Below are 57105 nucleotides of genomic sequence, written 5' to 3'. Positions count from 1 at the left end.
ACGGGATTCCCGTCTATCAGGAACGAGCACCGGAGCAGCACGCGCGACAGCTCACCGGGGTGCCGCTCGCGCACCCCGTCGAGCGCCTCGGCCAGCGTGTCCGCCGCGTACGGCTCCTCTGCGGTCCCCGCGGCGGCCTTGGCCGCGGCCCAGTAGCGGATGGTCCCCGCCGCCATGGCGGCACCCCTTTCGTCGTGCGTCAGCTGTCCATCATGGATCACGCCGACTCCGTCCAGTCCGCGATACGGGTCAGCAGCTTCCCGTCCGCCGCGTTCTCCGCGTGGCCCATGCCGTGCTCCAGCCAGAGATCGGCCCGGCCCCCCGCGGCTGCGGCCAGCATCCGCGGGTGGTCGACCGGGAAGTACGGGTCCCGGTCGCCGTGCACGATCAGCAGCGGCGCGGTGATCAGCGGGACCGCCTCGACCGGGGAGAGCGGCACGGGGTTCCAGTCCTCGCGGTGGATACGGGTGCGGAAGCCGAGGCGGCCGACGATCCGGCCCAGGGGGCGGGTGACCACCCAGTGCAGCCGGCGCATCGGGGCGGTGCCCCGGTAGTACCAGCGCGCCGGAGCGCTCACGGCGACGACGGCGTCCGTATGCGCCCCTGCGCGCCCCTCATGCGCCTCTGTGCGCCGCCCCACCCGATCGGCCCCCGGCGCCTCCGATTCTTCCGCCACCGATCCACCGGCTTCGGGCGCCGTATACAGAGCGGCGTGCCTGAGCACCACGGAACCGCCCATCGAGAAGCCGACCGTAACGATCCGCCGGTGTCCCAGCGACCTCGCCCAGGCGACCGCCGCCGCCAGATCCAGCACTTCGCGGTCGCCCACCGTGGACCGTCCGCCCGACTTTCCGTGGCCCCGAAAGGAGAAGGTGATCACGGCCGCACGCTGCGCGAACACCTCGGCGGCCCGCAGCACGGCCGGCCGGTCGACCGAGCCGGTGAAGCCGTGCGCGAGGACGACGGCCGTCGTTGCGGGCGCACTGCCTCCGGCGGCACCGGAACCCGCCGTACACGGGGTGTACACCGCCTCGATACGGACCCCGTCACCCGTCAGCAATGTGGTGCGCCGGGGGATCGGCGTGATCGAGGGAACAGAAGAACTCAGGAATCGACCCTCGGACACAGAACTCATGTGGGCTATTCTGCTGCGAAGAGGATCCGGGCAAAGCAGCCCCCGGGTCCTTTTGTGCTTTCCGAGCGTTGTTACGGCAACGTTTCCATAAGCTCAGCGGCCCCCTGGCGCGGGGCAGCACAGTAAAAACCGTATGACGGCCGTAGTGGGTGATGGTCGTACGGGAGTACGAAGCAGTGCCGCATACTCCCCCGGGTCCGACCCGGGAGTGCCCCTCTCGCAGGGAACGAGGAGGACCGACGTAATGGGCGAGCTAACCGTGCACTATCCGACGACCCAGGCAGGTGGGCGGCGATGAGTTCACTGCTGCTTCTGACGAATGCCCTTCAACCGTCGACGGAGGTGCTCCCCGCTCTCGGCCTTCTGCTGCACAGCGTGCGGGTCGCCCCCGCCGAAGGACCCGCACTCGTCGACACCCCTGGTGCCGACGTGATCCTCATCGACGGCCGCCGCGACCTCCCGCAGGTGCGGTCGCTGTGTCAGCTGCTCCGGTCCACCGGCCCCGGCTGTCCGCTGATCCTCGTCGTGACGGAGGGCGGCCTCGCGGCCGTCACCGCCGACTGGGGCATCGACGACGTCCTGCTGGACACCGCGGGCCCCGCCGAGGTCGAGGCCCGGCTGCGGCTGGCCACCGGCCGCCAGCAGATCACCGCCGACGACTCCCCCATGGAGATCCGCAACGGTGACCTGTCGGTCGACGAGGCGACGTACAGCGCCAAGCTGAAGGGCCGGGTCCTCGACCTGACCTTCAAGGAATTCGAACTGCTCAAGTACCTCGCGCAGCACCCGGGCCGGGTCTTCACCCGCGCCCAGCTGCTCCAGGAGGTCTGGGGCTACGACTACTTCGGCGGCACCCGCACGGTCGACGTCCACGTACGGCGGCTGCGCGCCAAGCTCGGCCCCGAGCACGAGTCGCTGATCGGCACCGTCCGCAACGTCGGCTACCGCTTCGTCACCCCCGAGAAGGCGGACCGCGCCTCCGAGGAGGCCAAGGCCAAGGCCGCCCCGAAGCCGGTCGACGAGGACGTCACCCGTCCGGAGCAGTCGGCGGAGGCCGAGATCACGGAAGAAGCCCCGGTCCGGCCTGCCAAGCGGTAGGTCGATCCGCGTAGACTGCCGCGCGTGGCCAAGGTGACGCGGGACGATGTGGCGAGACTGGCGGGGACCTCGACAGCGGTCGTCAGCTACGTCATCAACAACGGACCCAGGCCGGTTGCCCCGGCCACGCGCGAGCGGGTGCTCGCCGCGATCAAGGAGCTGGGTTACCGGCCCGACCGGGTCGCCCAGGCGATGGCATCGCGGCGCACCGATCTCATAGGGATGATCGTGCCGGACGCCCGGCAGCCGTTCTTCGCGGAGATGGCGCACGCGGTCGAACAGGCCGCGGCCGAGCGCGGGAAAATGGTGCTCGTCGGCAACTCGGACTACCGCGACGAGCGCGAGGTCCACTATCTGCGGGCCTTCCTCGGCATGCGGGTCTCCGGGCTGATCCTGGTCAGCCAGGGCCCCAGCGAGCGCGCGGCGGCCGAGATAGAGGCGTGGGACGCCCGTGTCGTCCTGCTGCACGAGCGCCCCGAGGCCATCGACGACGTCGCGGTCGTCACCGACGACATCGGCGGCGCCCAGCTCGCCACCCGCCATCTCCTGGAGCACGGCAACGCCTATGTGGCGTGCCTCGGCGGCACGGAGTCGACCCCGGTGGTCGGCGACCCGGTCGCCGACCACATCGAGGGCTGGCGCCGGGCGATGCACGAGGCCGGGCGCTCGACGGACGGCCGGCTCTTCCACGCCCCGTACAACCGCTACGACGCCTACCAGGTCGCCCTGGAGCTGCTCTCCGGCCCCGACAGGCCCCCGGCCATCTTCTGCTCGACGGACGACCAGGCCATCGGGGTGCTGCGGGCCGCGCGCGAGCTGCGCATCGACGTGCCCGGAGAGCTCGCGGTGGCGGGCTTCGACGACGTGAAGGAAGCGGGGCTGACCGATCCGCCGCTGACGACGGTCTTCTCCGACCGGCCCGCGATGGCACGGGCCGCCGTGGACCTGGTGCTCGACGACTCGCTGCGGGTCTCGGGCTCCCGGCGCGAGCGGCTGAAGCAGTTCCCGTCCGCCCTGGTGGTCCGCCGGTCGTGCGGCTGCGGAGAACCGACGGTGACCAAGCGGTAGCGGGGCGCACCCTTATATCGGGCATACGAGGTTCTGCCGGGCTTCTCAGGGGGCACTCAGGCTGCTCTCATGTTCGCTGTCCACTCTCGTAGGCATGACCGACAGCCACCGCCCGAGCGGCGAGTACCCGATGTCCCCCTCGAACGACAACGGTTCGTACGACAACGGTTCGTACGACAGCTCTTCGTACGGCAGCGCGTCGCAGGGCGGCACCCCCGAGGGTGCCGCCCCGTACGGAACCCCCTCGTACGGCGGTGCCCCGCAGGCCGGTACCTCGCAGAGCGGTGGCTCGCAGGCCGGCGCCCCCTACGGCGGTGGCGAGGCGGCCTACCCGCCGCCCCCGGCCTACGGGCCCGGCGGAGGGACCTCGACTGCGTTCCACGCCTGGCCGGCCCCCGCCCCCGAGCCCGCGGCCCCGGACGCCTCGGCGTCCCCGCGCCGGGTCAAGCGCCCTTACGCGCTGCTGGCGGCCGTGGCCATCGCGGCGGCGGCCGTCGGCGGCGGCACCGCCACGCTCATGGGAGAGCTGGCGGGCGGCAGCTCCAGCGGCTCCGGTTCCAGCGGTGTCGTCAGCGGCACCACCGTCTCGCAGAGCAGCGCGGGCACCGTCTCCGGCGTGGCGGCGGCCGTGTCGCCGGCCATCGTCGAGATCACCGCGACGTCCTCGGCGGGCGAGGCCACCGGCTCGGGCGTCGTCATCACCGCGGACGGCGAGATCGTCACCAACAACCACGTCATCTCCGGCGCTTCCCAGATCAAGGTGGCCCTCAGCACCGGCAAGTCCTACACCGCCGATGTCGTCGGCACCGACCCCGACAAGGATCTGGCGCTCATCAAGCTCCAGAACGCGAGCGGGCTGAAGACGGCCACGCTCGGCGACTCCTCCTCGGTGAAGGTCGGCGACCAGGTCGTGGCGATCGGCTCACCCGAGGGCCTCACCGGCACGGTCACCAGCGGCATCGTCTCGGCCCTCGACCGCGACGTCACGGTCGCCAAGGACGAGGAGCAGGGCCAGCAGCAACAGCAGCAGGGCGGTCAGCAGTGGCCGTTCGAGTTCGGCGGCCAGCAGTTCAACGGCGACACCGGCTCGTCCACCACGACGTACAAGGCCATCCAGACCGACGCCTCGCTCAACCCCGGCAACTCCGGCGGCGCCCTCATCAACATGAACGGCGAGATCATCGGCATCAACTCCGCGATGTACTCGCCCAGTTCGTCCAGCACCTCGGGCAGCACCGCCGCGGGCAGCGTGGGTCTCGGCTTCGCCATCCCGGTCGACACCCTCAAGGCCGACCTGGACACCCTGCGGGCCGGCGACGGCTCCTGACGAGGAGGTCCTCATGAATCCCGCGACGGATCACACGGCCGCCGGCCCCTCCGGCCTGGCCCTGCCACTCGCCCTGGCCGCCGAACTGGCCGCCCGGGCACCCGCCTCGGCGGCCACCCGGCCGCCCGAGATCCGCGGCGGCACGAGCCGCGGACGCCGTGCCGCGCGACGCCGTGCGGCGGCCGTGCGAGGCTGAGAACACCGCACCGCCGCACCGGCGACAAGAGGAAGAGGACGAAGAAGCGATGAGCCCCGCCGAAGACGATCCGCAGCGCGTACTGATCGTCGACGACGAGCCCGCCGTCCGCGAGGCACTGCAGCGCAGCCTCGCCTTCGAGGGGTACGGAACAGAGGTGGCCGTGGACGGCTACGACGCCCTGGCCAAGGCCGAGGCGTACGCCCCCGACCTGATCGTCCTGGACATCCAGATGCCCCGCATGGACGGCCTCACCGCCGCCCGGCGCATCAGGGCCACCGGGTCGACGACACCCATCCTGATGCTCACCGCACGCGACACCGTCGGCGACCGGGTCACCGGCCTCGACGCGGGCGCGGACGACTACCTCGTCAAGCCCTTCGAGCTGGACGAGCTCTTCGCCCGCATCCGGGCCCTGCTGCGCCGCAGCTCGTACGCGACCGCGGCCGGGGCCGAGGTGCCCGACGACGACGTGCTGTCCTTCGCCGACCTCCGCATGGACCTGAACACCCGCGAGGTCACCCGGGGCACCCGCCGGGTCGAGCTCACCCGCACCGAGTTCACCCTCCTGGAGATGTTCCTGGCCCACCCCCGGCAGGTGCTGACCCGGGAGCAGATCCTCAAGGCGGTCTGGGGCTTCGACTTCGAACCCAGCTCCAACTCACTGGACGTGTACGTGATGTACCTGCGCCGCAAGACCGAAGCCGGCGGCGAACCGCGCCTGGTCCACACGGTGCGGGGCGTCGGCTACGCCCTGCGCTCCGGCGGCGGTGACGGGTGACCGGCCTGCGCCGCCGGCTCCGTTCCCTCCCGCTCCGCTCCCGGCTCGCCCTGCTGGTCGCCATGGCGGTCGCGGTGGCGGTGGCCGCGGTGGCGGCGGCCTGCTGGTTCGTGACGCGGCAGCAGCTGGAACACCAGCTGGACGAATCGCTGCGCGGCTCGAAGGTGGACCAGCTCGTCCTGCAGAACCTGTACGCCTACTGCAAGGGCAGCACATCCCAAGTGCCCCCGCCGCTGCCCGGCGTCACGGTCCAGCTCATCGACTCCCAGGGCACGGTCTGTGTCGCCCCCGACGCCGCGTCGTCGAAGCTCCCGGTGAGCGGCGACGACGTGGCCGTGGCCAAACGGGAGCGGACGTACACCCTGCACTCGGTGACGGCCGAGGACGGCAAGGACATGCGGGTCTACACCTCCCCGCTCGAGGTCCGGGGCCCGGGGGGCGACTCCGGGAACCTCGCTGTCTCCCTCGCGCGCCCCATGAGCGAGGTCACCGACCCGCTCTCCACCCTGGCCTGGGTCCTGATCCTCGTCGCCGGCATCGGCGTCGTCGGCGCCGGCGCCGCCGGCCTCTGGGTCGCCCGCACCGGACTGCGCCCGGTCGACGACCTCGCGCACGCCGTCGCCCACGTGGCCGAGACCGAGGACCTGACCATCCGCATCCCCGCCGAGGGCGAGGACGAGATCGCCCGGCTCTCCCGCTCCTTCAACTCGATGACCAGCTCCCTGGCCATCTCCCGCGACCGCCAGTCGCAGCTCATCGCCGACGCGGGGCACGAGCTGCGCACCCCGCTGACCTCGCTCCGCACCAACATCGAACTGCTCGCCCGCAGCGACGACACCGGCCGGGCCATCCCGCCCGAGGACCGCAAGGCCCTGATGGCGTCGGTCAAGGCCCAGATGACGGAGCTGGCCGCGCTCATCGGCGACCTCCAGGAGCTCTCCCGCCCGGACGCCGCCCAGCCCGGCCCCTTCCAGGTCGTGGGGCTGCACGACATCACCCGTAACGCCCTCCAGCGCGCCCGGCTGCGCGGCCCCGAGCTCACCATCACCGCCGAACTGGCACCCTGGTACGTCCGCGCCGAACCCGCAGCCCTGGAGCGTGCGATCGTCAACGTCCTGGACAACGCGGTGAAGTTCAGCCCGGCGGGCGGGACGATCGACGTCGTCCTGCACCGCGGCGAGCTGACCGTGCGGGACCACGGCCCCGGCATCCCCGCCGAGGAACTCCCCCACGTCTTCGACCGCTTCTGGCGCTCCCCCTCGGCCCGCCAGCTCCCCGGCTCCGGCCTCGGCCTCTCCATCGTGGCCCGCACGGTCCAGCAGGCGGGCGGAGACATCGCCCTGACCCCGGCCGAGGGCGGCGGCACCCTCGCCTCGATCCGCCTCCCGGGAGCGCCGCAGCCGCCACCGGGGCAGTGAGCGCAGCTCAAAGGCGCCGACGGAACTCCGCGGCGAACTGCGGGACGCCACCCGCATCCAGCCTGTCCAACAGCCCGTGCAGGTCACGCGGTTCCCGACGGTAGCCGGCAACCTGCCCACGGAGGACGGCAGCGACGTCGACCGGAGCGAGGTCCAGCAGGTCCAGAAGAAAGTCGTCCGGGCGCAGAACCTCGATGTCGTACGGGTCGGATGCCGCCGGAGGGAAGTCCTTGACGTTCGAGGTGACCACCGCATGCGCCTGACCACGGACAGCCGCGGCAAGCACATGGCGATCCTTCGGGTCGTTCACCATCACCGGAACGAGCCCCCCGTACCCGGATACGAGGCTGTCCGGAAACGTGCCCGCCATCGCGTCGACCAGCGTCTTGGCCTTCACCTCCCCGATCCGCTCGGAGACATTCCTCAGCAGCTCGTCGAGGATGTCGGACGACCAAAGCGGTTCGTACAACTCCGCCTGGGCAAGGCGAAGCAACGTGTCCCTCAGGTAGTTCGGGAAGAGAACGCAGGTGTCCAGGACGACGCGTTGCACATCGCTCCAGTCGAGTCGGCCGAGTCAGGGATCAGGCGTCGTACAGTCCGGCGTCTTCGGTCAGTTCGACCAGCCGGTCCAGCCCCTGCCGACGCTGCACGCGCCGCTTCTCCTTGTAGGCGAGCACGTCCTCCAGCAGCACTCGGCGGTGCCGGCCGGGCCGGGAGAAGGGGACGCCCCCTTCGTCGAGGATCTTGACGAAGGTCGGCCGGCTGACCCCCAGCAGATCCGCGGCCTCCTGGGTGGTGAGCGTGGTGTTCACGGGAGCGACGGTTACCGCCTTGCCCTCCGACAAGGCCCTGACCACCACCATGAGGGCTTCGTAGACCTCCGAGGGCAGGGTGCGGGTGCTTCCGTCGGGACCTCGCAGCAGCGCGGGCTCGGCAGCCTGGGGAGTCCGGTCGAGGAAGGCGCAGAGCTCGGCGATCTCCGCACGGTGCTCGGGCAGGAGGGTGCGGTCTTCCGTGGTGCCGTTCATGGCTCGGTCTCCTTCGAGGGTCTCCACAGCATCGCACAATTCGAAAGAAACGCAAGTGTGCCACCTCGGCCGCCACCGGGGCAGTGAGCGGGGCTCAGACCGCCGGGTTGTGGCGGATCAGCGACTCCACCAGGCCGGAGCGGGTCGCCGGGAAGTCGAGCGGGACGATCCCCAGCCCGGTCCAGCCCGACGCCTCCGCCCCGTCGAGGAACGCGTGCACCTGCGGGTTGAGCCGGTCGGAGTTCCAGCGGGGCGGCAGCAGCGCCGCCGTGCTCACGTAGTTCATGAACAGCTTGCCGGGCTGCTGGGCGGCCTTGCGGAACTGCGCCTCGATCTTCGGGTACTTGGCGAACGGCTCCGCCATGTAGTCGTCCTGGATGTCGAAGAGCGCGGAGTCGGCGTACCGCACTCCCGGCAGGCCCCCGTTGTCGGCGAGCAGCACGACCTTCCCCCGGGCCGCGCCCAGGTCCGGGAGCGTGGAATCGAGGCGGAGGAGCGGGCGCCAGCCCTTGCTGTCGAGGTAGATGTCGAAGATCCGCCGGAACGCGGCGTCGCTCTCCTCCGAGTACTCCTGCTTGACCCGCATCAGCACGGTCTCGGACGGGTGCCCGGCCAGGAAGTCCCGGCAGGCGCCCAGCACGTCGTCGAAGTTCAGGTTCTGGTACGACGCCCCGTGGTGGATGGCGTACGCGTCGCCGCTGATCCGGCAGCGTACGTCGAGGAAGCGGATGCCGCTGTCGAGCTGCTGGGCCACCGTGGTGTTCTGGCACGCCGTCCAGGGACCGCCGTAGCGCGCACCGGAGTTGTGCGTCCCCGGGATCGTGAGGCGTCGCAGCGGGGTGGCGTCGGGGATGCCGCCCATCCAGTCCTGGGTGCCGCGGGCCGCGCGGGAGGCGGCACCGGCGGGCGTCCCTCCGAGGAGGATTCCGGCGGTGACGGCGAGCGAGCCGGTGAGCAGGCTTCGGCGGGTGGTGGTGTGCGGGCTCATGGGGACATGCCTCCGGAGGCCGTGGGGGAATGGCTCCGGAATTATGACGGGTACTCATCAAACGCGGAACAGGGCCTGCCCCGCGCGGCCGACGGAAACGGGGCGGTGAGCCTCCCGGCCCACCGCCCCGCCCGTCGTCACCCGTTCCGCTACTGCACGACCGTGATCCGGTCCGTGGCCGGCGGGGCCAGCGGGGCCGAGGCCGTGGAGTGGGCCGCCAGGTAGGCGTTGAACAGATCCAGGTCGGACGGGCCGACCAGCTTGTTCGTGCCCTGGCCGAGGGCGGCGAAGCCGTCGCCGCCGCCCGCGAGGAACTCGTTCATCGCGACGCGGTACGTCTTCGCCGGGTCGATCGGCTCACCGTTCAGCAGGACCGAGGAGGCGACCACACGGTCGGCGCCCGCCTTCGTCATGTCCAGCGTGTAGGTGAGGCCCTTCGAGACCTGGAGGATCTTCGGCGAGGCCGCGTTGGAGCCGCTGACCTGCTGCTGGAGCGCGGTCACCAGCTGCGCGCCGGTCAGGTCGACGACGTTCATCATGTTGGTGAACGGCTGGACGGTGAACGCCTCGCCGTACGTCACCACGCCGTCGCCCTCGCTGCCCGACGCCGCGTACACCAGGTCGGAGCGGATACCGCCCGGGTTCATGAACGCGACGACCGCGCCGCCCTTGTCGGCGGGGGCCAGGCCCTCCAGCTGGGCGTCGGCGATCAGGTTGCCGAGCGGCTTCTCGGGGGCCGTGGAGCCGCGGCCGTTGATGTCGGCGGAGATGTAGCCCTGGGGACGGCTCGCGATGGGGGCGGCGAGTGTGTTCCAGCGGGCGATCAGGGCCGTCATGTCGGTGGCCTTGGCCTGGTCACGGCTGACGATGTGGTTCGCCGACTCCACCGACGTACGCACGATGTCCTTGGTGCGGCGGTCGTAGGTGAGGGTCGTGTCCGTGTAGATCTTCCCGAACGACGACGCCGAGGTGACCATGCGCGGCTGACCCGACGGGTCCGGCACCGTGCACACGTACGCCTGGTGGGTGTGGCCGGTGACCAGGGCGTCGACCTTCGGCGTGATGCCCTTGGCGATGTCGACGATCGGGCCGGAGATGCCGTCGCCGGCGCCCGGGCTGTCGCAGTCGTAGTTGTACGAGGAGGAGGCCGGGGCGCCGCCCTCGTGGATCAGCGCGACGATGGACTTGACGCCCTGGCGGTCCAGCTCCTTGGCGTACTTGTTGACCGTCTCGATCTCGTCGTGGAACTTCAGGCCCTTGACGCCGTTGGCCGTGACGATGTTCGGCGTGCCCTCCAGGGTCACCCCGATGAAGCCGATCTTGACGCCGTTCTTCTTCCAGACCGTGTACGGCTTGAGGATCGGCTTGCCGGTCTTCTCGCTCGTCACGTTCGCCGCGAGGTACGGGAAGTCAGCGCCCTTGAACTTCTTGCCCTCCTCGTAGCAGCCCTCGACCGGGTGGCAGCCACCGTTCTGGAGACGGGCGAGCTCCGTGGCCCCCTCGTCGAACTCGTGGTTGCCGACGGCCGTCACGTCGAGGTCGAGCCCGTTGAGCGCCTCGATGGTGGGCTCGTCGTGGAAGAGCCCCGACAGCAGCGGGCTCGCGCCCACCATGTCGCCACCGGCCGCCGTGACGGAGTACGCGTGGCCCTTGCGCGCGGTGCGCAGCGAGGTCGCGAGGTACTCGACGCCACCGGCAGGGACCGACTTCACCGTGCCGTCGGGCTGCGTCTCGCTGACCGAACCGGCGGAACCGGCCGGCGGCTCCAGGTTGCCGTGCAGGTCGTTGAAGGAGAGCAGTTGCACGTCGACGGTGCGGGACGGGTGGCCGTGGCCGTGGCCGCGGTCATGGGCGCCGGCCGGCATCGCGGCGACGAGCGCGCCCACGGTGGCCAGCCCCGCCGCGGCGGCGAGCACCCGCCGGGACGCACGGTTCTTCTGTGGAGTCGCTGACATCGGTCCCCTTGTGAGTTCAGCGGAAGGTGATGGGTGGTGATAACACGCCAGCCGCAGCCTAGAGTCAACGCGCGTAGCGCGACAGATGTCCGGGGTTACGAACTGGTTGCCGCACCCTCAGAAAGGGGTGTTCACCCCTCAGGACGCACATATAGGGGCATCCGCGCCCCGGACCGAAGCGGACGGGCCCCGGCCGGGCGCCCCCGCGCCGTACGCTCGTCACCATGACGACTGACGCACCCCTCCCCTCCCCCGGGCGCGAGATCGAGACCCTCGACGCGCTCACCCCCGAGCAGGCCGACGCCGTCCTCGCCCTTCTCGGCGAGGCCGCCGACGCCGACGGCCGGCAGGCCGTCTCCGAGCAGGGGCGGCTGCAACTGCGGGGCGGGCACCGTGCGGGCGTCAGGCATTTCCTGCTCACCGTCGACGGCGTACTGGCCGGATACGCGCAGCTGGAGGACACCGACCCCGTGGAGGCCCCCGCGGCCGAGCTGGTCGTGCACCCCTCCCACCGCGGCAGGGGCCACGGCCGGGCGCTCGGTGCCGCCCTGCTCGCCGCGACCGGGAAGCGGCTGCGGGTCTGGGCGCACGGCGGCAAGTCGGCCGCCCGGCATCTCGCACAGGTCCTCGGACTCTCGCTCTTCCGCGAACTGCGCCAGCTCCGCCGCCCGTTGACCGACCTCGACATCGCCGAGCCGGTCCTCCCGCCGGGCGTCACCGTGCGCACCTTCGTGCCGGGCCAGGACGACGAGGCCTGGCTCGCCGTGAACAGCGCGGCCTTCGCCCACCACCCCGAGCAGGGCTCCCTCACCCAGCGGGACCTGGACGACCGCAAGGCCGAGCCCTGGTTCGACCCGAAGGGCTTCTTCCTGGCCGAGCGCGACGGCGCCATCATCGGCTTCCACTGGACGAAGACGCACGCCGAGGAGGAGCTCGGCGAGGTGTACGTCGTCGGCATCCTCCCCGACGCCCAGGGTGGCGGCCTCGGCAAGGCGCTCACCGCGATCGGTCTGCGCCACCTGGCCGCCCAGGGCCTGCCCACGGCGATGCTCTACGTGGACGCCGACAACCCGGCGGCCCTGTCGGTGTACGAGCGGATGGGCTTCGCCACGCACGAGGTCGACCTGATGTACCGCACGGAGTCCTGAGGACTCCTCAACACGGCCAGGGGCGGCGTCACTTGACGCCGCCCCTTCCTTACGTCACCCTTTCACTACTCAATTAGTGAAAGGGTGGTGAACATGGCAGAGTCCGCAGCGGTCGAGTTCCGCATCGACCGGCGCAGCGGCGTCGCCACCTACCTCCAGATCGTGCAGCAGACCAAGCAGGCGCTCCGCCTCGGAGTGCTGGAGCCGGGCGACCGGCTGCCCACGGCCCGCGAGGTCGTCGAGGCCACGGCGATCAACCCGAACACCGTGCTCAAGGCCTACCGCGAGCTGGAGCGCGAAGGGCTCGTCGAGGCCCGCCGCGGCCTCGGCACCTTCGTCCGCCGCACCCTCGGCAGCGCCGCGCTCACCACCGACCAGCCGCTGCGCGCCGAGCTCGCCGAGTGGACCCGCAGGGCCCGTGCCGCCGGACTGGACAAGGACGACGCGAGCGCGCTCTTCACCGACGTACTGGACAGCACATACAAGGGGGACCAGCACTGATGACAGGCGCCGCGATCGAGGCGAACGGCCTCGGCATGACGTACGGGCGAAGGCGCGGGTGGGCGCTGCGCGACTGCTCGTTCCGGCTGCCCGCCGGACGCATCTGCGCCATGGTCGGGCCCAACGGCGCGGGGAAGTCCACCCTGCTCGCCCTCGCCGCGGGCCTGCTCCGGCCCACCGAGGGCTCGGTGCGGGTGCTCGGCACCACGCCCGCCGAAGCCCGCCCCCGCATCGCCTACGTGGCACAGGAGAAGCCGCTGTACCCGCAGCTCACCGTGGCCGACACCCTGTGGGCCGGGGCCGAGCTCAACCCCGCCACCTGGGACCGGGCGACCGCCGACCGGATTGCCGGCCCACTCCCCCAGGACGCCAAGGTGCGCTCCCTGTCGGGCGGCCAGCGCACCCGCCTCGCTCTCGCTCTCGCGCTGGGCAAGCGACCCGAACTGATGCTGCTGGACGAGCCGATGGCCGACCTCGACCCGCTCGCCCGCCACCAGCTGATGGGCGTGCTCATGGCCGAGGCACTCGAACACGGGACCACCATCGTGATGTCCTCGCACATCCTCACCGAGCTGGAGGGCTCCTGCGACTACCTCCTTCTCGTCGACGGCGGCCGGATACGGCTGGGCGGTGAGAGCGAGGACATCGTCGCCGCGCACGCTCTGGTCACAGGCCAGGTCCGCGACCTCGCGCCGCACACGGTCGTCGAGTCGCGCACAACGGGGCGTCAGCTCACCGCACTCGTACGGAAGGAGGGCCCCGTGGACCCCGCCGCCTGGGACGTCACGGTGCCTTCGCTGGAGGAACTCCTGCTCGCCCACCTCCGCTCCCCCGAAGCCCCCGCGCTGCTCACCCCGAGCGCGTCCTTCGCACCTCCCGGAACGGCGGTCCCCGCATGAGCACCCTCACCGAGCTGCGCGGCCCCGCACGCGTCGTCGTACGGCAGCACCGAAGCACCCTGCGTATCGCCGGCCTCCTCGCGCTGGCCGCGGCCGTCGCCCTCATCGGCTTCGCACTGTGGACGTCCCATCTCATCGACAGCTTCGACGCCGGCGACTGCGAGGCCTCAGGCGTCTCCGGCCCCGAGTGCGACCAGCGGATCGTGGACTTCAACGCGTCGATGTCCCTGTTCGGCAGCGTGCTCATGTACGCCGCCCTGGCTCTGACCGTCCTGCCCGCGATCATCAGTGCCTTCGTCGCCGGGCCGCTGATCGCCAGGGAGCTGGAGAGCGGCACCTACCGCGTGGCCTGGACCCAGTCCGTGACGCCCGCCCGCTGGCTGGCGGCCAAGCTGGCCGTGCCCGCCGTCCTGCTCGTCGCGGGCGTGACCGTGCTGTCCGCCGTCCTCAGCTGGGCACAGACACGGACGGCCACCGACTTCTCGGTCGACTGGTTCGACGGTCCGGTCTTCGTCGCGACAGTCCCCGCGGTCATCGGCTACACGCTGCTCGGCATCACCGTGGGCACACTCACGGGCCTGCTGGTGCACCGCACGGTGGCCGCGATGTCGGTGGCCACCGTCGTCACCGGCACGGTGATGGTGGTGCTCAACCTCCTCCGGGAGAGCCTCTGGCCCCTGCGGACCGAGAACTCCGAGGGCGTCAAGCCCTCCGGCGTGCCGCTCGACGCCTGGGTGGTCGACGTCGGCCGCCTCACCAGCGACGGCCGCCGGCTGCCCATGGACGTGTGCTGGCCGCGCATCGACGATCTTCAGGAAAACCGGTGCCTGGCCGATCACGACATCATCGGCACGTTCACCGAATACCACCCGAGCTCTCACCTCTGGCCCCTCCAGCTCGTCGAGACCGGCATCGTGCTCGTCCTCGCCGCCGTGGCCCTCGCGGTCGCCTTCCGCGTCCTGCGCCGTCTCCACGGCTGACCCGCCACCCCTGTCCGGGCCCCGGGGGGAGTCCGGGCAGGGGGGCGGGCACCGTGGGACCGGGACGGCCTCGCAGTCACACCGCTTCCTGTACGTCATGTCATCGTTACCGGCCATTCAGACGGGCTTGCGACCCTCACGGGATGCAGCCAGCTGTGCCCACCCCCCGCAACGCGAGAGGCCCCGGTCCGGGGACCGGCCCCGCTCCTTCCGCGATCTTTAACGGCTCCGACGCGCCTGTTGAGCCGAACACGCGGAAGAATAGGTCCATGAGCCAGCAGCCCAGCTCCGAGGTCCCGGTCCAGCCCGCCCAGCCGTCGGTCGGCTCGCTCGCCGCGCACCGGCCGCACGCCGTGGCGGGCTCGGTGCCAGCCGGCCTGTCCACAGCAGCCGATCTCGACCCCGATCTGGACAACGACGCCGACGCCTACGAGCCCGAGGCGGACGGCGACGAGCTGCCGCACGGCCGGTTCCTGGACCGGGAACGCAGTTGGCTCGCATTCAACGAACGGGTGCTGGAACTCGCGGAGGACCCGGCCACACCTCTACTCGAACGGGCTAATTTCCTGGCGATCTTCGCCTCGAACCTGGACGAGTTCTTCATGGTCCGCGTCGCCGGCCTCAAGCGCCGCATCGCGACCGGCGTCGCCACCCGGTCCGCGTCCGGGCTCCAGCCCCGCGAGGTCCTCGACCTGATCTGGACCCGCTCCCGGGAGCTCATGGCCCGGCACGCCGCCTGCTACCAGCAGGACGTCGCGCCCGCCCTGTCCGACGAGGGCATCCAGCTGGTCCGCTGGCCCGACCTGACCGAGAAGGAACAGGCCCGCCTCTTCACCTTCTTCCGTCAGCGGGTCTTCCCCGTCCTGACCCCGCTGGCCGTCGACCCCGCGCACCCGTTCCCGTACATCTCGGGGCTGTCGCTCAACCTCGCCGTCGTCGTGCGCAACCCGGTCAGCGGCCACCGGCACTTCGCCCGCGTCAAGGTGCCGCCGCTGCTCACCCGCTTCCTGGAGGCGTCCCCGCAGCGCTACGTCCCGATAGAGGACATCATCGCGGCGCACCTCGAAGAGCTCTTCCCGGGCATGGAGGTCCTCGCCCACCACATGTTCCGGGTCACCAGGAACGAGGACCTGGAGGTCGAGGAGGACGACGCCGAGAACCTCCTCCAGGCCCTGGAGAAGGAGCTCATGCGGCGCCGCTTCGGCCCGCCGGTCCGCCTGGAGGTCGAGGAGTCCATCGACCCGTACGTCCTGGACCTGCTCGTGCGCGAGCTGAAGATCTCCGAGACCGAGCTCTACCCGCTGCCGGGCCCGCTCGACCTCACCGGACTGTTCGGCATCGCCTCGCTGGACCGGCCCGAGCTGAAGTACCCCAAGTTCATCGCCGGCACCCACCGCGACCTCGCCGAGGTCGAGTCCGCGTCCGCGCCCGACATCTTCGCCGCCCTGCGCGAGCGCGACGTGCTGCTGCACCACCCGTACGACTCCTTCTCCACCTCCGTCCAGGCCTTCCTGGAGCAGGCTGCGGGCGACCCGGACGTCCTCGCCATCAAGCAGACGCTGTACAGGACTTCGGGCGACTCCCCGATAGTCGACGCCCTGATCGACGCCGCCGAGTCCGGCAAGCAGGTCCTCGTGCTCGTCGAGATCAAGGCGCGCTTCGACGAGCAGGCCAACATCAAGTGGGCCCGCAAGCTGGAGGAGTCCGGCTGCCACGTCGTCTACGGCCTCGTCGGGCTCAAGACCCACTGCAAGCTGTCGCTGGTCGTCCGTCAGGAGGGCGACACCCTGCGCCGCTACTCCCACGTCGGCACCGGCAACTACCACCCCAAGACGGCCCGGCTGTACGAGGACCTCGGCCTGCTCACCGCCGACCCGCAGGTCGGCGCGGACCTCTCCGACCTCTTCAACCGGCTCTCCGGCTACTCCCGCCGCGAGACCTACCGCCGGCTGCTGGTCGCCCCGAAGTCCCTGCGCGACGGACTGATCGCCCGTATCAACAAGGAGATCACCCACCACCGCGCGGGACGGCCCGCCTACGTCCGCATCAAGGTCAACTCGATGGTCGACGAAGCGATCATCGACGCCTGCTACCGGGCAGGGCAGGCCGGTGTGCAGGTCGACATCTGGGTACGCGGCATCTGCGCGATCCGCCCCGGCGTCAGCGGCCTCTCCGAGAACATCAGGGTCCGGTCGATACTGGGCCGCTTCCTCGAACACTCCCGGGTCTTCGCCTTCGGCAACGGAGGCGAGCCCGAAGTCTGGTTCGGCAGCGCCGACATGATGCACCGCAACCTCGACCGTCGGATCGAAGCACTGGTCCGCGTCACCGATCCCGCGCATCGCGCCGCGCTCAGCAGGCTCCTGGAAACAGGCATGTCCGACACGACCTCCTCCTGGCACCTGGGCCCCGACGGAAACTGGACCAGGCACTCCACGGACGCGGACGGCCAGCCGCTGCGGCACGTACAAGAGATGCTCATTGACGCCCGGAGGCGCCGGCGTGCGACGCCCTGACCACTCGACGACGACGCTCTCCGCGGAAGCGGTCCTCGCGCCCTACCTGCGCGAACAGGCCGCCTCCTTCCTTCGGGGACTGCGGCTGCACGGCGAGCACAACGCCCCGGCCGACGCCGGCACCCAGGGTGCCGACGAGGCGGCCCGCACCCTGCGCCGCGCGGCCCGCCGCATCAGCGGCACACTGCACACCTTCCGGGGGGCGCTCGAACCCGCCTGGGCCGACCAGCTCCGCACGGAACTGGCCTGGCTCTCCGGCACCCTGGCCCGGGAGCACGCGTACGCCACCCGGCTCGGCCGGCTGCTGGAGGCCCTGCACCAGCTCTCCGGCGCCGCCCTCCCCGCGGCCCGGACCCCGGGGGACGCCTCGGCCGAGAGCGCCAAGGAGCGCGCGGCGCTCGGCGTCGGCGCGGCCAGGGCCGGAGCCCTGCTGGAGCGCCGGCTCACCCTCGCCAGGACCCGCGCCCACTCGGCGGCGCTCCAGGCGCTGGGCTCCTCCCGCTTCCACGCCGTCGCCGACGCCGTGGCCCTGCTCGCCTCGGAGGTCCCGCTCTCGGCCACGGCGGCCGAACCCGCGTCCGAAGTGCTGCACAGCCCCGCCGAGCTGGCCGAACAGCGGATGCTGGACGCGGTGGCCGCGCTGCCGCCCGACGAGTCGGCCGAGCCGTACAACGAGGCCCACGACGCCCTCTGGCACCAGGCCCGCCTGCTGCTCCGGCTGCACAGATACGCCCACGAGGTCGTACGGGGCGGAGCCGACCCGGCACTCACCGGCCCCGGCCACGCGCTCGACCTGCACCGGGACGCGGCCGAGGCCGCCGCGGCGGCGGCGGACGCGGCCCGCACCCCGCGCATCGCCCCGGCGACGGCGTACGCCCTGGGGGTGCTCCACGCCGACCAGCGGCACGAGGTGGAGGCGGCGCGCAGCGTGTTCCGGGAGACCTGGCCGTACGCGGCGGCCGTGACCGCGCCATGAGCGGCGGCACCGTCCTGGCGGCCGGCTGCGTGCTGTGGCGCCGGGCCCCGGAGAGCGGGGCCCTGGAGATCTGCCTGGTCCACCGGCCCCGCTACGACGACTGGTCCTTCCCCAAGGGGAAGCTGAAGCGCGGCGAGACGGCGAGGGAGGCCGCCCTGCGCGAGGTGCTGGAGGAGACGGGCCACCACTGCGTGCCGGGAGCGGCGCTGCCGACGGCCTTCTACCTGGCGAACGGCCGGCCGAAGGAGGTCAGCTACTGGGAGGCGGAGGCAGCCGACGGCGCCTTCGTGCCCAACCACGAGGTCGACCGGCTGGAGTGGCTCTCCCCCGACACCGCCCGGGCCCGCCTCTCCCGCCCGGACGACCGCATCCAGCTGGACGCGTTCCTGCGTTCCACGCCCGACGCCTGACACCACCCGGCACCTTCGCCCACCCACGGAGCCGGCCCAACCCCTTCGCCCACCCGACGCCTCAGCCGGCCCGGCACCTGGACCTGCCCTACGCCTCAGCTCGCCCGGCGCCTGGACCTGCCCTACGCCTGAGCTCGCCCGGCGCCCCGCGCCTGCGGACACCCGGCCCAGGGCCGTGACCTGCGGACATGACCCGGGCCGCGGTCTCCGGGCGCGGCCCGGCCGGTGGCCGCCGGCTGCCCCGGCCCCCGCTCAGGGGCAGCTCCGCGCCCCCGGACCACCGCGCCGCGCCGCAGAACCAGCCCGCCCAGCACGGTTCACCTTCCGTTCACTCTGCCCCGTAGGCCGCTTCACCTGTTCTGCCTAATTTCGGACGTACACGGTGCACGGCACCAAGCCACCGCACCTTTCCTCATCGCACGCCGCCACACACCTACGACCGCGGCGGCTCCTGGAAGGAACACCCCGAAAGTGAAGCTTCAGCGCAAGAACCGGCTTCGTGCCACCGCGCTCGGTGCCCTCGCCGTCTCCGGCGCCCTGGTCCTCACGGCGTGCGGTTCGGACAACAACACCGGCACCGACACGGAGGGCGGCAGCAAGACGAGCGCCGCCGCGTCCGACATCAAGTGTGACGGCGCCGAGGGCCAGCTTCGTGCCTCCGGGTCCAGCGCCCAGAAGAACGCGATGGACCTCTGGGTCAAGAACTACATGGCCGCCTGCTCGGGCGTGGAGATCAACTACAACTCCTCCTCCTCCGGCGAGGGCATCGTCGCCTTCAACCAGGGCACCGTCGGCTTCGCCGGCTCCGACTCGGCGCTGAAGCCCGAAGAGGTCGCGGACTCCAAGAAGATCTGCACCTCCGGTCAGGGCATCAACCTCCCGATGGTCGGCGGCCCGATCGCGATCGGCTTCCACCTCGAGGGTGTCGACAGCCTGACGCTGGACGCCTCCACGCTGGCCAAGATCTTCGACTCGAAGATCAAGAACTGGAACGACCAGGCGATCGCCAAGCTCAACGAGGGCGTCAAGCTCCCGGACAAGGCGATCCAGGCCTTCCACCGCTCCGAGGACTCCGGCACCACGCAGAACCTCGGCAAGTACCTGAACGCCGCGGCCCCGAGCGACTGGAAGTACGAGGCCGAGAAGAAGTGGCCCGCCCCCGGTGGCCAGGCCGCGTCCGGCTCCTCCGGTGTCGCCTCGCAGGTGAAGGCCGTCGACGGCTCGATCGGTTACTTCGAGCTCTCGTACGCCTCCTCGCAGGACATCACCACGGTGGACATCAACACCGGTGGCGCCACCCCGGTGAAGGCCACCTCGGAGAACGCCTCCAAGGCCATCGCCGCCGCCAAGGTCAAGGGCACCGGCAAGGACCTGGCGCTCGACCTCGACTACACCACCAAGGCCGAGGGTGCCTACCCGATCGTCCTGGTGACCTACGAGGTCGTCTGCGACGCCGGCAACAAGGCCGAGACCCTCGGCACGGTCAAGTCCTTCCTGACCTACACCGCCTCCGACGAGGGCCAGAAGGTACTGACGGACGCCGGTTACGCCCCGATCCCGGCCGAGATCAACGCCAAGGTCCGCGAGACCATCAGCGCCCTCTCGTAACCACGGGCCGCACGACGCACAGGGCGGGGGCGGTCCGGAACACCCCTCCGGACCGCCCCGGCCACCCATCCCATCCGGTGCACCGCCGCCAGGGGAGCGCCAGCTCCCCCACACAGACCGGAAAGATCATGGCTTCCACCACACCGATCGACATCCCACCGGCCCCGCCGGCCAAACCACAGCGCGCAGGCTCGACCGGACGCGCAGGCGACAAGATCTTCCTGGGCCTCTCACGGGGTTCGGGCATTCTGCTGCTCGTGATCATGGCCTCTATCGCCGTGTTCCTCAGCTACCGGGCCGCGATAGCCATCTCGAAGGACGAAGGGAACTTCCTCACCACCTTCGACTGGAACCCCGCAGGAGACCCGCCGGTCTTCGGCATCGCGGTCCTGCTCTTCGGCACCGTCGTCAGCTCGATCATCGCGATGGTCATCGCGGTTCCGATCGCTGTCGGCATCGCCCTCTTCATCTCGCACTACGCGCCGCGCAAGCTGGCCGCCCCGATCGCGTACGTCGTCGACCTGCTCGCCGCCGTGCCCAGCATCGTCTACGGCATCTGGGGCGCGCTCGTCCTCGTGCCGTATCTGGAGGGCCTGAACCTCTGGCTCGACCAGTTCTTCGGCTGGACCTACATCTTCGAGAAGACCGAGGTCGGTGTCGCGCGCTCGCTCTTCACCGTCGGCATCCTGCTCGCGATCATGATCCTGCCGATCGTGACCAGCGTCAGCCGCGAGGTCTTCCTCCAGGTCCCGAAGATGAACGAGGAGGCCGCGCTCGCCCTCGGCGCCACGCGCTGGGAGGTCATCCGCCTCTCGGTCCTCCCGTTCGGCCGCTCCGGCATCATCTCCGCCTCGATGCTCGGCCTGGGCCGCGCGCTCGGCGAGACGATGGCCGTCGCCACCGTCCTGTCGCCGAGCTTCCTCATCTCGCTGCACGTGCTCAACCCGGGTGGGGGCACCTTCGCCCAGAACATCGCCGCGAAGTTCGGCGAGGCCGACGCCTTCGGCCGCGACGCCCTGATCGCCTCGGGCCTCGTCCTCTTCGTCCTCACCCTGCTGGTCAACGGCGCGGCCCGGCTCATCATCGCCCGCCGCAAGGAGTACTCGGGGGCCAACGCATGAGCCACGCAACCACCACCGGCGTCCAGGACCAGCGTCCGCGCACCTCGCCGGAACCGCGCCCGTCCGGCCTCAGCAGCCGCAGCCTCCCCCGGTGGGCACCGCTGGGCTTCGCCGCCGTCTCGATCGCGCTGTCGATCGGCATCAGCACGGCCGCCGGCTGGCACAGCCGCGTCCAGTGGGGCCTGATCGCGGCGCTGCTCTTCCTGGCCATCTCGTACGTGGCGACCACCGTCGTCGAGAACAAGCGCCAGGCCAAGGACCGCCTCGCCACCAGCATCGTCTGGGTCTGCTTCCTGGTCGCCGTCGTCCCGCTCGCCTCGCTGCTCTGGACGACGATCAGCCGCGGCTCGGAGCGGCTCGACGGCTACTTCCTCACCCACTCGATGGCCGGCGTCCTCGGCTCCGAGGCCAGCGGCGGCGTCTACCACGCGCTGATCGGCACCCTGGAGCAGGTCGGGATCGCCACGGTGATCTCCGCACCGCTCGGCCTGCTGACCGCGGTCTACCTGGTGGAGTACGGAAAGGGCGCGCTCGCCCGCGCCGTCACCTTCTTCGTCGACGTGATGACGGGCATCCCGTCCATCGTGGCCGGCCTCTTCATCCTGTCGATCATGCTGATCGCGGACATCGAGCCGTCCGGTCTGATGGGCGCCCTGGCCCTGACCATCCTGATGATCCCGGTCGTGGTCCGCTCCACCGAGGAGATGCTCAAGCTCGTCCCCAACGAGCTCCGCGAGGCCTCCCTCGCCCTGGGCATCCCCAAGTGGCGCACCATCCTGAAGGTGGTCCTGCCGACCGCGATCGGCGGCATCACCACCGGCGTCATGCTGGCCATCGCCCGCATCGCCGGTGAGACCGCGCCGATCATCCTGCTGGTCTTCGGCAGCCAGCTGATCAACACGAACCCCTTCGAAGGCGCCCAGTCCTCGCTGCCGTTCTACATCTACGAGCAGTACAAGATCGGCGAGGCCGCCTCCTACGACCGGGCCTGGGCAGCCGCCCTGGTGCTGATCGCCTTCGTCATGATCCTCAATCTCGTGGCCCGCGGCATCGCCCGCTGGAAGGCCCCGAAGACCGGTCGCTGACGCGGCCATCAGCGACCCGAAAGAAGCAGTGATTCACATGGCCAAGCGCATCGACGTCGGCGGACTCACCGCCTACTACGGCTCCCACAAGGCCATCGAGGACATCTCGATGACCGTGGAACCCCGCTCCGTGACCGCCTTCATCGGCCCGTCCGGCTGCGGCAAGTCCACCTTCCTGCGCACCCTGAACCGCATGCACGAGGTCACCCCCGGCGGCCGCGTCGAGGGCAAGGTGCTGCTGGACGACGAGAACCTCTACGGCACCGGGGTCGACCCCGTCACCGTGCGCCGCACGGTCGGCATGGTCTTCCAGCGCCCGAACCCCTTCCCGACCATGTCGATCTTCGACAACGTCGCGGCGGGCCTGCGGCTGAACGGCTCGTACCGCAAGAGCCAGCTGTCGGACATCGTCGAGAAGTCCCTCAAGGGCGCCAACCTCTGGAACGAGGTCAAGGACCGCCTGAACAAGCCGGGCTCCGGCCTCTCCGGCGGTCAGCAGCAGCGCCTCTGCATCGCCCGCGCGATCGCCGTCGAGCCGCAGGTGCTCCTGATGGACGAGCCCTGCTCGGCACTCGACCCGATCTCGACGCTCGCCATCGAGGACCTGATCGGCGAGCTGAAGGAACGCTTCACGATCGTCATCGTGACGCACAACATGCAGCAGGCGGCACGTGTCTCGGACCGTACGGCCTTCTTCAACCTCGCGGCGGTCGGCAAGCCCGGCCGGCTCATAGAGATCGACGAGACGGAGCGGATCTTCTCCAACCCGTCGGTGCAGGCGACCGAGGACTACATCTCGGGCCGCTTCGGCTAGGCCTCCGTTCGGCCACAGACGGCCTTGGGGTGCTGCATGGCGGTGCCACCACAAGGCAAAGGGTCCGCCCCCGCTCTCCACAGGAGAGCAGGGGCGGACCCATTCCCGGACCGATGGCCGGGCCGTTCGCGGCCCGGCCGTCAGCCGAAGAGCAGCACGACGATCCCATAGCTCGCCGCGGCGACCAGCGCCGCCGCGGGCATCGTGATGAACCACCCCAGGATGATGTTCTTGGCCACTCCCCAGCGCACCGCGTTCACACGCTTCGTCGCGCCGACACCCATGATCGCCGAGGTGATGACGTGAGTCGTGGAGATCGGGGCGTGGAAGAGGAACGCCGAGCCGAACATGATCGAGGCGCCGGTGGTCTCGGCCGCGAAGCCCTGCGGCGGGTCCAGCTCGATGATCTTGCGGCCGAGCGTCCGCATGATGCGCCACCCGCCCGCGTACGTCCCGAGGGACAGCATCGCCGCACAGGCGATCTTCACCCAGACCGGGATCTCGTCGTTCGGGCCCTCGACGTCGGCGATGACCAGCGCCATCACCACGATGCCCATCGTCTTCTGGGCGTCCTGCAGACCGTGACCGAGCGCCATGCCCGCAGCCGAGACCGTCTGTGCGATCCGGAAGCCGCGCTTGGCCTTGTGCGGGTTGGTCTTCCGGAATATCCACATGATCCCGACCATCACCAGATAGCCGACGACCAGGCCGATGACGGGCGACAGGAACATCGGGATGACGATCTTGGACAGCACGCCGTCCCAGTGCACCATCGTCCCGCCGGCCAGCGCCGCGCCCACCATGCCGCCGAACAGGGCATGCGAGGACGAGGACGGGAGGCCGTAGTACCAGGTGATCAGGTTCCAGATGATCGCGCCGACCAGCGCCGCGAAGAGGATTCCCATCCCCTTCTGGCCCTCGGGCGTGGCGATCAGACCTTCGCTGACGGTCTTGGCGACCCCCTGGCCCAGGAAGGCGCCGGCGAGGTTCATCACAGCGGCCATCGCCAGAGCCGCACGCGGGGTCAGCGCCCGGGTGGAGACCGAGGTGGCGATGGCGTTCGCCGAGTCGTGGAAGCCGTTCGTATACGTGAAGCCGAGCGCGACACCGATGGTCACGATCAGCGCAAAGGTGTCCACGAGGTTCAGGACTCCTTGACCGCGATGGTCTCCACGGTGTTGGCGACGTGCTCGAACGCGTCAGCCGCCTCTTCCAGCACATCCACGATCTGCTTGAGCTTGAGCACGTCCATGGCGTCGTACTTGCCGTTGAACAGGTGCGCCAGCAGCTTGCGGTGGATCTGGTCGGCCTGGTTCTCCAGACGGTTGACCTCGATCCAGTACTCGGTGAGGTTGTCCATGGTCCGCAGACTCGGCATGGCCTCGGCGGTCAGCTCCGCCGCTCTGGCCAGCACCTCGATCTGCTGCTCGACACCCTTCGGGAGCTCGTCGATCTGGTACAGCACGACCAGGTCGACGGCCTCCTCCATGAAGTCCATGATGTCGTCGAGCGACGAGGCGAGGTTGTAGATGTCCTCGCGGTCGAACGGCGTGATGAAGGAGGAGTTCAGCTGGTGGAAGATCGCGTGGGTGGCATCGTCCCCCGCGTGCTCCGCTGCCCGCATACGCTCCGCGATCTCGACTCGGGAGGCAGAATCCGCCCCGAGCAGTTCCATCAGGAGTTTCGAGCCCGTGACGATGTTGTCCGCGGACGCGGAAAACATGTCGTAGAAGCTCGTCTCCCTGGGGGTCAGACGAAAGCGCACGTGGGGTCCTCGGGGTGCTTTGGATTCGGTCAGGCTGATGCTAGGCGCATCATCCGGCCACGGCTAACCGGCGTTCTTCAGTGTCGCGCATCGGGCACAGTGATCAGCACGGACCCCCGGTCACGTTTCGGCTGGATTCGGTACGATATACCCGGCAGGGGTATACAGAGGTCACAGAACGGCACGCTCACCGCAGGCCAAGAGGACAACGGGAGGACTCCATGACCACCACCGAGGCCGACGGGGCAGCCGGTACGGACGCGGTCGTCACCGACCACGACCGCGGTATCCACGGCTACCACCACCAGAAGGACGAGCACCTCAAGCGCCTGCGCCGCATCGAGGGCCAGATCCGCGGCCTCCAGCGGATGGTGGACGAGGACGTCTACTGCATCGACATACTCACCCAGGTCTCGGCCTCCACCAAGGCCCTGCAGTCGTTCGCGCTCCAGCTCCTGGAGGAGCATTTGCGCCACTGCGTCGCGGACGCCGCCGTCAAGGGCGGCGACGAGATCGACGCGAAGGTCGAGGAGGCCACGAAGGCGATCGCCCGCCTCCTGCGCACCTGAGATCCGCGAGGGCAGACGTCACCCTCGGTGGCGTGCCTGGCGGGGAATCGTCGGCGCCGGCTCGGCGGCGGTGTCCGTCCCGACGTTGAGCACCTCGTCGATACGGTCGGAACTGAGCCGGTCCTCGATCGCGTCCGCCGCCGCGATCATGAGCTCGCCGCACAGTTCGATCTCGGCGAGAGCCACACAGTCCTGAGCGTTCGGAGCGCTGAGCGTCACCACCTGCGTCACCTCTCTCTGCTGTCGCCGACTCCTGGCGCACCGACTCCCTAGCGTAGGGACCGTGGTACGGACCGCGCATGGCACGGACGGACCATTTCGGCCTCCCCCCTACGGCGTTTCCGGGCCACCGTGCCCCTGCTGGACCTGGCCCGTGTAGAGGTCCGCCTCGGGCGGCAGCGCCACGGAGACCGGCACCCCGAAGCCGTAGAGCAGCATCGTCGACACCACCGGCACCCCCGGGCCCTCGGTCGCGAAGGTGAAACGGTGGCGCACCTTGCGCAGCAGGCCCTCGTCGTCCAGATAGGCGTCGAAGGGCACCGTGTCCGTGCTGAACCCTTTCGCCGCGGCGGTGAGCGCCGCCCGCGAGGAAGGCGAGGCCGCCCGCGCCGCCCGCCCGATGTCCGCCGTCCCCCGGTAGTGCCGGACCGCCACCCCGGCCAGCTCCGTCCGCCCCACGTACGCCACCTTCTCCGCCCCGAGCAGCAGCTCGGCCGCGGCCGTCGGATCGGTCACACCGCCGGTGACGAGATTGCCGTCCTCCAGGGTCGTCGTGTCGATCCGCACCCACTTGTCGTCGGGCACCCCGGCCCCGCGGTTCTTCATGTAGAGCGCCCCGGGCGCCAGCAGCTCCGTGATCGGCCGGTGCTCGTCGGCCCCCGCCGCGTCCTTGGGCAGGACGACCTTGATCCGGCCCAGCTGTCTGCGGAAGTCGTACGCCCCCTCGCCCCGGATCGTCACCCGGGTCCCGCCCGCCGCGGTCTCCATCGACGTACGCGTCTCGGCGCTGCCCGCACCGGCCAGCCCCTCGGCGGCACCCCTGACCACGGCGGCGGGACTGCCCGCCGGGCCCTCCCGGGCGGCGGCGCGCTCACCCGCCCCGTCACCGGCCGCGCCGCCCGCGCCCGAGCATCCCGTACCCACCGTCATCACGCCGGCGACGGCCAGGGCGCACACAGCCAGTGCCCCGCCTCCGCACCTGTGCTGCCGCACCACCATCGCCTGCCAACCCCCAACGACGTACACCTGACCGAGCTCCCGCCCGCCTCGCCTAACGACGGCCGGGGCGCCTCGTCACGCCACGGGGGGCCGTACGGAAGCCGATCGGCCCACTCCCGGGCCACCGGACGGAGTTCCCAGTACCGTTGAGGCGTGTATCAGGACCTCCCGGACCCATCGGTCCACAACCCCGTTCCGGCGCACAGCACCACCACCGTCGAACGGGGTTCGTTCTGTCTGGCCCGCTGTGTCTGCGGCTGGTCGGGCCCGGCCAGACGCTCCCGCGACCGGGCGCGCACCGACGCACAGGAGCACCTCGGGAGGCCCTAGAGGCCGTCCCGCAGCCGCCGCGTCGCCCGCTCGAAGCACGGCCGCGCCTCCGGCAGGATCCTGCCGAGCAGCTCGAGCTCTTCGATCCTCTCCCTGACCGGCTTCTCGCCGGGCGAGAGCGCGAGGAGCTCGTCGCACCGGGCGACGGCCCCGTCCCCGTCGAGCAGGACGCAGTGGACCACGACCATGCCGCCGTACGCGTCCGCGACCGCTTCGCGGTCTCCCGTCGCGGCAGCGGTGAAGATGCTCATGGCGCGCCCGAGGCTCGCCTCCCCCTCCGGACGGGACCCCGCCGCGCGCAGAGCGAGGCCATGGAAGAAGTGGTTCCAGCTGTCCTCCGGATCGACCTCCAGTGCCAGGACGGAGTCGGCGAGGGCCTCCTCGTGCCTGCCCAGCGACAGAAGCACCCGGGTGCGGGAGTTCAGGATCCAGTCGGAGCGCGGGTCGAGCTCGGCGGCCGCGGTGAGATCGGCCAGGGCTTCCTCCCGGCGGCCGAGCCGCTCGTACATCTCGCCCCTGCAGCCCAGAGCCCACATGTACTGCGGGTCGAGCTCGATGGCACGGGAGTAGTCCGCCAGGGCGTCCCCGTGCCGTCCCATGGCCTCGTACGTCTGCGCCCTTCTTCCGTGCGCCCAGGCGTAGACAGGATCGATCTCGATCGCACGGGCGAAATCCGCGAACGCCTCGTCCCGCCTCCCCATCTCCTCGTACACCCGCGCCCGGCCGACATGCGCCCAGGCGTACTGCGGGTCGAGCTCGATGGCACGGGAGAAATCCGCGAGGGCGTCCCCGTGCCGGCCCATCTCCTCGTACACCCGCGCCCGGCTGGCGAACGCCCAGGCGTACACCGGATCGATCTCGATCGCACGGGCGAAATCCGCCAGCGCGTCCTCGTGCCTGCCCATCCGCTCGAAGAGCCACGCCCGGCTGCCGAGCGCCCACCCGTAGCGGGGATCGATCTCGATGGCGCGGGTGTAGTCGGCCAGGGCTTCCTCGTGTGAGCCCAGCGCCTCGTGGACCCGCGCCCGGCTGGCGAACGCCCAGGCGTACAGCGGATCGATCTCGATCGCACGGGCGAAATCCGCGAACGCCTCGTCGTGGCGCCCCAGATTCCGGTAGGCGTCACCCCGGCTGCCGTACGCCAGCGCGTGGCGAGGCTCGATCTCCACCGCACGGGAGCAGGCGGCGACCGCTTCCTCGTGGCGGCCGAGGACGCGGTAGGTCTCCCCGAGCCCCGCATGGGGGCGGGCATCGTCCGGCGTGAGGGCGACGGCCTCCACGCAGTCCTGCAGCGCCTTCTCGTCGTCACCCACGTCCCGGTGCTCCTCGGCCCGGATGGTGTACGCCAACGCCCTCCCCGCCGTGTCCAGTTCGGGTGCGCGCAGCAGCATGCTGAGCGCGGCCACACCCGGCGTCTCCTGCTCCGCGGCGGCCTCCAGGCGGCGGCCCCAGGAGACGAGGACCTCCGAGTCGGTGTCGACGCCCGCGCCGCCGAGGATCTGCGCCCAACGGCGCAGCGTGGCCACGTCGAGACCGACGGCGTGGGCGCTCTGGCGGAGCGCGTCGGGCAGGGCGGTACGAGGATTCGCGCACAGCCGGTGATAGGTCTCGTTCAGCCGGTGCTCCCGCCAGGCGGCATCGCCCCAGCGGTCGTCGGAGTCACCACCGATGTCCGCCTCCATCGCCAGGCGCCACCGCCCGAACAGCTCGGCCAGGCGGAGGTGCGCCTCCTGCCACCGGGCGGGCGACCGGGTCCGCTGGAGCCGCAGCATCGCGGCGCGTACGACGTCGTGGTACCGGCAGCGGCCGTCCTGGGGAGAGACGAAGGCCAGGCCGCGCAGCCAGGCGTAACTCCCGCCCGCCGCCTCCGGGACGACCGCGCGGTAGACGTCCTCGTCGACCAGCAGCGGAAGAGCGCAGGCGAGCGCCGCCTCGCGCCGCTCCTCGTCCGGCTCCCACTTCAGGAACCTCTCGACCGCGGTCTCGGACGGATCGCCGATGCCCGCGTTCCTCCCCGGATCGCTCCGGGCCAGCATGTCCACCAGCAGCGGCAGCCTCCCCGACAGCCGCAGCACCAGCTCGATGCCGGCCTCGTCGGTGACCCCGTGGGTGGCGAGCAGCGTGCGCGCCTCCTCCTCGGAGAAGACGTCGAGGGAGACCTCGGTGACCTGGCCCATGCAGTCGCCCCAGACCCTGGTGTCCAGACGCAGCTGCCCTGAGAGCACGATCTGCACATTGACGGGCAGGCTGCCGTACTCGTCCCCGAAGGCAATGGTCCGCAGCCAGGCGTCGAGAACCGGACCGGTCCTCTCGTACACGTCGAAGATCAGCACCACCCGCTCGCAGCGGTCCGCGACATCCGTCAGGTCGTCGAGGAAGGCGGGGGCGAGACCGGCGAGCGGATTCATCACCAGGTGCACGTCGTCATGGCTGCGCAGACGGGTGTTCAGCATTGCCCGCACCCGGTCCGCGCCGAGCGCCACCTGCTGCGGATCGATGGCCCCGACCAACGCCCCGGCCCCGGGAACCAGCCCACCCAGCCCGGCCAGCGCCACCTGGGCCGCGACCGTACCGGCCGGTGACGGCCCGGGCTCCGCCGCCCCCGGCTCACCGGGCGCGGGCTGCGAGGCCGGGACACTGCCCTCGGCCTGGTGCCGGCGCTGCCGGTACGTCGCCAACTGCTTGTCGAACCTCTTCAGCGGGTGCCCCTGCCGGCCCAGCCGGACGCTGACGGCCTCCATCGCCTCGACCGCGTCGTGCACGTCGTCGCCCACGAACGCCGTGACGCAGGAGGTCTGCTCCCGCGCCGCGGCCTCCCACTGACGCACCAGGGTGGACTTGCCCACGCCTCCGTTGCCCCGCACATGGAACAGGAACGGGAAGTCGGCCTCCTCCGGGTCCCTCGCGAAGGTCTCCCGGAACACCGCGAGCTCGTTGCGGCGCCCCACGAACCCCGTACGCTCACGCCGCCGATTGACTTCCTGCCGCGACGGCCGCCGACCTGCCACCCACACCACCCCCGGCTCACCGGACATGATGCCCCGTCACGGGGACGGCGGCCCCGGAACGATCGATCTCAGCCATTCTCAGCAAACTCGGCCGTTCTCCCGGGGCGCGCGGGAGACCGGGGCCCGGACAACGCGAGAGCCCGGGATCGGCTGAGCCCTGCACACGTGAGCCCCCGGGCGCGGGACACGCGTGAGCCCGGGCCCCGGGGACGCCCCAGGGGTGCCGGGGACGCGTGAGGGGGTGCCCCCTTCGGGACACCCCCTCACGTCGTCGAAGCGCTCCGGCTACGCGGCGAGGTCCTTCTCGCCGGGTGCGGCGCCGCGGCCGGAACCCGGGCGCGGCTCGGGAATCCCGCGCGACTCGTCCCACCCGTCGGCCGCGGTGTCCGCCTTGCCCGAACGGACGAGCCGGCCGACCGTTCCGGCGCGGGCCACGGCCCCCACCAGCGGCGTCAGCAGCATCATCGCGAGCGGGGCGAGCAGCAGGGCCACGGCCGTGCCGAGCGCGAAGCCGCCGATCACGTCGGTGGGGTAGTGCACGCCCATGTAGACCCGGCAGAAGCCCTCCAGGAGAGCCAGCCCGATCGCGAACAGCCCGAACTTCCTGTTGGCCACGAACAGCCCCACGGCGATCGCCATCGCCATCGTGGCGTGGTCGCTCACGAAGGAGTAGTCGGTCTTGCCCGCCACCAGGACCTCGAGCCCCTGGTGGTCGTTGAACGGGCGCGGACGCTCCACGAAGCCCCGGATCGGGATGTTGATCAGCAGCGCGATCCCGGCGGCCAGAGGCGCCCACACGAGCCCGGCGACCGCCGTCACCGAGTCCTCGGTCGTCCCACGCCTGCGCACGCTCCACCAGCACCACAGGACCGCCAGGACCATGCCGAGCATGATCCCGTACTCACCGACGAACTCCATGACCCGGTCGAACCAGGTCGGAGCGGCCTTCGCCAGCCCATTGATGTCATAGAGCAGGCTGACGTCGGGGTTCGACCCTTCGAGTGCGAGTCCAGCCATCTGCCGCGGCCCCTTGCCTTGTCTGCTGCTGCTGCGACGCACAACGGCGTGCGTCGCCTTGGTCTGACCCCCGTGGTCGGTGCGGATTCAGTGCCCGCGCGACGCCATCATGCCGTCACGCCGGACCGCTCTGGACAGTCACGCCTGGTCACGTGCGCAGCCTGTCCCAGTCCAGGGAACGGCCCACGCGCTGCGTACGTTCCGTTCTCCACCGAATGATCACCATGACGTTATCGAAGAGTGACTCATCGTCGCAGCTCAGGGCCCGGGCTTCACGGAGAGTTCCGGCCATGGCTGACTCGCTGTCAGCTCTCCGGAAGCTCGGTCGGAAGTGCCGCCGCCCCGTCCTTCGTGACCCTGGTCGCACCGAAGTAGTCAGGGGTGTCGATCTTGTCGAACCGGATCACCGCCCCGGTGAACGGAGCGTTGATCATGTAGCCGCCCCCGACGTAGAGGCCCACGTGCCGGATGGCCCGCGAGTTGTTCAGGTCGTCCGAGAAGAACACCAGGTCCCCGGGGAGCAGCTCGTCCCGCGAGGGGTGCGGCCCCGCGTTGTACTGGTCGTTCGCGACCCGGGGCAGTTCGATGTCCACCGTCCGGTACGCGGCCTGCGTCAGCCCGGAACAGTCGAACCGGCCGCCCTGCTCGGCGGTCCCGTTCCCACCCCAGAGATACGGCGTACCGAGCTTCTTCTGCGCGAAGTAGATGGCCCCGGCGGCCTGCTGCGAGGGCTGCACCCGGCCGACGGGCTTGGCGAAGCTCTTCTCCAGGGAGCGGATGATCTTCACGTAGTTCTGCGTCTCGCTGATCGCGGGGACCCCGCCGGCCCGGATCACCCGGTAGGCACCCGCGTTGTACGCGGCGAGCATGTTGTCGGTCGCATCGCCCGGCACCTTCTTGACGTACCCGGCGAGCTCGCAGTCGTACGACGCGGCGGACGGGATCGCGTCGGCCGGATCCCAGACGTCCCGGTCCCCGTCGTTGTCCCCGTCGATCCCGTGGGAGGCCCAGGTCCCGGGGATGAACTGCGCGATGCCCTGCGCGGCGGCGTGGCTCTGGGCGCGGGGGTTCCAGCCGCTCTCCTGGTACAACTGCGCGGCCAGCAGTGCGGGGTTGATGGCCGGGCAGAGATTGCCCCACTTCTCCACGAGCGGCTGATACCGCGCGGGCACGGCCCCCTTGACCAGCCCGACGGCCCCACTCGCCCCGGCGATCCCGGCGGCGGCGGAGTACGTACCGACGAGGAGCAGGGCGATGAAGCACAGGCCCAGCCCGATCCCACCGCCGACGAACACCCAGTATTTCCGCACACCCCAACCATCCCCCATTCGGGCGCGGTTCACGTCGCGATTCGCTGGTGTGTACGGGTGGATGGGGGCATGAGGGGGCGTCAGGGGCGGTCGCGCGGGGTCAGGGGGCGCCGACGGACCAGAAGGGAGAGCGGATGTTGGGGCGGGGGATGTACTCCTGGCCGTCGTAGGTGGGCGCGGTGGCCTGGGTGGTGGACTCGGCGACCTCGGACTCCTCCACGCAGGGGGTGTCGACCTCGAAGAACACTTGCCCTTCGCCGCCTACGATCAGGCTGACGCCGAAGCCGTCCTTTGTCTGGGCGAAGATCGCCGGAACATCCGGATCATTGTTGATGGACTTCATCCGGTACCCGCTCTTGCGCCAGAAACGATCGACCACACCCAGGAAGTTGCCTCGGCGTTCTGCGGAGACGATCGTCATGACCGCGCGCCTTCTGGTTACGTCGCAGCTGCCGACACTGGTCGTATCATGCGTCCATTTCACCTCGGGATCAATTCTCCCTAGGACGCCGTCTAGGATCTCATCCGCCCGATTCGCAGCCTGCTGCATATTCATGTCGGATCCCTCTCCCTCACCCAGGGGGGAAATATCACTCGCGCATCCTGCAAGCGAACCCACGATGGTCATCGCGAGGGTAAAACTGACAGTTCTGCGCATCATCGATACTCCTGGGTATTGATTTTGCCTGAACGTCCCGCAGTAATCAACGAGATATTATGAGCTGACGCCGCATCCCTCTTGGGGTCAAAATATTGAGAATGCGCCCCGAAGGAGATTCCGTCGGCCCCAACGAGCCCCGGTCCGTCATCGACATGGAAACGCCTGGCACCGAAAGCCTCGCTCGCCGGGTCCTTCCCAAACCAGAGGTCATCGTCACCCCGATCTGCGATGTCCCCCGCGACGTAAGCCAACGGACCTGCCGTCGCCGCCCACGCACCGACAGCCGCCTGCTGCTTCGATGGCAATTTCGTCACTGGATCATTTTCTGCGGCTCCAACGAAGACGTGCTGCCTGCCCACTCCGAGATCCTCGGCTCGATCGACACCAACGCCGGGGCTGCCCACCAAAATGATGTCGTCAACTCCAGGTAGGCCGTCACCCTGCTGCGTTGCTGCACCAACGGTTCGCGATCCATACGAATGCCCAATGGCAGTGAGGTGGGGATTTTCGTTCTCGTTCGTTGCAGCCAGTCCACCTGTGAACCCGTTCAGTAGCTTGCCTCCTTCCACCGCTCGTCCTTCACCAGCGACAGCAAAGCTGCTAAGTCCATCCACGGCCTGGGGCGCGTCGTAGCCAAGCCAGGCGATTGCAGCACTAGAAGGATCGTGATAGCGAGCCCCCTTCGCTGTATCCAGTGCTCGCTTCAAGTCGTTCTTCGCGAAATCTTCATCCAAGGACGTGCCGAGCCCCGGAACATACGTCGCAACATTCCTCGCCGTATCGGGATTGCCGTACGAAACAATCGCCCGCCCATTCCCCTCATCACTGATGCCCAGCAGGAACATCGGCGGCTCCCCAGGCTTGGGCGCCGCCCCCAACTGCCGGTCGATCTCCCGCAACCCCGCCAACTGCGTGATCGACTTCTCGTCGTCCCGCCCCTCCAGCTTCCCGATCAGCAATTGCAGGTTGTCCCGGTTCGCCGCGTCGCGGACCAAGGCCGGGATCCCGTCCAGGTTGCCGATCTGGTCCGGGTACACCGCGAGGTACTCCTCGCGGTGTTCCTGGGTCAGCCCCGCCCACCAGTCACGCCGCTCCGCAGGCGTCGCGTCGTGCGGGACGGCGTTCTTCAGGTACGTGCGCGCCGCGTCCCGGACCTCCGCCGCGTCGCCCGCCGCGTCCTTCCAGGTGGAGTCCGGGACCTTCAGCCCTTCCTCCGCCTTCAGCCGGCGCAGGATCCCCGCGTACCGCCAGTCGATCTCGCCCGCCGTGCGCACCGCCCCCGTCACCCGGTCCGCGATGTCCTGCGCCTTCGCCGCGTTGGGGTTCGGTGCGGTCAGGCCCGAGGGCGGCAGCAGACCCGCCGGCGCGGTCGAGGACGCCGTGCCGCCCTTCAGCGGCGTGCCGTCGACGAGGCCCTCGCCCGCCGCCGGATAGGTCACCGATCCGTCGGCGTGCACCGTGAACTTCAGCGAGGCCGCGTCGTCCAATGCCTCCCGCAGCAGCCGCTGCTGGGCCTTCAGCTCGTGGGCCAGGGAGTTCAGCGTCGTACGGAGGAGCCCGCACTCGGTGTACACGTACTGGAAGTTCCGCCCCAGCTGCCGCAGCCGTGCGACCGCAGCCTGGGCGGCCTCGCCCTCCTGGGAGCCCCGGAGGCCCGTCAGCAGCTGTTGCTCGATGCGGTCCCGCGCCGCGTCGGCACGGTTGCTCGACTTCCCCCACCCGTCCGCCGCGCCCTCCAGCTCGGCGCACTTCAGGTCGCGTAACTGCGCCCAGGTCAGCGTGGACGTCACCGCGCCCCACCGCCCGGAGCGGGCTCCGCCACCGGGGCGAACGAGGAACGCACGGCCTCGTTCGTGGCACCCTGGGCCCGCGCCACGGCCCGCAGCCTGCCCGCGAGGCTTCCGCACTCGCCCTGCGCGGCCTGGATGCGCCGCTCCCAGGACTCCCGTACGGCCGCGAGTTCCGCGAGGGCGCTCAGCCGGCCCGCGCCCACCGTCAGCCCTTCGTGCGCAGCCGCCAACTCGCCGCGCACCGGACCCAGGTGGGCCACCAGTTCGTCCGCGCCGCCGGCGGCCCGCAGCCACGGGCCGTCACTGTGCTTCAGCCCTTGCCCGCGGTCACCCCCGCCCGACGGCCCGGCCAGATCACTCAGCCTGCGCACCACGGCCATGCCCGCTCACCCCGTTCATCGATCACGGAGCGGCACTGTGCCAAACGAGACGTACGCGACACGCCGGGCACATCCGCCTCCGGCGACCGGACCCCCGTACCCGCAGGGCCCGGATCGCCACGAGATCACCCGAACGCGCGACGTGGAACCGGCCGGAGGACCGCATCGTCCACACGGGCATCCGTACGACCTGCCGAAAGAGGCCCCATGACCGCATCAGCCACGCGCTACCTCTACGTCGCCCGCCACGCCGAGGCATCGGCCGACGAGACCGAACTGACCGAGCGCGGACGCCTCCAGGCGGCTCTGCTCGGCGAGCGGCTCCGGGACACTCCCCTCTCGGCCGTCCACCACGGCCCGCTCCCCCGCGCCGCGCAGACCGCACGGCTGATCCACGAGCAGCTGCGCCCGGGCATACCCCTGCGGGCCGAGGAGCCCGCCGGCGACTACGTCCCGTACGTCCCAGGGCCGCAGGAACTACCGGAGGGCTCGGCGGACCGGCTGAACGCCTTCGTCGAGCAGGCCCTGGACGGTGATCGCACCCGCGGCCCGGAGCTTGCGCGCACCGCCCTGGCACGGTTCACGGGACCCGTCGACGGGGACGAACCACGCCACGAACTCGTCGTCACCCACGCGTTCCTGGCCGCCTGGCTGGTACGGGACGCCCTCGACGCGCCCGCCTGGCGCTGGCTCGGCCTCAACCACGCCAACGCCGCGCTCACCGTCATCCGTTACACCCCCGGCAGACCTGCCGCCCTGGTCATGGTCAACGACTTGAGCCACCTCCCCCCGGACCTCCGGTGGACCGGATTCCCGCCGGAACTCCGCGCCTGAGAGGGTCCCTGTCCCTCGGACGGATGGTTTATCGGGCACTGTCCGAGCGGCCCGGCGTGACACGGCCCTCGTCTCGTGATCATGCAGAACGTGATCGTGAATTCCGCACTTCGCTCCTCGCGCACCCGCCGGTTGCTGATCGCCGCAGGGCTCGCCGCGACCGCCCTCGCCACCTCGCTGCCCGCCGCATCGGCCGGTGCCGCATCCGCCGCACCGCCCACGCCCCGCCCGACGACCGCCGCAGAGGCCCGCACCGCCGCCTGGCTGAAGGCGCACCCGGGCTCGACGGCCCGCTTCTTCCGTGATCTGCCCAAGGGAGGTGACCTGCACAATCACCTCTCCGGTGCGGTACGGACGGAGTACCTCATCCAGCTCGCCGCCGAGGACGGGCTATGCATCGACGCCACGATGACCGCCGTCGAGCCGCCCTGCGCCGCGGGCACACGGCCGGCCGCCGACGCCAGCACGGACGCCGCGTTCCGGCAGGAGATCATCCGGGCCTGGTCCATGCAGGACTTCCCGCAGGGCGAGTCGGGGCACGACCACTTCTTCGCCACGTTCGGGAAGTTCGGCCGCGCGACCTGGCACACCGGGAAGATGCTGGCCGACGTGGCGGGCACCGCGGCGGCGCAGAACCAGTCGTACCTGGAGACCATGGTCACCCCCGCGTCCTCGGGGGCCAGGAAGCTGGCGGACGAGGTCGGCTGGGACGCCGACCTGGCCGCCCTGCACCGCAAGCTGCTCGCCGGTGACAGGCTGGACCAGCTGGTCGCCGAGGCCGGCCGGACGGCGGACTCGGCGAACACGGAGTTCCGTGAGACGGCGCGCTGCGCGAGTGCACGACCGGCCCCCGCCTGCCGGATCACCTACCGCTGGATTTCCCAGGTCTCCCGCAACAGCACCCCCGAACGCGTCTTCACCCAGATCGCGCTCGGTCTGAGGCTCGCCGAGCGGGACCCGCGCTTCGTGGCCGTGAACCTGGTCCAGCCGGAGGACGGCGAGATCTCGCTGCGGGACTACCGCCTGCACATGCGCATGCTGAACTACCTCCACGGGGTCTACCCGCGCGCCCACATCACCCTGCACGCGGGCGAGCTCGTCCCCGGTCTGGTGAAGCCCGAGGACCTCACCTTCCACATCGACGACGCCGTACGCACCGGCCAGGCAGAACGCATCGGCCACGGCGTCGACCTCGTGCACGAGGACGACTGGCGCCGCCTCGCCCGGGACATGGCCCGACGCCAGATCGCCGTCGAGGTGCCTCTCACCAGCAACGCGCAGATCCTCCAGGTCGAGGGCGACGAGCACCCGTTCCCGGTCTACCGGAAGTACGGCGTCCCGGTCGTGCTGTCGACCGATGACCCCGGGGTCTCACGCGGTGACATCGGCCAGGAGTACAGCCGCGCCGCCCGCACCTACGACCTCGGCTACACCGAGCTGAAGGACCTCTCCCGGGCGTCCCTGGAGTACTCCTTCCTGCCGGGCCGCAGCCTGTGGCAGCCGGACCCCGTGCGCCAGGGCTTCCGCCCGGTCCAGGAGTGCCGCGTCCTGGAATCGGCGCGCTGCGCCCGCTTCGCCGAGCGGAGCCCGAAGGCCGGCCTGGAACTGCGCCAGGAGCGGTCCTTCCGCGCCTTCGAAGCCCAGTACGCCGGCTGATCCTGCCCAGCCGGACAGGGGGGCGGGGGTCCTGCGCGCCCGGCGCGAGTCCCTCGTCCCCCGCCGTGTGTCACGTCGGGCCGTCCCACAGACACTCCGGTTTCCAGGCGCATTCGACCCACAGCACCTTGCCACCCTGCCCCGGCGGACCGCCCCGGATCAGGTACGCGCCCCAGCTGTCCGCGTACTCCCGCACAAGGTGCAGTCCCCGCCCGCGCTCCGCGAGAACCGCAGGCGGGGACGGAGTCCCGCCCCGGCCGAACGGATCCGGGATCTCCGGGCTGGAGTCCCACACCCCGACCCGCACCCGATTGCGCCCCGCCCCGCACAGCCGGAGCGAGTACGAGCCCGAGGAGTGCCGGTAGGCGTTGGTGACCAGTTCGCTCGCCAGCAGTTCGGCGGTGTCGATGAGATCCCGCATCCCGTGCACCGTCAGCACGGTACGAAGGGTTGCCCGGGCGATCCCGGGCCCACGGGGATCCTGCGGAAGTTGGAGGGTGTACGCCCAGGGCGGCGTTACGGTGGCCAGAGGCATGGAAGTCTCCGTTCACGGAGGGGTAGTTGAGGTGTGCGTGTCGCATGGCCCGGTGACGAGGCCGCTCCGTCGAGCGGGGTACTTCCGGGTGGGTGGCCTGGGATCCAAGGTAGCCAGCTGTGGCTAATGTATTAACCGAAAGCCGTGTAATGCATGAACTACCACTCATGTGGGTGATGAGGCGTTCAAGGAGGCGAACCGACCGGTGAGAGCCAACCCGACAGGCCGCCAGCTACGCCTCGGCAGTGAACTGCGGAAGCTCCGCGAGCGCGCCGGCCTCACAGCGACACAGGCCGGCCAGCTGCTGGGCGTGAAGCAGAATCAGATCAGCAACATGGAAGCCGGCCGCGTAGGCGTGAGCCCGGAAAGGGTCCGTACGCTGGTCGGCCATTACCGCTGCGCGGACGAGGGGGTCGTCAACGCGCTCTGCGACATGACTTCCGACCGCACACGCGGATGGTGGGAGGAGTACCGGGAGATCCTGCCGGCGCCTCTGCTTGATCTCGCCGAGATCGAGCACCATGCAGGGCGGCTGCGCACCTCGGTCACCGTCCACATCCCCGGTCTTCTTCAGACCCCGGAGCATGCGCGTGAGATCTTCCGCCAGGACGCGCCCGAACTGTCCCCGCCCGACATCGAGCACCGCATCTCGTTCCGCATCAAGCGGCAGGCGGTTCTCTTCCGTGATCCGCCGACCTCCCAGCACGTTGTCATCCATGAGGCTGCTCTGCGCATGCAGTTCGGTGGACCGAAGGTGGCCCGCCAGCAGCTGGACCACCTCGTGGAGATGAGTGACCACGCTCATGTCGTGCTTCAGGTGATCCCGTTCTCCGCCGGAGCCTTCGCCGGTTCGGGACAGTCGATCTACTACATCCACGGCTCCGTACCGCAGCTCGACAGTGTCAACCTGGACCAGTCGCACGGCCCTGTTTTCCTGGACGCGGAGACCCAGTTGCAGAAGTATCGCGTGCTGCTGAGCCGGATCGAGGCCATCGCACTCGCGCCCGCTCCATCACGCGACTTCATCCACACCATCGCCCGGAATCTGTGAGGGATCCAAGATGTCCGTACTCGCTTGGCAGAAGTCGTCCTACTGCGCTCAAGGCAACTCGTGTGTACACATCGCCGCCGACCACGGCTCCGTCGCCCTCACCGAGAGCAGCGACCCCACCGGCGCGATACTCCGGACCAGCCCGTCCGCCTGGGCCGCCCTCATCCGCGCCGTCAAGGAAACCCACGACCGTGGCTGATACCCCCGACGACCTCACGTGGACCCGCGCCGCCCCCGACGACGCGCAGGGCCCCGGGCCCTGGATCGAGATGGCGTCCGGCCCCGGAGGGCTCGTACACCTCCGTGAGACCGGCGACCCCGGCACGGTGGTGACCACCACCGTGGAGAAGTGGGAAGCGTTCGCCAAGGGTGTCGTGGCCGGCGAATTCGACCACTTCGCGGACATCGACGCCAGCTGACGTCCTGCCCAGCGGCCGGGTCCCGGACCGGCCTTCCGACCGGGCGGCGGCCCGACGCCTCGGCCCCGTACGCCGGTCGCTCACAAGCCCTGGAGCGCCTGACGAAGCCGTTCCTCCAGTGCGTCCCGCGCGGACATCCACTTCTGCGCGGCCTCGTTGGCCTCCGGAACCCAGTCCAGGCCTTCCGTGCTCTCCCAGGAGCTCTCGTACGGCCCGATATCGACGCCGTGCGCCGCGCGTTCCCGTTCCCGCCGCTCGTCCCACCGGAGCCGGTCCTCGGCTTGGTGCTGGTCGATCCACGTCAGCCCGGCCAGGAACTGCCGCGCCAGTTGGCGCTCTTCGTCCTCCAGTACCTCGCCGCGCTTGATCAGAAAGGCGTTGATCTTCGGCACCTCGGCCCGCAGGTCTCGTCCCCCCGCGTTCCAGCGTGACTGGATCTCAAGCTCGCGGAGCTGTTCGAGCAGCTCCTGAAGGGCCTGGAGCCGCTGCTGGTCGTACCGTCCTCGGGCGGCACTGCGCCGATCCGCCTGCGCCAGTTCCCGGAGGGCCGTCTCGTTCACGGCTTGGCGCCGCTCGCTGCGTCGCCACTGGAGATAGCCCATGATCGCGACCACCAGCGTGGCGCCCACGGGAAGCACGACAGTGACCAAGTCCACGCGCCCATTGTGCCGACGTCGGTGTGCCGTCCGAAAGACCCAGCACACTGTCAACGGTCCGGGCCGTTGACATCGCCCGGAGGCCGTTGCTTGGCTGGCGGCCGGAGAACAAGCGCTCACGGAACGGACTTTGGAGCGTCATGGTGAAGTTCTCGCGTCGTTCCGCCTTGTCCGTGATCCCCGCCGCCACGCTCTGGGCACTGTCCCGGACCCTGCGGGCGGAGGCCGCTCCCGGGCGTGATCCCGGCACACCCCAGGCGTCGCCCAGCTCCTCGGACAGAGACCCGGGCGCCCTGCTCACCAACACCGTCGCCGTCTTCGCCGGCACCGCCGAATCCAACGCCCGCCCCGAGGTCGCCCCGAAACTCGCCTCACTGCGGGCGACCGCGCGGGCGCGGCTCACCGCGATGGACGGCGCCGGGCCGGACGAGCTCTTCGAGGGCGTACCCCTCGGCACCAGCGACCCGAACCTGAGCACGACGTACCAGTACCTCTACGAGATCGCCCTCGCCACCCGCATCCACGGCACGGACAACCCAGCCGCGGTCCGGCGCCGGGTCCTCGACGGGCTCGTCCGGCTCCACAACGTCTGGTTCGGCGACCAGGCGAAGGGCTACTACGGCAACTGGTTCCACTGGGAGATCGGGATCCCGTCCTACGTGACCAAGACCCTGGTCCTCCTCCAGGACGACGTCGCGGCGTACCGCCCGGACCTCACCGCGACCTATATCGCGTCCATGGACGCCTACCTCCGCAACGGCAAGGACGGCGACGTCGACCTCGACTCGCGCTTCCACACCGGCGCCAATCTCGCCGACATCACGACCAACCGCATCCTCCAGGGCGCCCTGCTCGGCGACGAGGCCCGCATCACCAAGGCCCTCGCCGACCAGCTGACCGTCTTCGCGACGGTCGACCCCTACCGGCCGCAACACGGGGTCACCGACGGCTTCTACGCCGACGGGTCCTTCGTCCAGCACGCCTCGGTCGCGTACACCGGCTCCTACGGCAAAGGGCTGCTCACCCGGATCGTCCAGACCGTCAAGCTGCTCGACGGCACCGGTTACGTGTCCCCCGGCACTCTCGCCGGGGTCGTGCTGGGCTGGGTCACCGGCGGCTTCGCCCCGCTGATCTTCGAGGGCTGGATGATGGAGGTCGTCAAGGGACGCGCGGTCTCACGGCCCGGCACCGGGTACACGGACGTCACCGCCGTGGTGGAAGCGGTCGTCGATCTCTCCGCACACGTGACCGGAAGCGACGCCGAGGCGCTCACGGCTTACGTCAAGTACGTCCAGGAGACCTCGAAGGCGAGCCTCGATCCGGCCTCCTTCGTCTCCCCGGTCAGCATCGCCCGCCACACCGACCTCCTGGACTCCCCCGTACCCGCGAAGGACCTCTGCCCCACCGCCGCGCACGCCGCGTTCAACGCCATGGACCGGACCGTCCACCGCCGGCCCGGCTACGCGTTCGCCCTGGCCCGCAGTTCCACACGCGTCAGCGCCTACGAATACATGAGCGGCGAGAACCTGATGCCGTGGTTCCAGGGAAGCGGCGCCCACCACCTCTACCTCTCCGGGACCGACCAGCGGGAGGAGTTCGGCCTCGACCACCTCACCGTCGTCCCTCCGCACCGTCTCGCGGGGGTCACCGCCCCCGTGGAGGCCCGCCGCACCGTCCCCGAGCTCTACGGCACCCTCTGGTACGACAACCCGGAGCGCGGCTTCACCTCGTCCTCCGAGTCGCAGAACACGTACGTCTACTTCCCGCGCGCGACGAACGCGTTCTCCGGCGGCGCCCGCCTCGGCGCTTACGGCCTGACCGGCCTCGTACTGTCCGACGACGCCGCCTACGCCGCCCAGCAGAAGGGCACGCTGCCCGAGGGCTTCGTCGCCTACCGGGCCGCGCGTGCCACCCGGTCGTGGTTCATGTTCGACGACGAGATCCTCGTGCTCTCCGCCGGAGTGACCGGCCTGGCGGGCCGCGCCGCGACCACCACGGTCGACAGCCGCGTCGCGGACCCGTCCGCCCCGGTCACCCTCACGGGCGCCCTGCGCGACGGGTCCCCCTGGGACGGGTCCGGGCCGGGCGCGCCGGCCTGGCTGCGGTACGCCGACGAGAGCCGCGGGAGCGCGGTCGGCTACGTCTTCCTGTCCGGTCCGCCGCCGGTCGTCTCGCTGGACACGGTCACCCGCAGCCGCAGGCTCGTACGCCTCGCCAACGCGGACACACCCGTGACCAAGCAACTCTTCACCCTGTCCTACGAGCACGCCGCCGGGGAGCGGCCCGCCTCCATGGCCCACGCCCTCGTCCCGAACGCCTCCGCACAGCACCTGGCCTCCTACGCCGACGGCCCTCTCTCCGTGCTCTCCAACACGGTCCGCCTCCAGGCCGCAGCACACGGACAGCTCGGCATCATCGCCGCGAACGCCTTCGCCCCCGGAACCCATCGGGCGGGCCGGTTCACGATCGACGGCCCGGCCTCCGTCCTGCTGCGCCGGAACCCGGACGGCACGTACGCCGTCGCGGTGTCCGACCCGACGACGGAGCGGCGCACCGTATCGGTCACCCTCCACGGCAGGCCGCTGCGGCGCGTCTCGGCCGACACCGGGGTCCGTGTCCGCCCCGTCCCCGGCGGCACCCGCCTCGACGTCACCACCCACCACGCCTACGGCCGGAGCTTCACGGCGACCCTGACCGAGAAGTCCTGACGGGACCGCCGGTCCCGGGGCGGCCACCGGCACCCAGAAACACCAATGGTCGCTGGTCATAGAATCGTCACCATGAACAGCAGTGAGGATTCCACCCTCGACACGTTGGGCGTGCTGGGCGATCCGGTGCGACGCGGACTGTACCGGCACGTCACCGGGACACCGGGCGAGACGGGACGGGACGCGGCGGCCGAGGCAGCCGGGATCTCCCGCTCACTGGCCGCGTTCCACCTGGACAAGCTGGTCGACGCCGGACTCCTGGAGGTGTCCTTCAAGCGGCTTTCGGGGCGCAGCGGACCGGGGGCGGGACGGCCCTCAAAGATGTACCGGCGGGCCGAGGGGGAGCACACGGTCTCGGTGCCGCCCCGCTCCTACGACTCGGTGAGCCGGCTCCTCGCCGAGGTGGTGGAGCAGGCCGGGCTCGACGAGGCCCTGCAGACAGCGGCACGCGCGGCCGGAGAGTCGGACGGCGGCGCGCCGGACGGCGGGACCGATCCGGTGGAGGCGCTGCGGGCACGGGGCTACGAGCCGTTCCGGGACGACGCGAGACTGCGGCTCAACAACTGTCCGTTCCATGCGCTGGCCGATCAGTTCCCCGCCCTGATCTGCGGGATGAATCTGGCCAGGATCCAGGGTCTGCTGGCCGGCCTGCCGGACGCACAGGGGTGGAGCGCGGAGATGGACCCGCTTCCGCACGGGTGCTGTGTCGCCCTGGAGGCTCCTGGAGATTTGTAAAAATAAAAATCTTTGACTTTAGAGTGTTCATCCGGGCATGCTTGCCCTCGTGAACGACTTCCACCTCGCCCAGGTCAACGTGGGGCGCATCCTCGCCCCGCTCGACACCCCCCAGCTGTCCGACTTCGTCGCGCAGCTCCCGGAGATCAACGCCGTCGCCGACCAGGCCCCCGGCTTCGTCTGGCGCATGGTCGACGACGGCGGGGCGGACTCGACGGACCTCCGCCCCGAGGCCGACGACCGCATGCTGCTGATCAACTGCTCGGTCTGGGAGTCGGTCGAAGCACTGCAGGACTTCACGTACCGCAGCGCGCATCTCAAGGTGCTGGCGCGCCGACGGGAATGGTTCGAGCGTCTCGCCGAGTTCCACCACGCCATGTGGTGGGTCCCGGCAGGACACCGCCCGAGCATGGCCGAGGCGATGGACCGTATCGCTCTGATCCGCGCGGAAGGTGAAGGCCCCGGGGCCTTCACCTTCCGCTCACCGCACCCCCCGCCGGCGGGTCCGTCGGCGGTTTCGTCGCCGGAGCTCTCCGCAGGCACGGACATCCCGCGGCAGGAACCCGGCACTTCCGCCGAGCCGCGAACCTCCGCCCTCGGAACGCCGGCACCCTGACACCCTCAGCGCGTCGCGTCGCACATCCTGGCGTCACGCGGGCGAGTATGTGCGGACCCAGCCCTCTTCCCGCACCGAGGCGATGTGATGCCCGACCACGCCGACCATGTCCACCGAAAGGGCACAGCCCCGAGGTACCGACCGCCGGAGCGGTCGCTGTTCGGCGTCGTCTACGGCTTGGTGCTGGCTGCCGCCCTGGTGGCCGCACTGGACCCGGCGGGCGAGGAGGCCGATCCCGGTCCCGACGCACTGTGGGTGGTGCTCACCGCTCTGGCAGCGGGCGCCGCCCACGGGTACGCACATGTCATCGCCCAGCGCGCGTCCGCCGACGGGCCGGCCACCCCGAGCAGGCTGCGGCTGGTACTCGCCGAGTGGCCCCTGGTGGCCGCCGTGCTGCCCACGGTGGGGATGCTGCTCGCCGCGGCGGCCGGGTGGTGGGCAGAGGGCACGGCCGTGGACACAGCGCTCCTCTTCAACACCGTCGCCCTGTTCGGCTGCGGCACCTGGGCCGCCCGCACCGCCGGGCACGGCTGGCCGACCTCGTGCCGGGCGGGGGCCATGGACATGCTGATCGGCCTGTTCATCGTTACCGCGGATGCCCTGATCAAGTAGCCGATCACCCGGTGGGACATCGTTGAACGCCCTGGGACATGACCCCAGGACCACCACCGATGGAACAATCCAGCAATGGCCTCATCATCAAAAACGATCAACGCATCAGCCGCGGGCGTCTGGACGCTCGGCGACCTGACGGTCAACCGGATCGGCTTCGGTTCGATGCGCCTGACACAGGACGGCGCGGCGTTCGGAAGGAGTGACTCCGGCGACCGCAACCGCGCCCTGGCCGTCCTGCGCCGCGCTCTCGAACTCGGCGTGAACCACATCGACACCGCCGCCTTCTACTTCTCGCCGCTGCGGTCCGCCAACGAGCTCATCAACAGCGCCCTCGCCCCGTACGCCGACGACCTGGTCATCACCACCAAGGTCGGCCCCGGCCGCGACCCCTCGGGCGACTGGGTCTGGGCCACTCCGGACCAGCTGCGCGGCCAGGTCGAGGAGAACCTGCGCCAGCTCGGCCGCGACCACCTCGACGTGGTGAACCTGCGCCTCGCCCGGAGCCAGGCCTCCGAGTCCGTGGCCGAACACTTCGGCGCCCTGTCCGAACTCCGCGACGCCGGGCTCATCCGCCACCTGGGCATCTCCAACACCACGCCGGACCAGCTCGACGAGGCCCGGAGCATCGCACCCGTGGTCTGCGTGCAGAACGCGTACGGCATCGACTCCCCGGCCGAGGACCACGCCTTCCTGCGCACCTGCGGCGAACAGGGCATCGCCTTCGTCCCGTTCTTCGCCATCGTCGGCAACGGCCGCGAAGGGGGCGTCAGCGGTACCGAACGGGAAGCGGTCCTCACCGTCGCCCGCAACCACGGCGCAACACCCGCACAGGTCCGGCTGGCCTGGACGCTGCACCAGGGGCCGCATGTGCTGGCCATCCCCGGAACCGGCAACCCGGACCACCTCACCGAGAACGTGGCGGCGGGCTCCCTGCGGCTCACCGCCGACGACCTGGAGCTCCTCGCGTCATGAGCGGGACGGGGAGGGTCCTGCGCTGGAACCTCTTCATCGGCGGCCACCTGAGCAGCTCCGTACCCGTACGCCTGGTCGAACAGACGGACGCGGGCCGTCTGGTCTGGCTGGACACCGGCACCCCGATGTGGCGTACGGAACTGCCGGGCGGGGCCCACCTCCGGGACATCCCGCCCGAGGAACGGCCCGCCCAGGGATATCCGGCGGTCGCCGACCGGTGGTCCCTGGGCAGCGCGCTCATCCACCAGCCGGACGGCGCCGGCCACGCGGTGTTCTGGTTCTTCGGACGGATGCGCACGTTCCGCCCCTTCGGGCGGAGGCCGAAGTTCCGCGGCTGGTACGTGAACCTGGAGCACCGCTCCCACCACGGCGACGACATCGACGTCACCGACCACGAACTCGACATCACCGTCGCCCCGGACCGCAGCTGGCGATGGAAGGACGAGCGGTCGTTCGCCGAAAAGACGGGGCACCCCGCCTACTGGTCGGCCGCTGAAGCCTCGGCGATCCGCGCCGAAGGCGAACGCGTGGTCCGGCTCGCCGAAGCGGGCGACTTCCCCTTCGACGGCTCCTGGCGCACGTTCAAGCCACCGCCCCACTGGACGACGCCACCCCTGCCCCCGGCCCCCGTACGCACGGTGCTCCGACCTCCGGCGCCGTGACGCCTTCCCCGCAAGGCATCTGATGACGCGTCGGCCGGAAGCCACCGGCGCGCTCACGGCTCTCGAACAGCGCGTACGAACGGCCCACGTCCCGTGAACGCATCAACCGCACCCGGAACCCATGGCCACCGTCGTTGCTAGCGGTCACACCGCGTGATACACAGAGTAACCATGCATATGCAGGCAGATCCCGACACGAGCCGCAGGTCAGGGCGGCTTCTCCGGTCAAACGTGCGAGATCCGGGTAAAGAGACCCGGGAAGGCGTCGTGCGATGCCGGTTTCATCAGCGAAGATAGAGACCGACCCGTGTCGCACGGCGCGGGCGGCGAACTACCCAACAGGGGCGGTGACTTACATGATCCTGGCAGCGGAAAAGGGCGATATCACCACCATCATCGGCGGAATCGCCCCGAACTGGGGGCCGTTCGGAACCCTGGGCAATGAGGCACGCATCATGATCGAGGTGGTGATGGCGGTCGCCATCCTGCTCTGCCTCGGCATCGCGATCTGGGGTGCGGCGAAACAGCGCATCGGTGCGACGGCGCTGCGCGACACCTTCAGCGCGGAACAGGGCAAGGGCCTGATCGTGGCGGGCCTGACCGGCGTCTTCATCATCGGTTCACTGGGCACGCTGTTCACCATCGTGTACGGGATGGCTGTCTGACCTCCCGTCAGTCCGCCGCCCTGCCCCCGGGCCCGCCCTGTCCACCCCACACCATCCATCCGTCGCGCCCACCGGCAGAGGTTGCGTCCCCTGATGTCGAGTCACCACACCGCGCCCACGCGGAAACCAGCACCGCTACGGTCGTACTACGCGGAACAGCACACGGCTGAGGGGGCGTACGCGGCATGAGCCAGGGCGATGAACGCGGCTACGGAGGCAACGAGCCCGGTGGCCGTACGGACGATGCGTACAGCACCCTCGGCGGGACGCGCCAGACGCGCACCCGCCTGCCCCGGGGCGGCGAGGACGACGGCTACGGCCGCCGTCCCGCCCGGAACTCCCGCTCGCTGATCATGGCGGTGGGCGTGGTGGTCCTGCTGATCGCGGCGATCGCGTTCGCGAACCAGGGCGGGGGCGGCGGCGCGGACGGCGGCAACGAGAAGAAGCCCGAAGCCGCCGGGGCGGGCCCCACCGCCGCCACGGGCACGAAGCCGGTCCAGGGCAAGAACGGCACGATCGCGGCCGGCTTCGCGCACGACGAGCAGGGGGCGCAGAGCGCGGCGGCGAACTATGCGGTGGCGCTGGGGTCTGCGGAGATGTTCGACAAGGGCAAGCGTGACGGCATCCTCGACGCAGTGATCGCACCATCCTCCATCGACACGTTTCGAACCACGCTCGACAAGGCTTACTCGACCGACTTCTTCAGGAATGTCGGCCTCAACGACGATGGCACCGCCCCTACCGGCTTCGCCTTCGTGTCACGCACAACGCCCATCGGCACAAAGGTAACGAAGTCGTCGGCTGACCAAGCGACCGTCGAAGTCTGGTGCTCCGGCCTGATCGGCCTGGCGGGCGAAGGATCGACCAAGCCCGTCACGGACGGGTGGTTCACCATCACCATGGAACTTCAGTGGGTCGACGGCGACTGGAAGGCCATCACCCACTCCCAGAAGGACGGCCCTGCCCCCGTCGGCGGCGACAACAGGGCATCCAGCGCCGACGAGATCGCCGGCGCGGTCAACGGGTTCGGAGGCTTCACCTATGCCCGGTAAGCCCTGGAGCCACCCAAGGCGTCTCGTCGCCCTCTTGGCCGCTCTGCAGGCATCGTTCATCGTCTTCGCCGTCAGAGCCACAGCCGCCCCCACTCCGACGCCCAGCCCGAGCACGAGTAACAATCCCTGCGATCTGATCTACGGCGCTGCCCGCGACTACTGCGAAGACGGCGAAGCCAACGGCAGCACCCGCGCACCCACCCCCACAGACGACGCCCTGGACCCCCTCACCTCCCTCGCCCGCGGCTGCGCCGACGCCGCCGCCTACCTCGTGGGCAAGCTCAGCGAGGCCGTGGAGAGCACGGCGACGGTCGACTTCACCAACTCCACCTTCCGCACCCAGTACGCCGTGGTCTTCGCCGCCTCCACCATCCTCACCCTCGTCCTCTGGCTCTTCGCCGTGGCCAAGCGCGCCATCAGGGGCGTGCCGTTCACCACCGCGATCTCCGAGGCCATCGGGTTCCTCTGGCTCACGGTCCTCGCCTCAGCCTTCACCCCGCTCATCCTGTACGTCGTCGTCTCGGCCACCGACGGCGTCACCGAGGTCATCGCCGCCGCCACCGGCGGGCAGACCGATGTCTTCTTCGGGTCGTTCGCCGAGGCGCTCAAGAAGGGCACCGACATCGGCGGCGGCCCGATCATGCTGATCGTCGTCTCGCTCGTGTCGATCCTCGCCGCCGGCATCCTGTGGCTGGAACTCGTGATCCGCGCCGCCCTGCTCTACGTGGGCGCCCTGCTCGGAGTCGTCGTGTACTCCGGGCTCGTCGACAAGAACATGTGGGGCCACGTCCGCCGCTGGGCGGGCATCATGATCGCCGTGATCATGGTGAAGCCCGTCATCGTCATCGTCCTCGGGCTCGCCGGGGCGCTCTCCGCGGACGACGGGCCCAACGCCTTCTCGGCCGTCGTCTCCGGCCTCGCCATCATCCTGCTGGCCATCTTCGCCTCCGCCATGATCTACCGCTTCGTACCCGGCTTCGGCGACGAGATCCAGGGCGCCCGCACCAACCGCAAGCAGGCCACCGACGGCTCCCAGGCCGCCGCTCTGATCAGCTCGCCCGCCGCCCTCGTCTCCCAGGGCATCAAGACGCACAGCGGCCGCAGCGGCGGCGGGGAAGGCGGCGGCGCACGGCCCGCCAACCCGGTCAGCGGCGGAGTCGCCGCCCACAGCTCCCGCAACCCGGGCGGAGGAGGCGGCGCCCCGTCTCCCCGCAGCGGGGCCGGACCCACCTCCGGCACCCCCCACGGCAGCCGCTCCCCGCGAGGCGGCGGTTCAGGCAGCACAGGTAACACGAGCACAGGAGGTGGAGGGCGTTGACGACCCAGGCCCACACGATCGCGCCCCGCCGTACGTATCTCATCGGCCGCGCCCGGCCGAACGCGATCGTCGGCAAGAACCGTGAGACGGGCGAGATCGCGCTGATCATCGCCGGGGCCTTCCTCGGCATGATGAGCGGCCTCCTCGTCCCGGCCCTCTCCCTGCGGATCGCCTCCCTCGTCGGCTTCCCGATGCTCGCCCTCGCCGTCGTGTACGTCCCCTACAAGGGCCGCACCTTCTACAAGTGGTTCGAGATCAACCGCAGCTTCAAGCGCACCCTGCGCCGGGGCACCGCGTACCGCTCCTCCGCCATGGAGGCCGGCGTCAGCGCCGACGGACGCGAGGTCGAGATCGGACCGCCCCCCGGCATCGGCCGCATCAGCTGGCTGGCCGCGCCCTTCGGGCCCGACGAGATCGCCGTACTCCTGCACGCCGACCGGCGCACGGTCACCGCCGCCATCGAGATCGAGGGGCCCGGCGTCGGCCTGCGCGACAGCGAGGACCAGGAAGCCCTGGTCGACCGCTTCGGCACGCTCCTCAAGCACGTGGCCAACGGCGACGGCTTCGTGACGCGCCTCCAGATGCTGGCCCGCACCCTCCCCGCCGACCCCGACGCGCACGCCAAGGACGTCGCCCAGCGCGGCGACCGGTCCGCGCCCGGCTGGCTCCAGGACTCCTACGACCAGCTCCAGTCCATGGTCTCCACCTCCAGCGAGCAGCACCGCGCCTACCTCGTCGCGTGCATGCACTACAGCCGCGATCTCGCCGCCGAGGCCAACGCCATGGCCCGCGCCATGCGCCCCCAGGGCGGCCGGAAGATCGACCGCGACGCGGGGCTGGCCGTCGTCATGGCCCGCGAGCTCACCGACATCTGCGCACGCCTCGCCGAGGCGGACATCCGGGTCCGCCAGCCCCTCGGACAGAGCCGGCTGGCCTCGCTCGTGCACTCCATGTACGACCCGGACCACCCCATCGACCACATCCAGGCCATGACCAAGCGCAACGCCTGGCCCGCCGAACTGGACGCGGTCGAGCCGACGTTCCTCCAGGCCAAGACCCGCGAGTCCACGACCCGCGCCCCCTGGTGCCACTCCACGGCCTGGGTGAAGGAGTGGCCGATGACCCCCGTCGGCGTCAACTTCCTCGCCCCGCTCCTCGTCCACACGCCCGACGTCATCCGTACGGTCGCGGTCTGCATGGACCTCGAACCCACCGAGGTCGCCATCGAGCGGATGCTGACGGAGAAGACCAACGACGACGCCGAGGCGAGCCGTCAGGCCAAGATGAACCGCACGGTCGACCCCCGCGACATCGCCGCCCACGGCAGGCTCGACCAGCGGGGTGAAGATCTCGCGAGCGGCGCGGCCGGGGTCAACCTGGTGGGGTACATCACCGTGTCTTCCCGGTCCCCCGAAGCCCTCGCCCGCGACAAGCGGACGATCCGGGCCTCGGCCGGCAAGTCGTATCTGAAGCTGGAGTGGTGCGACCGCGAGCACCACCGCGCCTTTGTGAACACCTTGCCGTTCGCCACCGGCATCCGTCGCTAACGAGAGGGCAGTCACGCCATGCGAGATCCGCTGTCCGCGTTGTCGGATGCCTTCACCGCCTTCCTCTTCGGGAAGGTGGAGACGACCCGGCTCCCGGTGCGCACGTCGACGGGCCAGGCCCAGGCCGTCTACCTGCCGACCGCCGCCCCCGGTCTCGGCGACTCCGGCGTGATCATCGGGCGCGAGGTCTATTCGGGCAAGGGGTACATCTACGACCCCTTCCAGCTGTACGGCCAGCAGCTCCCCGCCCCGCACTGGCTGGTCCTCGGCGAGTCCGGCAACGGCAAGTCGGCGCTGGAGAAGACGTACGTGCTCCGCCAGCTCCGCTTCCGCGACCGCCAGGTCGTCGTCCTGGACGCCCAGGGCGAGGACGGCGTCGGCGAGTGGAACCTCATCGCCCAGGAGCTGGGCATCACGCCCATCCGCCTCGACCCGACCGCCGCGCTCAACGACGGTATCCGGCTGAACCCGCTCGACCCCTCGATCACGACGACGGGGCAGCTCGCCCTGCTCCGCACGATCATCGAGGTCGCCATGGGCCATGGCCTCGACGAGCGCTCCGGCTTCGCACTCAAGGTCGCGCACGCCTACGTCAACGAGACCATCACCCAGCGCCAGCCGGTGCTGATGGACATCGTGGAACAACTGCGCCACCCGAAGCCCGAGTCCGCGGAGGCGATGAACGTCGACATAGACGACGTACGGGCCTGGGGCCTGGACGTCGCCCTCGTCCTGGACCGACTCGTCGACGGTGACCTCCGCGGCATGTTCGACGGCCCGACCACCATCGGCATCGACCTCGACGCCCCGCTGATCGTCTTCGACCTCTCGCACATCGACCGCAACTCCATCGCGATGCCGATCCTCATGGCCATCGTCGGCGTGTGGCTGGAGCACACCTGGATCAGGCCCGACCGGAAGAAGCGCATCTTCCTGGTCGAGGAGGCCTGGCACATCATCAACTCCCCCTTCGTCGCCCAGCTCTTCCAGCGCCTGCTGAAGTTCGGACGGCGCCTCGGGCTGTCCTTCGTGGCCGTCGTCCACCACCTCAGCGACGTCGTCGACGGGGCCGCGGCGAAGGAAGCGGCGGCCATCCTGAAGATGGCCTCGACCCGCACGATCTACGCCCAGAAGGCCGACGAGGCCAGAGCCACCGGCAAGGTCATCGGCCTGCCCAGGTGGGCGGTCGAGATCATCCCCACGCTGACCCCGGGCATCGCCGTATGGGACGTCAACGGCAACGTGCAGGTCGTCAAACACCTGATCACCGAGGCGGAACGCCCCCTGGTCTTCACCGACCGTGCGATGACCGAGGGTTCCGCGACGGACCTGCTCCCCGAGGACGTACGAGCCGCGGAGCTGGAGGCGGAGCAGAGAGCGGCACGGATCGAGCACCAGCAACGGCTGAACGAGTCGTCCGAGTCAACGGTGGCATGACATGGCACGCCAGGCACCAACCGATGCACGGCGCGGCAGCGAGGGCGGCATCCCGGACGGCCTGCTGATCGGCCTCCTGGCCTTCCTGTTCGGGCTGACGGTCCTGGCCTGGACGGCGGCCGGCCTGGCAGGGCTGTTCGCGCACGGGGCCTGGCCCGAAGGTGTCACCTTCGCCCGGACACCGCTGGCCCTGCGCGCGCTGGCCGTCGACCCGACCGACCTGCCGGGCGCCTGGCCCGACACCCCGCCGGGCGAGCTCTCCGGATACGGCCTGTTCTGGGGCCTGTTCATCGGCGAGACGATGGTGCTGCTGGTCCTGGCCGTGTTCGTGGCCGGCGTGGTCACCCGCTGGCGCCTCGTACGGAAGCGGAGGAACGCCCCCTCGGACCCGTACGAATCGGCCCCGTACGAACCCGAGGGGGAACGCCACCGGGAAGCCGTACGCACGCCCAGGGACCCCCAGCCCGTCGAAGCCCACCCGACACCCGCTCCCGTGCCCGCCCCGGCCCCGGCCCCGGCAAAGGGGATGCCCGCGGAAGCGATCCCGGCGGACACCACGCTCCTGGAAGCAACGCCACCGGCGGCACTCCGGACCGAAGCGGCCACCCCTGTCACCGCATACGCGCAGGAGCCGGCGACCCCCCTCGTCCCCACGCCCCGCGCCCCGCACGTCCTGTACGGCGCCGCCGCCACCCGCCGCCCCGCCGTCGTCCAGGCGATCCACGACGCCGAGGGCCCCGCGCTCGTCGTGACCTCCGACCCCAGCGTCTGGGCCGAGACGAAGGACGCCCGCAGCAAGCTCGGCCCCGTCCTCGTCTACGACCCCGGCCACCTGTGCGACACCCCCGGCCGCCTCCACTGGTCACCCACCGCCGGCTGCGAGGACCCCGCCACGGCCGCGTCACGCGCCGCCGCACTCCTCACCCCCGTACGCCCCCTCGCCAAGGCGGACGCGGCGATGGCCGACACCGCGCAGACCCTCCTGCAGTGCTGGCTGCACGCCGCGGCCGTGGACGGCCGCCCCTTCCGCCAGGTCCACCGCTGGGCCTCCGGATCCGGCGCCCATGAACCGGTACGCCTGCTGCGCACCCACCCCAAGGCCGCCTCCGGGCTCGCCGGGCTGCTGGAGTCGGCGCTCACCGCCTACCCCGAACGCCGTGAGATCGCCCAGGAACTGACCGTGCGTGCCTTCGCGGCCCTCGCCTCGGTCCACATCCGCGAGGCCTGCACACCCAACCGAGCCGATGCGCTCGTACTGGAATCTTTTGCACGCGAAGGGGGAACGCTGTATGTGGTCGGTGAGCCCATCGAGGATCCCCGACACCACCCCGGTGCGATGCCCCTGCTCACCGCACTCGCCTCACACGTGGTCGAGCACGGCCGCCGCATGGCCGCACGGTCAACCGACGGTCGGCTCGACCCACCAATGACACTCGTCCTGGACGACGTCGCCGCGGTCGCTCCGCTTCCCCAGCTCCCGGAGCTGCTGTCGACGGGCCAGGACCAGGGAATGCCCGCACTCGTCCTGCTGCGCTCCGAGGAACAGGCCCGCGCCCGCTGGCAGGAGCGCCTGCCGGCGGCCGGACGGCTCTGACCGGCAGGACGACACCGCTCCGGCCGACCGACCGACTCCCCGGCGACGAAAGGCTCTAGCGGCGGATCTCGAACTCCAGGTCCAGGGAGGGCGGATCGCTCTCCACCGGGAGTGTCTCTCCGGTGGGGACGAAACCGATCCGGCGGTAGGAGGCCGCTGCGGGCCCGTTGGCCTCGTGGACGTAGAGCCGCACCCGCTCCACCGGCGGACCGCCCAGCGACCACGACCACTCGATCGCCTCCCGGAACAGCGCGTCCACGACCCCGCGACCCCGGTGGCCCGGCCTGACGTACACCCCCACCAGGTGGGTCTGATCGACCTCGGCCGCCTCCCCGAAGCCCGGCTCTCCCGCCTGCCGCTCGACGAGCACCGACACGGTCCCCGCCCACTCGCCGTCGGCCCCCTCGGCGATGAGCTGACAGACGTGCTCACCCTCGGCGGCCTGCGCCGTCCTGTCCTGCCAGAACGCGTCCGGCTTGGCCACCGAGCTCTCGTAGGTCTCCCGGAAGGCCAGGTGCGCCATCGGGTCCCCCAGGGCCTCCAGCCGGATCTCCTTGGCCCGCAGCCACTCATCCGCCCGCACCGCACGTACGACATAGTCCATCCGCAGATCGTGCCCGTGCGGGCAGTGCCTCGGCAAACGAGATACGCCTGTCCGTCAGCCGTCCAGCGACAGGGCGTTCTTGGCGTGCGCCACGGACTCCTCGGCTGCGGGGCCCCCCGGGTTCTCGGTGGCCAACGACTGGTTCAGGGCGACGAAAGGACGCATCCGCTGCTCGTAACGGGCGTAGGCGGCCGTGTGGTCGCCGGAGGCCTGGGCCAGGCAGTCGGCCAGGACATGGGCGCCCACGAGCGCCAGGCTGGTGCCCTGTCCCGAGAGCGGCGAAGGACAGTATCCGGCGTCACCGAGCAGGGTCACCCGGCCCTGCGACCAGCGGTCCATCCGGATCTGCGCCATGGCGTCGCAGTAGAAGTCAGGGGCGTTACGGGCCGCCTCGGCCAGCCGCGACCCCTCCCACCGCAGCGCCGCCAGCCGCTCCGTGATCGTGCGGCGGAGGGCGTCGGCATCCCGGGGCAGCGGGCCGGACTCGAATCCGAACGCCACCCTCAGCTCCGTGTTGTCGCGGACGGACATGATGCCGAAGCCGACGTCACCGTCGCGCAGCCACACCTGCCAGTCCTCCAAGGCGAGGAAGTTGTCCGCGCTGAACACCGACAGATAGCTGCCGAGATGGTGCGCGAAACGTTCCTCGGGCCCGAACGCCAGGCGCCGTACCGTCGAGTGCAGTCCGTCTGCCCCGACGACCAGATCGAAGGTGCGGGACGGCGCCTGGGCGAAGTCCACCCGCACTCCGGTGGCGCCCTCGTCGAGTGCGGTGATCGTGTCCCCGAAGAGGTATTCGACGTCTCCCCGCGTGCGCTCGAAGACCATGCGCACCAGGTCCTCCCGCAGCAGCTCGATGTCCTCACTGTCCAGCCGGCCACTGCTGAGGGCGATCTCCGTGGAACGCTCGACCTCCTTTCCCTCGGGGTCCAGGACCGACATGCCGCGCATGCGGGTACGCACCCGCCGCGCCTCCTCGAGCAGGCCCATCCGCTCGATCACGTCGAGCGCGACACCCCGGACGTCCACGGCCTGCCCGCCGGACCGCACCCCCGGGCCCCGCTCGACGACCGTGACCGCGAAGCCGTGGCGGTGCAGCCAGTAGGCCAGAGCGGGTCCGGCGATACCGCCACCGGATATGAGAACAGTGCGCATCAGAATCTCCCCTCGTACGATGTACTCAACTGAACGTACGGCGTACGCGACCCAGCCGCCACCGGCTCATTTCTCCCGCTGCCCTAGGACAGTTCACACGCGGACGGAGACGTCGCCGGTACCGGCTGCACTAGTACAGACAAGGAAGAAGGGACCCTGTGACGCACACCACAGACAGCACGGACAAGCCGCCGTACCTCCGCATCGCCGCCGAGATCCGCCGACGCGTCGAACAGGGCGAACTGGGCCCGGGGGAACGCGTCCCCTCGACCCGCCACATCGCCAGGGAGTGGGGCGTCGCGCTCGCCACCGCCACGAAGGCCCTGACGCACCTCCGGCTGGAAGGCATCGTCGAGACGAAGCCGCGCGCCGGCACCGTCGTAGCGACGCCCACCACCCCGGCCCGCGGGCCGCGATCTGCCACACCCACCACGCCTCCCGGCCCATCCGCCGAGCCGGATCTGTCACTGGAACGGATCGTGCGCACCGCCGTCGCCATCGCCGACGCCGAAGGGCTCTCCGCTCTCTCCATGCGCGGCATCGCCGCCCGGCTCGGCGTGGCCGCCATGTCGCCCTACCGGTACGTGACCGGCAAGGACGACCTCATCCTGCTCATGGCGGACGCCGCGTTCGGCGAACAGTTCTACCCCGCCACTGCTCCGGACGGCTGGCGCGCCCGCCTGGAGCTCGGTGCACGCACGCTGTGGACCCTGCACCGGCGGCACCCCTGGCTCGCCCAGCTCTCGTCCCTCACCCGCCCCCTGCTCCTCCCCAACCTGATGGTCCACGGCGAATGGTCGCTCAGTGCCCTCGACGGCCACGGCCTCGACACCACCACGCTGTTCGACATCCACGTGCTCCTCTACAGCCACGTACAAGGGCTGGCCGTCCACCTGGAACGAGAGGCACAGGCCGCGGCGACCACCGGCCAGGACGAGGACCAGTGGATGGACAGCCGCGGCGACGCCCTCCGGAGCCTGGTCGAATCCGGGCGCTTCCCGACCTTCGCGAAGGTGGTCTCCTCCTTCGACGACGGCTACGACCTCCGCCTCGACACCCTCTTCGAGCTCGGCCTCAAGGCCCTCCTCGACGGCCTGGCACCGGTCATCGAGGGCCGGCCCCTCGCGTAATCCCCGACCGGGGCCCCTGGCAGGGGCGCCGCGCACACCCCTGG

The 57105-nt window shown here is 70.5% G+C and carries 56 protein-coding genes (1 of these 56 only partly in view); 36 read left to right on the top strand and 20 right to left on the bottom strand.

All coding sequences use genetic code 11. The annotated features are described in order from the left end of the window. Positions 1-176: the 5' portion of a MoaD/ThiS family protein gene (locus tag AMK10_RS00280; RefSeq protein ID WP_073745905.1), read on the bottom strand. 79 nt of this gene lie to the left of the window's left edge; 176 of the gene's 255 nt are visible here — the first part of the coding sequence; it begins with the start codon at positions 174-176; the stop codon falls past the left edge of the window. A 41-nt stretch (positions 177-217) separates the two neighbouring features. Further along, the gene (locus tag AMK10_RS00275; RefSeq protein ID WP_073743526.1) at positions 218-1135 is read right to left on the bottom strand and encodes an alpha/beta hydrolase; all 918 of its coding nucleotides are present in this window, start codon (positions 1133-1135) and stop codon (positions 218-220) included. 294 nt (positions 1136-1429) lie between these two features. Between AMK10_RS00275 and AMK10_RS00270 the strand changes: the two genes are divergently transcribed. From AMK10_RS00270 to AMK10_RS00245, 6 genes are all read left to right on the top strand, one after another. After that, on the top strand, positions 1430-2233 hold the full coding sequence (locus tag AMK10_RS00270; protein ID WP_073743524.1) for a response regulator transcription factor: 804 nt from the start codon (positions 1430-1432) through the stop codon (positions 2231-2233). Between the two features lie 24 nt (positions 2234-2257). After that, positions 2258-3301, top strand: coding sequence for a LacI family DNA-binding transcriptional regulator (locus AMK10_RS00265; RefSeq protein ID WP_073743522.1), 1044 nt, complete (start codon positions 2258-2260; stop codon positions 3299-3301). 94 nt (positions 3302-3395) lie between these two features. Then, the gene (locus tag AMK10_RS00260; RefSeq protein ID WP_073743520.1) at positions 3396-4628 is read left to right on the top strand and encodes a S1C family serine protease; all 1233 of its coding nucleotides are present in this window, start codon (positions 3396-3398) and stop codon (positions 4626-4628) included. 13 nt (positions 4629-4641) lie between these two features. Continuing rightward, positions 4642-4824, top strand: a complete 183-nt coding sequence (locus AMK10_RS00255) for a hypothetical protein (protein ID WP_073743518.1) — start codon at positions 4642-4644, stop codon at positions 4822-4824. Between the two features lie 49 nt (positions 4825-4873). Then, on the top strand, positions 4874-5605 hold the full coding sequence (locus AMK10_RS00250) for a response regulator transcription factor (protein WP_073743516.1): 732 nt from the start codon (positions 4874-4876) through the stop codon (positions 5603-5605). Then, entirely contained in the window at positions 5602-7023 is a 1422-nt protein-coding gene (locus AMK10_RS00245; protein WP_073743514.1) for a sensor histidine kinase, read from the top strand. Before AMK10_RS00250 ends, AMK10_RS00245 begins: the two co-directional genes overlap by 4 nt. A 7-nt stretch (positions 7024-7030) precedes the next feature. Here AMK10_RS00245 and AMK10_RS00240 read toward each other — a convergent pair whose 3' ends face one another. The 4 genes from AMK10_RS00240 to AMK10_RS00225 form a co-directional block, all read right to left on the bottom strand. Then, the gene (locus AMK10_RS00240; protein WP_073743511.1) at positions 7031-7573 is read right to left on the bottom strand and encodes a PIN domain-containing protein; all 543 of its coding nucleotides are present in this window, start codon (positions 7571-7573) and stop codon (positions 7031-7033) included. A 31-nt stretch (positions 7574-7604) separates the two neighbouring features. Beyond that, a complete protein-coding gene (locus AMK10_RS00235) occupies positions 7605-8051 on the bottom strand; it encodes a helix-turn-helix domain-containing protein (protein ID WP_073743509.1) in 447 nt (148 codons plus the stop codon). Between the two features lie 94 nt (positions 8052-8145). Then, a complete protein-coding gene (locus AMK10_RS00230; RefSeq protein ID WP_073743507.1) occupies positions 8146-9039 on the bottom strand; it encodes a phosphatidylinositol-specific phospholipase C in 894 nt (297 codons plus the stop codon). 149 nt (positions 9040-9188) lie between these two features. Continuing rightward, the gene (locus tag AMK10_RS00225; RefSeq protein WP_073743505.1) at positions 9189-10994 is read right to left on the bottom strand and encodes a bifunctional metallophosphatase/5'-nucleotidase; all 1806 of its coding nucleotides are present in this window, start codon (positions 10992-10994) and stop codon (positions 9189-9191) included. A 224-nt stretch (positions 10995-11218) separates the two neighbouring features. Here AMK10_RS00225 and mshD point away from each other — a divergent pair, with 224 nt between their 5' ends. The 11 genes from mshD to pstB all read left to right on the top strand — a co-directional run bounded on the left by mshD (position 11219) and on the right by pstB (position 23052). Next, positions 11219-12142, top strand: coding sequence for a mycothiol synthase (gene mshD, locus AMK10_RS00220; protein WP_073743503.1), 924 nt, complete (start codon positions 11219-11221; stop codon positions 12140-12142). A 93-nt stretch (positions 12143-12235) separates the two neighbouring features. Further along, positions 12236-12643, top strand: coding sequence for a GntR family transcriptional regulator (locus tag AMK10_RS00215; RefSeq protein WP_073745903.1), 408 nt, complete (start codon positions 12236-12238; stop codon positions 12641-12643). Beyond that, positions 12643-13542: an ABC transporter ATP-binding protein gene (locus AMK10_RS00210; RefSeq protein WP_073743501.1), complete on the top strand. Its 900-nt coding sequence runs from the start codon at positions 12643-12645 to the stop codon at positions 13540-13542. Before AMK10_RS00215 ends, AMK10_RS00210 begins: the two co-directional genes overlap by 1 nt. Continuing rightward, complete coding sequence (locus tag AMK10_RS00205) at positions 13539-14522, top strand: hypothetical protein (protein WP_073743499.1); 984 nt, start codon at positions 13539-13541, stop codon at positions 14520-14522. Before AMK10_RS00210 ends, AMK10_RS00205 begins: the two co-directional genes overlap by 4 nt. 269 nt (positions 14523-14791) lie before the next feature. Next, positions 14792-17038 carry an RNA degradosome polyphosphate kinase gene (locus AMK10_RS00200; RefSeq protein ID WP_073743497.1) on the top strand — a complete coding sequence of 749 codons (2247 nt, stop codon included), beginning with the start codon at positions 14792-14794 and terminating at the stop codon, positions 17036-17038. Then, positions 17025-18014 (top strand): CHAD domain-containing protein, encoded by a 990-nt coding sequence (locus tag AMK10_RS00195; protein ID WP_073745901.1) that lies wholly within the window; start codon positions 17025-17027, stop codon positions 18012-18014. The genes AMK10_RS00200 and AMK10_RS00195 overlap by 14 nt, the downstream gene beginning before the upstream one ends. Next, positions 18011-18424 (top strand): NUDIX hydrolase, encoded by a 414-nt coding sequence (locus AMK10_RS00190; protein ID WP_073743496.1) that lies wholly within the window; start codon positions 18011-18013, stop codon positions 18422-18424. Before AMK10_RS00195 ends, AMK10_RS00190 begins: the two co-directional genes overlap by 4 nt. A gap of 471 nt (positions 18425-18895) precedes the next feature. Continuing rightward, positions 18896-20032 carry a phosphate ABC transporter substrate-binding protein PstS gene (gene pstS / locus AMK10_RS00185; RefSeq protein ID WP_073743495.1) on the top strand — a complete coding sequence of 379 codons (1137 nt, stop codon included), beginning with the start codon at positions 18896-18898 and terminating at the stop codon, positions 20030-20032. Between the two features lie 128 nt (positions 20033-20160). Continuing rightward, the gene (gene pstC, locus AMK10_RS00180) at positions 20161-21153 is read left to right on the top strand and encodes a phosphate ABC transporter permease subunit PstC (protein ID WP_073743494.1); all 993 of its coding nucleotides are present in this window, start codon (positions 20161-20163) and stop codon (positions 21151-21153) included. After that, positions 21150-22238 (top strand): phosphate ABC transporter permease PstA, encoded by a 1089-nt coding sequence (gene pstA, locus AMK10_RS00175; RefSeq protein WP_073743493.1) that lies wholly within the window; start codon positions 21150-21152, stop codon positions 22236-22238. The genes pstC and pstA overlap by 4 nt, the downstream gene beginning before the upstream one ends. Before the next feature lie 37 nt (positions 22239-22275). After that, positions 22276-23052 (top strand): phosphate ABC transporter ATP-binding protein PstB, encoded by a 777-nt coding sequence (gene pstB, locus AMK10_RS00170; protein WP_073743492.1) that lies wholly within the window; start codon positions 22276-22278, stop codon positions 23050-23052. A gap of 140 nt (positions 23053-23192) precedes the next feature. Here pstB and AMK10_RS00165 read toward each other — a convergent pair whose 3' ends face one another. Further along, positions 23193-24191, bottom strand: a complete 999-nt coding sequence (locus tag AMK10_RS00165) for an inorganic phosphate transporter (protein WP_073743491.1) — start codon at positions 24189-24191, stop codon at positions 23193-23195. Positions 24192-24196: 5 nt separating this feature from the next. After that, entirely contained in the window at positions 24197-24817 is a 621-nt protein-coding gene (locus AMK10_RS00160; RefSeq protein ID WP_073743490.1) for a DUF47 domain-containing protein, read from the bottom strand. 221 nt (positions 24818-25038) lie between these two features. Here AMK10_RS00160 and AMK10_RS00155 point away from each other — a divergent pair, with 221 nt between their 5' ends. Then, positions 25039-25386, top strand: a complete 348-nt coding sequence (locus AMK10_RS00155; protein WP_073743489.1) for a metal-sensitive transcriptional regulator — start codon at positions 25039-25041, stop codon at positions 25384-25386. Positions 25387-25404: 18 nt separating this feature from the next. Here AMK10_RS00155 and AMK10_RS00150 read toward each other — a convergent pair whose 3' ends face one another. The 8 genes from AMK10_RS00150 to AMK10_RS00115 form a co-directional block, all read right to left on the bottom strand. Further along, the gene (locus AMK10_RS00150; protein ID WP_198959595.1) at positions 25405-25617 is read right to left on the bottom strand and encodes a hypothetical protein; all 213 of its coding nucleotides are present in this window, start codon (positions 25615-25617) and stop codon (positions 25405-25407) included. Positions 25618-25716: 99 nt separating this feature from the next. Further along, positions 25717-26604 carry a hypothetical protein gene (locus AMK10_RS00145; RefSeq protein WP_073743488.1) on the bottom strand — a complete coding sequence of 296 codons (888 nt, stop codon included), beginning with the start codon at positions 26602-26604 and terminating at the stop codon, positions 25717-25719. Positions 26605-26930: 326 nt separating this feature from the next. Then, positions 26931-29882, bottom strand: coding sequence for a tetratricopeptide repeat protein (locus AMK10_RS00140; RefSeq protein WP_079180581.1), 2952 nt, complete (start codon positions 29880-29882; stop codon positions 26931-26933). 345 nt (positions 29883-30227) lie between these two features. After that, positions 30228-30959: a phosphatase PAP2 family protein gene (locus AMK10_RS00135; RefSeq protein ID WP_073743487.1), complete on the bottom strand. Its 732-nt coding sequence runs from the start codon at positions 30957-30959 to the stop codon at positions 30228-30230. A gap of 305 nt (positions 30960-31264) precedes the next feature. Beyond that, the gene (locus tag AMK10_RS00130; protein WP_073743486.1) at positions 31265-32254 is read right to left on the bottom strand and encodes a bifunctional lytic transglycosylase/C40 family peptidase; all 990 of its coding nucleotides are present in this window, start codon (positions 32252-32254) and stop codon (positions 31265-31267) included. Between the two features lie 115 nt (positions 32255-32369). Then, a complete protein-coding gene (locus tag AMK10_RS38650; RefSeq protein ID WP_382564986.1) occupies positions 32370-32930 on the bottom strand; it encodes a hypothetical protein in 561 nt (186 codons plus the stop codon). Beyond that, positions 32927-34720 carry an alpha/beta hydrolase gene (locus AMK10_RS00120; protein WP_073743485.1) on the bottom strand — a complete coding sequence of 598 codons (1794 nt, stop codon included), beginning with the start codon at positions 34718-34720 and terminating at the stop codon, positions 32927-32929. Before AMK10_RS00120 ends, AMK10_RS38650 begins: the two co-directional genes overlap by 4 nt. Continuing rightward, the gene (locus AMK10_RS00115; RefSeq protein WP_073743484.1) at positions 34717-35100 is read right to left on the bottom strand and encodes a hypothetical protein; all 384 of its coding nucleotides are present in this window, start codon (positions 35098-35100) and stop codon (positions 34717-34719) included. Before AMK10_RS00115 ends, AMK10_RS00120 begins: the two co-directional genes overlap by 4 nt. A 207-nt stretch (positions 35101-35307) precedes the next feature. On the opposite strand from AMK10_RS00115, the gene AMK10_RS00110 reads away from it, so the two are divergent. Together AMK10_RS00110 and AMK10_RS00105 are read left to right on the top strand one after the other, a co-directional pair. After that, complete coding sequence (locus AMK10_RS00110) at positions 35308-35934, top strand: histidine phosphatase family protein (RefSeq protein WP_073743483.1); 627 nt, start codon at positions 35308-35310, stop codon at positions 35932-35934. 81 nt (positions 35935-36015) lie between these two features. After that, positions 36016-37590 carry an adenosine deaminase family protein gene (locus AMK10_RS00105; protein ID WP_079180628.1) on the top strand — a complete coding sequence of 525 codons (1575 nt, stop codon included), beginning with the start codon at positions 36016-36018 and terminating at the stop codon, positions 37588-37590. Between the two features lie 70 nt (positions 37591-37660). On the opposite strand, the gene AMK10_RS00100 is transcribed toward AMK10_RS00105, so the two are convergent. Next, positions 37661-38125 (bottom strand): ATP-binding protein, encoded by a 465-nt coding sequence (locus tag AMK10_RS00100; protein WP_073743482.1) that lies wholly within the window; start codon positions 38123-38125, stop codon positions 37661-37663. A 205-nt stretch (positions 38126-38330) separates the two neighbouring features. Here AMK10_RS00100 and AMK10_RS00095 point away from each other — a divergent pair, with 205 nt between their 5' ends. Genes AMK10_RS00095 through AMK10_RS00085 form a run of 3 tightly spaced genes read left to right on the top strand, consistent with a single transcriptional unit; the run spans position 38331 to position 39595 of the window. Then, positions 38331-39176, top strand: coding sequence for a helix-turn-helix domain-containing protein (locus AMK10_RS00095; protein ID WP_073745893.1), 846 nt, complete (start codon positions 38331-38333; stop codon positions 39174-39176). 10 nt (positions 39177-39186) lie between these two features. Then, entirely contained in the window at positions 39187-39375 is a 189-nt protein-coding gene (locus tag AMK10_RS00090; protein WP_073743481.1) for a DUF397 domain-containing protein, read from the top strand. Next, a complete protein-coding gene (locus tag AMK10_RS00085) occupies positions 39368-39595 on the top strand; it encodes a DUF397 domain-containing protein (protein WP_073743480.1) in 228 nt (75 codons plus the stop codon). Before AMK10_RS00090 ends, AMK10_RS00085 begins: the two co-directional genes overlap by 8 nt. 80 nt (positions 39596-39675) lie before the next feature. On the opposite strand, the gene AMK10_RS00080 is transcribed toward AMK10_RS00085, so the two are convergent. Beyond that, positions 39676-40251 carry a hypothetical protein gene (locus tag AMK10_RS00080; RefSeq protein WP_073743479.1) on the bottom strand — a complete coding sequence of 192 codons (576 nt, stop codon included), beginning with the start codon at positions 40249-40251 and terminating at the stop codon, positions 39676-39678. Between the two features lie 143 nt (positions 40252-40394). On the opposite strand from AMK10_RS00080, the gene AMK10_RS00075 reads away from it, so the two are divergent. From AMK10_RS00075 to AMK10_RS00020, 12 genes are all read left to right on the top strand, one after another. Then, positions 40395-42959 (top strand): polysaccharide lyase family 8 super-sandwich domain-containing protein, encoded by a 2565-nt coding sequence (locus AMK10_RS00075; RefSeq protein ID WP_073745891.1) that lies wholly within the window; start codon positions 40395-40397, stop codon positions 42957-42959. 72 nt (positions 42960-43031) lie between these two features. Then, positions 43032-43694 (top strand): helix-turn-helix transcriptional regulator, encoded by a 663-nt coding sequence (locus AMK10_RS00070; RefSeq protein ID WP_073743478.1) that lies wholly within the window; start codon positions 43032-43034, stop codon positions 43692-43694. Positions 43695-43743: 49 nt separating this feature from the next. Then, positions 43744-44310, top strand: a complete 567-nt coding sequence (locus AMK10_RS00065; protein ID WP_073745889.1) for a DUF3291 domain-containing protein — start codon at positions 43744-43746, stop codon at positions 44308-44310. Between the two features lie 87 nt (positions 44311-44397). Continuing rightward, positions 44398-44922, top strand: coding sequence for a hypothetical protein (locus tag AMK10_RS00060; protein WP_073743477.1), 525 nt, complete (start codon positions 44398-44400; stop codon positions 44920-44922). Positions 44923-44997: 75 nt separating this feature from the next. Then, on the top strand, positions 44998-45897 hold the full coding sequence (locus AMK10_RS00055; RefSeq protein ID WP_073743476.1) for an aldo/keto reductase: 900 nt from the start codon (positions 44998-45000) through the stop codon (positions 45895-45897). Next, positions 45894-46559, top strand: a complete 666-nt coding sequence (locus AMK10_RS00050) for a DUF402 domain-containing protein (RefSeq protein ID WP_073743475.1) — start codon at positions 45894-45896, stop codon at positions 46557-46559. Before AMK10_RS00055 ends, AMK10_RS00050 begins: the two co-directional genes overlap by 4 nt. Before the next feature lie 356 nt (positions 46560-46915). Further along, the gene (locus AMK10_RS00045) at positions 46916-47224 is read left to right on the top strand and encodes a hypothetical protein (RefSeq protein WP_014047394.1); all 309 of its coding nucleotides are present in this window, start codon (positions 46916-46918) and stop codon (positions 47222-47224) included. A 185-nt stretch (positions 47225-47409) separates the two neighbouring features. Continuing rightward, a complete protein-coding gene (locus AMK10_RS00040; protein ID WP_073743474.1) occupies positions 47410-48276 on the top strand; it encodes a hypothetical protein in 867 nt (288 codons plus the stop codon). Continuing rightward, positions 48266-49594 (top strand): hypothetical protein, encoded by a 1329-nt coding sequence (locus AMK10_RS00035; RefSeq protein ID WP_073743473.1) that lies wholly within the window; start codon positions 48266-48268, stop codon positions 49592-49594. Before AMK10_RS00040 ends, AMK10_RS00035 begins: the two co-directional genes overlap by 11 nt. Continuing rightward, positions 49591-51141, top strand: coding sequence for an SCO6880 family protein (locus tag AMK10_RS00030; protein WP_073743472.1), 1551 nt, complete (start codon positions 49591-49593; stop codon positions 51139-51141). Before AMK10_RS00035 ends, AMK10_RS00030 begins: the two co-directional genes overlap by 4 nt. Before the next feature lie 18 nt (positions 51142-51159). Continuing rightward, the gene (locus AMK10_RS00025) at positions 51160-52578 is read left to right on the top strand and encodes an ATP-binding protein (RefSeq protein WP_073743471.1); all 1419 of its coding nucleotides are present in this window, start codon (positions 51160-51162) and stop codon (positions 52576-52578) included. 1 nt (position 52579) lies between these two features. Continuing rightward, the gene (locus AMK10_RS00020) at positions 52580-54172 is read left to right on the top strand and encodes a type IV secretory system conjugative DNA transfer family protein (RefSeq protein WP_073743470.1); all 1593 of its coding nucleotides are present in this window, start codon (positions 52580-52582) and stop codon (positions 54170-54172) included. A 55-nt stretch (positions 54173-54227) separates the two neighbouring features. Here AMK10_RS00020 and AMK10_RS00015 read toward each other — a convergent pair whose 3' ends face one another. After that, on the bottom strand, positions 54228-54776 hold the full coding sequence (locus tag AMK10_RS00015) for a GNAT family N-acetyltransferase (RefSeq protein ID WP_073743469.1): 549 nt from the start codon (positions 54774-54776) through the stop codon (positions 54228-54230). Between the two features lie 54 nt (positions 54777-54830). Next, entirely contained in the window at positions 54831-55931 is a 1101-nt protein-coding gene (locus AMK10_RS00010) for an FAD-dependent monooxygenase (protein WP_073743468.1), read from the bottom strand. A gap of 158 nt (positions 55932-56089) precedes the next feature. Between AMK10_RS00010 and AMK10_RS00005 the strand changes: the two genes are divergently transcribed. Beyond that, complete coding sequence (locus tag AMK10_RS00005) at positions 56090-57061, top strand: TetR/AcrR family transcriptional regulator C-terminal domain-containing protein (RefSeq protein ID WP_073743467.1); 972 nt, start codon at positions 56090-56092, stop codon at positions 57059-57061. Positions 57062-57105: the final 44 nt, after the last annotated feature.

Origin of the sequence: Streptomyces sp. CB02058 (assembly GCF_001905505.1) — a bacterium.
Lineage (GTDB): Bacteria > Actinomycetota > Actinomycetes > Streptomycetales > Streptomycetaceae > Streptomyces.
This window is presented reverse-complemented; position numbering and strand designations above follow the sequence as displayed.

Excerpts from the sequence above, each read along its gene's own strand:
- AMK10_RS00145 (WP_073743488.1), bottom strand. The coding sequence starts at position 26,604 with ATGGTGGTGCGGCAGCACAGGTGCGGAGGCGGGGCACTGGCTGTGTGC.
- AMK10_RS00070 (WP_073743478.1), top strand. The coding sequence starts at position 43,032 with ATGAACAGCAGTGAGGATTCCACCCTCGACACGTTGGGCGTGCTGGGC.
- AMK10_RS00210 (WP_073743501.1), top strand. The coding sequence starts at position 12,643 with ATGACAGGCGCCGCGATCGAGGCGAACGGCCTCGGCATGACGTACGGG.
- AMK10_RS00035 (WP_073743473.1), top strand. The coding sequence starts at position 48,266 with ATGCCCGGTAAGCCCTGGAGCCACCCAAGGCGTCTCGTCGCCCTCTTG.
- AMK10_RS00010 (WP_073743468.1), bottom strand. The coding sequence starts at position 55,931 with ATGCGCACTGTTCTCATATCCGGTGGCGGTATCGCCGGACCCGCTCTG.
- AMK10_RS00155 (WP_073743489.1), top strand. The coding sequence starts at position 25,039 with ATGACCACCACCGAGGCCGACGGGGCAGCCGGTACGGACGCGGTCGTC.
- AMK10_RS00270 (WP_073743524.1), top strand. The coding sequence starts at position 1,430 with ATGAGTTCACTGCTGCTTCTGACGAATGCCCTTCAACCGTCGACGGAG.
- AMK10_RS00115 (WP_073743484.1), bottom strand. The coding sequence starts at position 35,100 with ATGGCCGTGGTGCGCAGGCTGAGTGATCTGGCCGGGCCGTCGGGCGGG.
- AMK10_RS38650 (WP_382564986.1), bottom strand. The coding sequence starts at position 32,930 with ATGATGCGCAGAACTGTCAGTTTTACCCTCGCGATGACCATCGTGGGT.
- AMK10_RS00100 (WP_073743482.1), bottom strand. The coding sequence starts at position 38,125 with ATGCCTCTGGCCACCGTAACGCCGCCCTGGGCGTACACCCTCCAACTT.
- AMK10_RS00105 (WP_079180628.1), top strand. The coding sequence starts at position 36,016 with ATGCAGAACGTGATCGTGAATTCCGCACTTCGCTCCTCGCGCACCCGC.
- AMK10_RS00215 (WP_073745903.1), top strand. The coding sequence starts at position 12,236 with ATGGCAGAGTCCGCAGCGGTCGAGTTCCGCATCGACCGGCGCAGCGGC.
- AMK10_RS00225 (WP_073743505.1), bottom strand. The coding sequence starts at position 10,994 with ATGTCAGCGACTCCACAGAAGAACCGTGCGTCCCGGCGGGTGCTCGCC.
- AMK10_RS00090 (WP_073743481.1), top strand. The coding sequence starts at position 39,187 with ATGTCCGTACTCGCTTGGCAGAAGTCGTCCTACTGCGCTCAAGGCAAC.
- AMK10_RS00060 (WP_073743477.1), top strand. The coding sequence starts at position 44,398 with ATGCCCGACCACGCCGACCATGTCCACCGAAAGGGCACAGCCCCGAGG.
- pstA (WP_073743493.1), top strand. The coding sequence starts at position 21,150 with ATGAGCCACGCAACCACCACCGGCGTCCAGGACCAGCGTCCGCGCACC.
- AMK10_RS00045 (WP_014047394.1), top strand. The coding sequence starts at position 46,916 with ATGATCCTGGCAGCGGAAAAGGGCGATATCACCACCATCATCGGCGGA.
- AMK10_RS00025 (WP_073743471.1), top strand. The coding sequence starts at position 51,160 with ATGCGAGATCCGCTGTCCGCGTTGTCGGATGCCTTCACCGCCTTCCTC.
- pstC (WP_073743494.1), top strand. The coding sequence starts at position 20,161 with ATGGCTTCCACCACACCGATCGACATCCCACCGGCCCCGCCGGCCAAA.
- AMK10_RS00110 (WP_073743483.1), top strand. The coding sequence starts at position 35,308 with ATGACCGCATCAGCCACGCGCTACCTCTACGTCGCCCGCCACGCCGAG.
- AMK10_RS00055 (WP_073743476.1), top strand. The coding sequence starts at position 44,998 with ATGGCCTCATCATCAAAAACGATCAACGCATCAGCCGCGGGCGTCTGG.
- AMK10_RS00235 (WP_073743509.1), bottom strand. The coding sequence starts at position 8,051 with ATGAACGGCACCACGGAAGACCGCACCCTCCTGCCCGAGCACCGTGCG.
- AMK10_RS00050 (WP_073743475.1), top strand. The coding sequence starts at position 45,894 with ATGAGCGGGACGGGGAGGGTCCTGCGCTGGAACCTCTTCATCGGCGGC.
- AMK10_RS00205 (WP_073743499.1), top strand. The coding sequence starts at position 13,539 with ATGAGCACCCTCACCGAGCTGCGCGGCCCCGCACGCGTCGTCGTACGG.
- AMK10_RS00135 (WP_073743487.1), bottom strand. The coding sequence starts at position 30,959 with ATGGCTGGACTCGCACTCGAAGGGTCGAACCCCGACGTCAGCCTGCTC.
- AMK10_RS00015 (WP_073743469.1), bottom strand. The coding sequence starts at position 54,776 with ATGGACTATGTCGTACGTGCGGTGCGGGCGGATGAGTGGCTGCGGGCC.
- mshD (WP_073743503.1), top strand. The coding sequence starts at position 11,219 with ATGACGACTGACGCACCCCTCCCCTCCCCCGGGCGCGAGATCGAGACC.
- AMK10_RS00230 (WP_073743507.1), bottom strand. The coding sequence starts at position 9,039 with ATGAGCCCGCACACCACCACCCGCCGAAGCCTGCTCACCGGCTCGCTC.
- AMK10_RS00250 (WP_073743516.1), top strand. The coding sequence starts at position 4,874 with ATGAGCCCCGCCGAAGACGATCCGCAGCGCGTACTGATCGTCGACGAC.
- AMK10_RS00190 (WP_073743496.1), top strand. The coding sequence starts at position 18,011 with ATGAGCGGCGGCACCGTCCTGGCGGCCGGCTGCGTGCTGTGGCGCCGG.
- AMK10_RS00040 (WP_073743474.1), top strand. The coding sequence starts at position 47,410 with ATGAGCCAGGGCGATGAACGCGGCTACGGAGGCAACGAGCCCGGTGGC.
- AMK10_RS00255 (WP_073743518.1), top strand. The coding sequence starts at position 4,642 with ATGAATCCCGCGACGGATCACACGGCCGCCGGCCCCTCCGGCCTGGCC.
- pstB (WP_073743492.1), top strand. The coding sequence starts at position 22,276 with ATGGCCAAGCGCATCGACGTCGGCGGACTCACCGCCTACTACGGCTCC.
- AMK10_RS00020 (WP_073743470.1), top strand. The coding sequence starts at position 52,580 with ATGGCACGCCAGGCACCAACCGATGCACGGCGCGGCAGCGAGGGCGGC.
- AMK10_RS00275 (WP_073743526.1), bottom strand. The coding sequence starts at position 1,135 with ATGAGTTCTGTGTCCGAGGGTCGATTCCTGAGTTCTTCTGTTCCCTCG.
- AMK10_RS00200 (WP_073743497.1), top strand. The coding sequence starts at position 14,792 with ATGAGCCAGCAGCCCAGCTCCGAGGTCCCGGTCCAGCCCGCCCAGCCG.
- AMK10_RS00260 (WP_073743520.1), top strand. The coding sequence starts at position 3,396 with ATGACCGACAGCCACCGCCCGAGCGGCGAGTACCCGATGTCCCCCTCG.